At 66.9% G+C, this 54,772-nt stretch carries 58 protein-coding genes and 2 tRNA genes (1 of these 60 cut by a window edge); 28 read left to right on the plus strand and 32 right to left on the minus strand.

Annotated features, from left to right (window positions below):
• Window positions 1-155 precede the first annotated feature (155 nt).
• The 4 genes from yccS to ABE546_RS15745 all read left to right on the plus strand — a co-directional run bounded on the left by yccS (window position 156) and on the right by ABE546_RS15745 (window position 5,283).
• Window positions 156-2,333, plus strand: a complete 2,178-nt coding sequence (gene yccS, locus ABE546_RS15730) for a YccS family putative transporter (protein ID WP_346464426.1) — start codon at window positions 156-158, stop codon at window positions 2,331-2,333.
• A 170-nt stretch (window positions 2,334-2,503) separates the two neighbouring features.
• On the plus strand, window positions 2,504-4,393 hold the full coding sequence (locus tag ABE546_RS15735) for an MFS transporter (protein ID WP_313219441.1): 1,890 nt from the start codon (window positions 2,504-2,506) through the stop codon (window positions 4,391-4,393).
• A 111-nt stretch (window positions 4,394-4,504) separates the two neighbouring features.
• Complete coding sequence (locus ABE546_RS15740; RefSeq protein WP_123729974.1) at window positions 4,505-4,864, plus strand: CD225/dispanin family protein; 360 nt, start codon at window positions 4,505-4,507, stop codon at window positions 4,862-4,864.
• Window positions 4,864-5,283, plus strand: a complete 420-nt coding sequence (locus ABE546_RS15745; protein WP_313211072.1) for a DUF2752 domain-containing protein — start codon at window positions 4,864-4,866, stop codon at window positions 5,281-5,283. Before ABE546_RS15740 ends, ABE546_RS15745 begins: the two co-directional genes overlap by 1 nt.
• 9 nt (window positions 5,284-5,292) lie before the next feature.
• On the opposite strand, the gene ampE is transcribed toward ABE546_RS15745, so the two are convergent.
• The 5 genes from ampE to ABE546_RS15770 form a co-directional block, all read right to left on the minus strand.
• Window positions 5,293-6,186, minus strand: coding sequence for a regulatory signaling modulator protein AmpE (ampE, locus tag ABE546_RS15750; RefSeq protein ID WP_313211071.1), 894 nt, complete (start codon window positions 6,184-6,186; stop codon window positions 5,293-5,295).
• Between the two features lie 120 nt (window positions 6,187-6,306).
• Window positions 6,307-7,212: an NAD(+) diphosphatase gene (gene nudC / locus ABE546_RS15755; protein WP_152150924.1), complete on the minus strand. Its 906-nt coding sequence runs from the start codon at window positions 7,210-7,212 to the stop codon at window positions 6,307-6,309.
• Window positions 7,213-7,281: 69 nt separating this feature from the next.
• The gene (gene erpA / locus ABE546_RS15760; protein ID WP_019185327.1) at window positions 7,282-7,671 is read right to left on the minus strand and encodes an iron-sulfur cluster insertion protein ErpA; all 390 of its coding nucleotides are present in this window, start codon (window positions 7,669-7,671) and stop codon (window positions 7,282-7,284) included.
• Window positions 7,672-7,725: 54 nt separating this feature from the next.
• Complete coding sequence (locus ABE546_RS15765; protein WP_313211070.1) at window positions 7,726-8,187, minus strand: polymer-forming cytoskeletal protein; 462 nt, start codon at window positions 8,185-8,187, stop codon at window positions 7,726-7,728.
• Window positions 8,188-8,191: 4 nt separating this feature from the next.
• The gene (locus tag ABE546_RS15770; protein WP_121040594.1) at window positions 8,192-8,941 is read right to left on the minus strand and encodes a DUF6776 family protein; all 750 of its coding nucleotides are present in this window, start codon (window positions 8,939-8,941) and stop codon (window positions 8,192-8,194) included.
• Window positions 8,942-9,122: 181 nt separating this feature from the next.
• Between ABE546_RS15770 and ABE546_RS15775 the strand changes: the two genes are divergently transcribed.
• Genes ABE546_RS15775 through ABE546_RS15785 form a run of 3 tightly spaced genes read left to right on the plus strand, consistent with a single transcriptional unit; the run spans window position 9,123 to window position 13,972 of the window.
• The gene (locus ABE546_RS15775) at window positions 9,123-9,749 is read left to right on the plus strand and encodes a DUF4126 domain-containing protein (RefSeq protein WP_088433585.1); all 627 of its coding nucleotides are present in this window, start codon (window positions 9,123-9,125) and stop codon (window positions 9,747-9,749) included.
• 57 nt (window positions 9,750-9,806) lie between these two features.
• On the plus strand, window positions 9,807-11,666 hold the full coding sequence (locus ABE546_RS15780; protein WP_313219440.1) for an EAL domain-containing protein: 1,860 nt from the start codon (window positions 9,807-9,809) through the stop codon (window positions 11,664-11,666).
• A 2-nt stretch (window positions 11,667-11,668) separates the two neighbouring features.
• On the plus strand, window positions 11,669-13,972 hold the full coding sequence (locus tag ABE546_RS15785; protein WP_313211068.1) for an ATP-binding protein: 2,304 nt from the start codon (window positions 11,669-11,671) through the stop codon (window positions 13,970-13,972).
• Window position 13,973: 1 nt separating this feature from the next.
• Here the strand turns inward: ABE546_RS15785 and bfr are convergent, their stop codons facing one another.
• The 3 genes from bfr to ABE546_RS15800 form a co-directional block, all read right to left on the minus strand.
• A complete protein-coding gene (gene bfr / locus ABE546_RS15790; protein ID WP_019185321.1) occupies window positions 13,974-14,444 on the minus strand; it encodes a bacterioferritin in 471 nt (156 codons plus the stop codon).
• Between the two features lie 107 nt (window positions 14,445-14,551).
• Window positions 14,552-14,758 carry a (2Fe-2S)-binding protein gene (locus ABE546_RS15795; RefSeq protein WP_088433582.1) on the minus strand — a complete coding sequence of 69 codons (207 nt, stop codon included), beginning with the start codon at window positions 14,756-14,758 and terminating at the stop codon, window positions 14,552-14,554.
• 116 nt (window positions 14,759-14,874) lie between these two features.
• Window positions 14,875-15,507, minus strand: a complete 633-nt coding sequence (locus tag ABE546_RS15800) for an RNA pyrophosphohydrolase (protein WP_313211067.1) — start codon at window positions 15,505-15,507, stop codon at window positions 14,875-14,877.
• 121 nt (window positions 15,508-15,628) lie between these two features.
• Here ABE546_RS15800 and ABE546_RS15805 point away from each other — a divergent pair.
• Both ABE546_RS15805 and ABE546_RS15810 read left to right on the plus strand, forming a co-directional pair.
• Window positions 15,629-15,705, plus strand: a tRNA-Met gene (locus ABE546_RS15805).
• Window positions 15,706-15,754: 49 nt separating this feature from the next.
• A tRNA-Gln gene (locus tag ABE546_RS15810) sits at window positions 15,755-15,829 on the plus strand.
• A gap of 449 nt (window positions 15,830-16,278) precedes the next feature.
• Here ABE546_RS15810 and rpsI read toward each other — a convergent pair.
• Together rpsI and rplM are read right to left on the minus strand one after the other, a co-directional pair.
• Entirely contained in the window at window positions 16,279-16,671 is a 393-nt protein-coding gene (gene rpsI / locus ABE546_RS15815; protein ID WP_017354549.1) for a 30S ribosomal protein S9, read from the minus strand.
• A gap of 2 nt (window positions 16,672-16,673) precedes the next feature.
• Window positions 16,674-17,102 (minus strand): 50S ribosomal protein L13, encoded by a 429-nt coding sequence (gene rplM / locus ABE546_RS15820; protein WP_017354548.1) that lies wholly within the window; start codon window positions 17,100-17,102, stop codon window positions 16,674-16,676.
• Window positions 17,103-17,283: 181 nt separating this feature from the next.
• Between rplM and coq7 the strand changes: the two genes are divergently transcribed.
• Entirely contained in the window at window positions 17,284-17,928 is a 645-nt protein-coding gene (gene coq7 / locus ABE546_RS15825; RefSeq protein ID WP_313211066.1) for a 2-polyprenyl-3-methyl-6-methoxy-1,4-benzoquinone monooxygenase, read from the plus strand.
• A 146-nt stretch (window positions 17,929-18,074) separates the two neighbouring features.
• Here the strand turns inward: coq7 and sugE are convergent, their stop codons facing one another.
• Both sugE and speD read right to left on the minus strand, forming a co-directional pair.
• Window positions 18,075-18,392 (minus strand): quaternary ammonium compound efflux SMR transporter SugE, encoded by a 318-nt coding sequence (gene sugE, locus ABE546_RS15830; protein WP_070472306.1) that lies wholly within the window; start codon window positions 18,390-18,392, stop codon window positions 18,075-18,077.
• A 169-nt stretch (window positions 18,393-18,561) separates the two neighbouring features.
• Window positions 18,562-19,356, minus strand: coding sequence for an adenosylmethionine decarboxylase (gene speD / locus ABE546_RS15835; protein ID WP_019185315.1), 795 nt, complete (start codon window positions 19,354-19,356; stop codon window positions 18,562-18,564).
• Window positions 19,357-19,526: 170 nt separating this feature from the next.
• Here speD and crp point away from each other — a divergent pair, with 170 nt between their 5' ends.
• Together crp and ABE546_RS15845 are read left to right on the plus strand one after the other, a co-directional pair.
• Window positions 19,527-20,192: a cAMP-activated global transcriptional regulator CRP gene (gene crp, locus ABE546_RS15840; RefSeq protein WP_088433580.1), complete on the plus strand. Its 666-nt coding sequence runs from the start codon at window positions 19,527-19,529 to the stop codon at window positions 20,190-20,192.
• A gap of 188 nt (window positions 20,193-20,380) precedes the next feature.
• Window positions 20,381-21,142, plus strand: a complete 762-nt coding sequence (locus tag ABE546_RS15845; protein WP_346464428.1) for a sulfite exporter TauE/SafE family protein — start codon at window positions 20,381-20,383, stop codon at window positions 21,140-21,142.
• Window positions 21,143-21,181: 39 nt separating this feature from the next.
• Here ABE546_RS15845 and ABE546_RS15850 read toward each other — a convergent pair whose 3' ends face one another.
• The 6 genes from ABE546_RS15850 to ABE546_RS15875 all read right to left on the minus strand — a co-directional run bounded on the left by ABE546_RS15850 (window position 21,182) and on the right by ABE546_RS15875 (window position 27,290).
• Window positions 21,182-21,898: a haloacid dehalogenase-like hydrolase gene (locus ABE546_RS15850; RefSeq protein ID WP_121040613.1), complete on the minus strand. Its 717-nt coding sequence runs from the start codon at window positions 21,896-21,898 to the stop codon at window positions 21,182-21,184.
• A complete protein-coding gene (gene trpC / locus ABE546_RS15855; protein ID WP_313219436.1) occupies window positions 21,895-22,689 on the minus strand; it encodes an indole-3-glycerol phosphate synthase TrpC in 795 nt (264 codons plus the stop codon). Before trpC ends, ABE546_RS15850 begins: the two co-directional genes overlap by 4 nt.
• 63 nt (window positions 22,690-22,752) lie before the next feature.
• Window positions 22,753-23,790 carry an anthranilate phosphoribosyltransferase gene (gene trpD, locus ABE546_RS15860; protein ID WP_313219435.1) on the minus strand — a complete coding sequence of 346 codons (1,038 nt, stop codon included), beginning with the start codon at window positions 23,788-23,790 and terminating at the stop codon, window positions 22,753-22,755.
• 32 nt (window positions 23,791-23,822) lie between these two features.
• Window positions 23,823-24,401: an aminodeoxychorismate/anthranilate synthase component II gene (locus ABE546_RS15865; protein WP_070472319.1), complete on the minus strand. Its 579-nt coding sequence runs from the start codon at window positions 24,399-24,401 to the stop codon at window positions 23,823-23,825.
• 75 nt (window positions 24,402-24,476) lie between these two features.
• Complete coding sequence (gene trpE, locus ABE546_RS15870) at window positions 24,477-25,952, minus strand: anthranilate synthase component I (RefSeq protein ID WP_346464430.1); 1,476 nt, start codon at window positions 25,950-25,952, stop codon at window positions 24,477-24,479.
• 213 nt (window positions 25,953-26,165) lie between these two features.
• The gene (locus ABE546_RS15875) at window positions 26,166-27,290 is read right to left on the minus strand and encodes a hypothetical protein (RefSeq protein ID WP_313211060.1); all 1,125 of its coding nucleotides are present in this window, start codon (window positions 27,288-27,290) and stop codon (window positions 26,166-26,168) included.
• A 28-nt stretch (window positions 27,291-27,318) separates the two neighbouring features.
• Between ABE546_RS15875 and ABE546_RS15880 the strand changes: the two genes are divergently transcribed.
• Genes ABE546_RS15880 through ABE546_RS15890 form a run of 3 tightly spaced genes read left to right on the plus strand, consistent with a single transcriptional unit; the run spans window position 27,319 to window position 29,316 of the window.
• Window positions 27,319-28,218 carry a DUF4852 domain-containing protein gene (locus ABE546_RS15880; RefSeq protein ID WP_346464432.1) on the plus strand — a complete coding sequence of 300 codons (900 nt, stop codon included), beginning with the start codon at window positions 27,319-27,321 and terminating at the stop codon, window positions 28,216-28,218.
• A 29-nt stretch (window positions 28,219-28,247) separates the two neighbouring features.
• The gene (locus tag ABE546_RS15885) at window positions 28,248-28,589 is read left to right on the plus strand and encodes a hypothetical protein (RefSeq protein ID WP_346464434.1); all 342 of its coding nucleotides are present in this window, start codon (window positions 28,248-28,250) and stop codon (window positions 28,587-28,589) included.
• A 10-nt stretch (window positions 28,590-28,599) separates the two neighbouring features.
• The gene (locus ABE546_RS15890) at window positions 28,600-29,316 is read left to right on the plus strand and encodes a hypothetical protein (RefSeq protein ID WP_346464435.1); all 717 of its coding nucleotides are present in this window, start codon (window positions 28,600-28,602) and stop codon (window positions 29,314-29,316) included.
• Between the two features lie 66 nt (window positions 29,317-29,382).
• On the opposite strand, the gene yegS is transcribed toward ABE546_RS15890, so the two are convergent.
• From yegS to ABE546_RS15910, 4 genes are all read right to left on the minus strand, one after another.
• Complete coding sequence (gene yegS / locus ABE546_RS15895) at window positions 29,383-30,315, minus strand: lipid kinase YegS (RefSeq protein WP_346464437.1); 933 nt, start codon at window positions 30,313-30,315, stop codon at window positions 29,383-29,385.
• Window positions 30,316-30,586: 271 nt separating this feature from the next.
• Window positions 30,587-31,069 (minus strand): GNAT family N-acetyltransferase, encoded by a 483-nt coding sequence (locus ABE546_RS15900; RefSeq protein WP_313211079.1) that lies wholly within the window; start codon window positions 31,067-31,069, stop codon window positions 30,587-30,589.
• A 12-nt stretch (window positions 31,070-31,081) separates the two neighbouring features.
• On the minus strand, window positions 31,082-31,759 hold the full coding sequence (rpe, locus tag ABE546_RS15905; protein WP_070426117.1) for a ribulose-phosphate 3-epimerase: 678 nt from the start codon (window positions 31,757-31,759) through the stop codon (window positions 31,082-31,084).
• A 42-nt stretch (window positions 31,760-31,801) separates the two neighbouring features.
• Window positions 31,802-32,131, minus strand: coding sequence for a DnaJ domain-containing protein (locus ABE546_RS15910; protein ID WP_123730837.1), 330 nt, complete (start codon window positions 32,129-32,131; stop codon window positions 31,802-31,804).
• A gap of 143 nt (window positions 32,132-32,274) precedes the next feature.
• Between ABE546_RS15910 and ABE546_RS15915 the strand changes: the two genes are divergently transcribed.
• From ABE546_RS15915 to ABE546_RS15950, 8 genes are all read left to right on the plus strand, one after another.
• Window positions 32,275-33,201, plus strand: a complete 927-nt coding sequence (locus ABE546_RS15915; RefSeq protein ID WP_019185298.1) for a phosphoribosylaminoimidazolesuccinocarboxamide synthase — start codon at window positions 32,275-32,277, stop codon at window positions 33,199-33,201.
• 179 nt (window positions 33,202-33,380) lie between these two features.
• A complete protein-coding gene (locus ABE546_RS15920; protein WP_346464439.1) occupies window positions 33,381-33,863 on the plus strand; it encodes an Mpo1-like protein in 483 nt (160 codons plus the stop codon).
• A 359-nt stretch (window positions 33,864-34,222) separates the two neighbouring features.
• On the plus strand, window positions 34,223-37,051 hold the full coding sequence (locus ABE546_RS15925; RefSeq protein WP_346464441.1) for a monovalent cation/H+ antiporter subunit A: 2,829 nt from the start codon (window positions 34,223-34,225) through the stop codon (window positions 37,049-37,051).
• A complete protein-coding gene (locus ABE546_RS15930; protein ID WP_019185295.1) occupies window positions 37,051-37,434 on the plus strand; it encodes a Na+/H+ antiporter subunit C in 384 nt (127 codons plus the stop codon). Before ABE546_RS15925 ends, ABE546_RS15930 begins: the two co-directional genes overlap by 1 nt.
• The gene (locus tag ABE546_RS15935) at window positions 37,431-38,966 is read left to right on the plus strand and encodes a monovalent cation/H+ antiporter subunit D (protein ID WP_123729955.1); all 1,536 of its coding nucleotides are present in this window, start codon (window positions 37,431-37,433) and stop codon (window positions 38,964-38,966) included. Before ABE546_RS15930 ends, ABE546_RS15935 begins: the two co-directional genes overlap by 4 nt.
• Entirely contained in the window at window positions 38,963-39,469 is a 507-nt protein-coding gene (locus tag ABE546_RS15940) for a Na+/H+ antiporter subunit E (RefSeq protein ID WP_313211054.1), read from the plus strand. Before ABE546_RS15935 ends, ABE546_RS15940 begins: the two co-directional genes overlap by 4 nt.
• A complete protein-coding gene (locus ABE546_RS15945) occupies window positions 39,466-39,750 on the plus strand; it encodes a K+/H+ antiporter subunit F (protein ID WP_070472350.1) in 285 nt (94 codons plus the stop codon). Before ABE546_RS15940 ends, ABE546_RS15945 begins: the two co-directional genes overlap by 4 nt.
• Entirely contained in the window at window positions 39,747-40,160 is a 414-nt protein-coding gene (locus ABE546_RS15950; protein WP_123729953.1) for a Na+/H+ antiporter subunit G, read from the plus strand. The genes ABE546_RS15945 and ABE546_RS15950 overlap by 4 nt, the downstream gene beginning before the upstream one ends.
• Window positions 40,161-40,235: 75 nt before the next feature.
• On the opposite strand, the gene ABE546_RS15955 is transcribed toward ABE546_RS15950, so the two are convergent.
• Complete coding sequence (locus tag ABE546_RS15955) at window positions 40,236-41,192, minus strand: sodium:calcium antiporter (RefSeq protein WP_346464443.1); 957 nt, start codon at window positions 41,190-41,192, stop codon at window positions 40,236-40,238.
• 100 nt (window positions 41,193-41,292) lie between these two features.
• Window positions 41,293-41,901 (minus strand): hypothetical protein, encoded by a 609-nt coding sequence (locus ABE546_RS15960; RefSeq protein WP_346464445.1) that lies wholly within the window; start codon window positions 41,899-41,901, stop codon window positions 41,293-41,295.
• A 130-nt stretch (window positions 41,902-42,031) separates the two neighbouring features.
• On the opposite strand from ABE546_RS15960, the gene ABE546_RS15965 reads away from it, so the two are divergent.
• Entirely contained in the window at window positions 42,032-42,556 is a 525-nt protein-coding gene (locus ABE546_RS15965; RefSeq protein WP_346464447.1) for a hypothetical protein, read from the plus strand.
• 7 nt (window positions 42,557-42,563) lie between these two features.
• Here ABE546_RS15965 and hmgA read toward each other — a convergent pair whose 3' ends face one another.
• Both hmgA and hppD read right to left on the minus strand, forming a co-directional pair.
• Window positions 42,564-43,865, minus strand: coding sequence for a homogentisate 1,2-dioxygenase (hmgA, locus tag ABE546_RS15970; RefSeq protein ID WP_346464449.1), 1,302 nt, complete (start codon window positions 43,863-43,865; stop codon window positions 42,564-42,566).
• Between the two features lie 106 nt (window positions 43,866-43,971).
• Window positions 43,972-45,087, minus strand: coding sequence for a 4-hydroxyphenylpyruvate dioxygenase (hppD, locus tag ABE546_RS15975; RefSeq protein WP_346464451.1), 1,116 nt, complete (start codon window positions 45,085-45,087; stop codon window positions 43,972-43,974).
• A 127-nt stretch (window positions 45,088-45,214) separates the two neighbouring features.
• Here hppD and ABE546_RS15980 point away from each other — a divergent pair, with 127 nt between their 5' ends.
• The gene (locus tag ABE546_RS15980) at window positions 45,215-45,703 is read left to right on the plus strand and encodes a MarR family winged helix-turn-helix transcriptional regulator (protein WP_088433561.1); all 489 of its coding nucleotides are present in this window, start codon (window positions 45,215-45,217) and stop codon (window positions 45,701-45,703) included.
• A gap of 24 nt (window positions 45,704-45,727) precedes the next feature.
• On the opposite strand, the gene ABE546_RS15985 is transcribed toward ABE546_RS15980, so the two are convergent.
• The 5 genes from ABE546_RS15985 to ABE546_RS16005 form a co-directional block, all read right to left on the minus strand.
• Window positions 45,728-46,870, minus strand: coding sequence for a hypothetical protein (locus ABE546_RS15985; RefSeq protein ID WP_346464453.1), 1,143 nt, complete (start codon window positions 46,868-46,870; stop codon window positions 45,728-45,730).
• A 119-nt stretch (window positions 46,871-46,989) separates the two neighbouring features.
• Complete coding sequence (locus ABE546_RS15990) at window positions 46,990-47,598, minus strand: thioredoxin family protein (RefSeq protein ID WP_313211047.1); 609 nt, start codon at window positions 47,596-47,598, stop codon at window positions 46,990-46,992.
• Window positions 47,599-47,606: 8 nt separating this feature from the next.
• On the minus strand, window positions 47,607-49,109 hold the full coding sequence (locus ABE546_RS15995; RefSeq protein ID WP_121040656.1) for a peptide MFS transporter: 1,503 nt from the start codon (window positions 49,107-49,109) through the stop codon (window positions 47,607-47,609).
• Between the two features lie 243 nt (window positions 49,110-49,352).
• Window positions 49,353-50,231, minus strand: a complete 879-nt coding sequence (locus ABE546_RS16000; protein ID WP_346464455.1) for a tryptophan 2,3-dioxygenase family protein — start codon at window positions 50,229-50,231, stop codon at window positions 49,353-49,355.
• Between the two features lie 71 nt (window positions 50,232-50,302).
• Window positions 50,303-50,941 carry an NAD-dependent dehydratase gene (locus tag ABE546_RS16005; RefSeq protein ID WP_346464457.1) on the minus strand — a complete coding sequence of 213 codons (639 nt, stop codon included), beginning with the start codon at window positions 50,939-50,941 and terminating at the stop codon, window positions 50,303-50,305.
• A 133-nt stretch (window positions 50,942-51,074) separates the two neighbouring features.
• Here ABE546_RS16005 and ABE546_RS16010 point away from each other — a divergent pair, with 133 nt between their 5' ends.
• The 3 genes from ABE546_RS16010 to ABE546_RS16020 are packed head-to-tail and all read left to right on the plus strand — an operon-like array spanning window position 51,075 to window position 53,877.
• The gene (locus tag ABE546_RS16010) at window positions 51,075-52,637 is read left to right on the plus strand and encodes a diguanylate cyclase (RefSeq protein ID WP_346464459.1); all 1,563 of its coding nucleotides are present in this window, start codon (window positions 51,075-51,077) and stop codon (window positions 52,635-52,637) included.
• A gap of 45 nt (window positions 52,638-52,682) precedes the next feature.
• Entirely contained in the window at window positions 52,683-53,231 is a 549-nt protein-coding gene (locus tag ABE546_RS16015; RefSeq protein ID WP_313211044.1) for a sigma-70 family RNA polymerase sigma factor, read from the plus strand.
• Window positions 53,218-53,877, plus strand: coding sequence for a hypothetical protein (locus tag ABE546_RS16020; RefSeq protein ID WP_346464461.1), 660 nt, complete (start codon window positions 53,218-53,220; stop codon window positions 53,875-53,877). Before ABE546_RS16015 ends, ABE546_RS16020 begins: the two co-directional genes overlap by 14 nt.
• Before the next feature lie 12 nt (window positions 53,878-53,889).
• On the opposite strand, the gene ABE546_RS16025 is transcribed toward ABE546_RS16020, so the two are convergent.
• Window positions 53,890-54,772, minus strand: the 3' portion of a protein-coding gene (locus ABE546_RS16025; RefSeq protein ID WP_121040668.1) for a DUF808 domain-containing protein. It continues 29 nt past the right edge of the window; 883 of the gene's 912 nt are visible here — the last part of the coding sequence; the start codon falls outside the window, past its right edge — the gene reads right to left on this strand; the stop codon is at window positions 53,890-53,892.

Raw genomic sequence — 54,772 nt, forward strand, 5'->3', positions numbered from 1 at the left:
GGCCGGCTCCTCGGCATTGTCGGGAGCCGGCCAGCGGCCGGCACTACTTGCTGCGTGTCCCGGCAACCCACCCACGCCGCCCCAGCCAAGCAGACAGAGGTGTCCCCTTCACCCCGCTCCGGCAATAATGGCCGCCTGCCTTCCGCCGAGTCGCCATGCCTTCGTTCGAAACCCGCGTCAGCCGCCTGTGGGCGCATGAGAAGGCCAGCTATGGCCTGCGGGTGTTCATCGCGTTGTCCGCGGCGATGGGGCTGTGCTGGTATCTCGACCAGCTGCCTGCGCTGCCGGGCGTATTCCTGGGCATCATCGCCAGCGCGATCGCCGAGACCGACGACAACTGGTGGGGCCGGATCAAATCGGTCGCCCTGTCACTGATGTGCTTCGTGGCTGCCGCCGCCGCGGTCGTGGTGCTGTTCCCGCATCCGTGGTGGTTCATCACCGCGCTGGCCGCAGCGACGTTCGGGCTGACCCTGCTCGGCGCGCTCGGCGAGCGCTATGCCTCCATCGCGCAGGCCACGGTGACGCTGGCCATCTACACCATGATCGGGCTGGAGCAGCACGGCGCGGCCGATCTGTCCCAGGCGATCAACGCGGTCAGCCATCTGCTGGCCGGTGCGGTCTGGTACGCGCTGCTCTCGATCCTGTGGACCGCCCTGTTCGCCAACCGGCCCGTGCGCGAGCGGGTCGCGCGCCTGTACCTGGAACTGGGCCGCTACCTGCAGCTCAAGGCCGATCTGTTCGAACCGGTGCGCGATGCCGACGTGCAGAAGCGCCAGCTGGCCCTGGCCGAGCAGAACCGGCGCGTGGTCGAAGCGCTGAACATCGCCAAGACCGCGATCCTGGCCCGGTTTGGCCGCTCCGGTCGCCCCGGCGTGCAGTCCGGCCTGTACCTCCGCCTGTACTACATGGCGCAGGACTTCCATGAGCGTGCCAGCTCCTCGCACTACCCCTACGGCGCACTCACCGAGGCGTTCTTCCACAGCGACGTGCTGTACCGCTGCCAGCGCCTGCTCGCGCTGCAGGGTGAGGCCTGCGCCAACCTCGGCCAGGCGATCCGCCTGCGCCAGCCGTTCCAGTACGGCGAGCGCACCAAGCAGGCCACGGCCGACCTGACCGATTCGATCACCTGGCTGCGTGCCCAGCACAACCCGCAGTGGCAGCGCCTGCTGGCCTCGCTGGAACTGCTCGGCCACAACCTGCAGAGCATCGAGCGGCGCCTGTCCGAGGCCGAGAAGTCCGAGTCCACCCTGGACAACGTCGATACCCGCCTGCGCGATACCAACCCGCATACCCTGCGCGAGATGGGTGTGCGCATCCGCCAGCAGCTCACCCCCGGCTCGGTGCTGTTCCGGCACGGCCTGCGCATGGCGCTGGCGCTGATCGTCGGGTTCGCCGCGATCCGGCTGTTCAACGCACAGAACGGCTCGTGGGTGCTGCTCACCATCGTGTTCGTGTGCCGCCCGCACTTCGGCGCGACCCGCCAGCGGCTGGCACAACGGATCGCCGGCACGCTGATCGGCCTGGTGCTGACCTGGGCGCTGATGCAGCTGTTCCAGGACCTGCGCATCGAACTGCTGATCGCCCTGCTCTCGGCGCTGCTGTTCTTCTTCACCCGCAGCGATCGCTACCTGGTGGCCTCGGCGGCGATCACGGTGATGGCACTGACCTGCTTCAACCTGATCGGCGATGGCTTCCTGCTGATCTGGCCGCGCCTGGTGGATACCCTGCTGGGCTGCGCGATCGCCGCGGCGGCCGCCTTCCTGATCCTGCCCGACTGGCAGGGCCGGCGCCTGAACCTGGTGATGGCCCGTGTGCTCGACAACTGCGCCAAGTACCTGCACGCCGTACTGGGCCAGTACGGCAGCGGGATGCAGGACGATCTGGCCTATCGCATCGCACGCCGGGACATGCACAACGCCGATGCGGCGCTGTCCACGGCACTGTCGAACATGCTGCGCGAGCCCGGCCACGTGCGCCGCAACCTGGATGCCGGCTTCCGCTTCCTGGCGCTGTCCAACACCCTGCTCGGCCATCTCTCCGCACTGGGCGCCCACCGCACCCAGCTGGACAGCTACGGCCAGGATCCACTGGCGCTGTCCGGTGGGGAACGCGTCGAACAGGCGATGCAGCAGATCGCCACTGCGCTGCAGCGGCGCGAGCCGGTGGCTGAAGACGCCAACGAGGGCGATCGGGCCCTGGCCGAGCAGCTGGAGCAGATCCCGGACGACATGCCCCCCAAGCTGCAGCTGATCCGCACCCAGATGGGGCTGATGCTGCGCCTGCTGCCCAAGCTGCGGGGCGCCGCCAATGAGGCCGCGCGCACGCTGCGGTAGGTATCGACCGTTGGTCGATACGGATGTTGAAGGGCTCACGACCTATTGAACGTTCTCACGACCAACGGTCGTGAGCTACCCAAGACGGGGCTGCCTGCACCGTTCCGCGGCGCTGCCATGCTGCGCCAACAGGGAGAATGCTAGGCTGCGCCGGTTCGCAAGGAGTCTCCATGTCCGGCCATAGTCAGTTCGCTCTGCTCAGGCAACGCCGTTTCCTGCCGTTTTTCATCGTCCAGTCGCTGGGCGCGTTCAACGACAACGTCTACCGCCAGGCGATCATCGCGCTGCTGTTCTTCCTCGGCACGCCGATCGAAGAGCGCTCGCTGTATACCAACCTGGCGCCGGCGATCTTCATCCTGCCGTACTTCCTGTTCTCGGCACTGGCCGGCCAGATCGCGGAGAAGCTGGAGAAATCCCGGCTGATCGTGATCACCACGACCATGGAAATCGCGATCATGTCGCTGGCCGCACTCGGTTTCCTGACCGAGAGCATGCCCGTGCTGCTGGTGGCACTGTTCTGCACCGGCATGCAGTCCACGCTGTTCGGGCCAGTGAAGTACTCGGTGCTGCCCTCGATCCTCAAGCCCGAGGAACTGACCGGCGGCAACGGCCTGGTCGAGATGGGCACCTCGCTGTCGATCCTGACCGGCATGATCGCCGGCGGCCTGATCTTCGCCCTGTCCGGGAGCCATGGGCCGATCGTGGCGGCCACCGCGGTGATCGTGCTCGCCGTCGCGGGCAATCTGACCGCACGGATGATCCCCAAGGTCGATGCGGGCGCGCCGGACCTGAAGATCAACTGGAACCCGCTGCCCGAGTCGCTCGCGGTGCTGCGCATGGCCAAGAAGCAGAAGGCCGTGCGCAACGCGATCCTGGGCGTGTCCTGGTTCTGGTTCGTCGGCACCATGCTCACCTCGCAGCTGCCGACCTATGCCGAGGTCAACCTCGGCGGCGGCTCCCTGCTCTACATCTTCGCGCTGGCCCTGTTCTCGCTGGGCACCGGCACCGGTTCGCTGCTGTGCGAGAAGCTGTCCGGGCGCACCGTAGAAATCGGGCTGGTGCCGCTGGGGGCGTTCGGCATGACCGCCTTCATGCTCGACCTGTACTTCGCCCGCGTCGGTGAAGCTGCCGTGGCCGGGCTATCGATCTGGCAGTTCGTGCAGGCGCCGGGCAGCGCGCGCATCATCATCGATCTGATCGGCATCGGCCTGTTCACCGGCTTCTTCGTGGTGCCGTTGTTCGCGCTGATCCAGAGCCGCACGGCCAAGTCGGAAATGTCACGCGTGTTCGCTGCGCTCAACATCCAGAACTCCGGCTTCATCGTGCTCGCTGCGGGTCTTGGCCTGCTGACCCAGCGCGTGCTGGACTGGACCATCCCGCAGCTGTTCCTGGCGCTGGCGATCGCCAACGCCGTGGTGTCGATCTACATCTTCACGATCGTGCCTGAATTCCTGATGCGCTTCCTCAGCTGGGTGATGGTGCGTGCGCTGTACCGGCTGCGCCCGCACGGGATCGAGACCCACGTGCCGGACGAGGGCGCGGCGCTGATCGTGTGCAACCACGTCAGCTACATGGACGCGCTGATCCTGTCGGCGACGATCCCGCGGCCGGTGCGCTTCGTCATGTACTACAAGATCTTCAACATCCCGGTGATGCGCTGGATCTTCCGCACCGCCAAGGCGATCCCGATCGCCGGCGCACGCGAAGATCCCGCGCTGATGCAGGCCGCCTTCGATGAGGTGGACAAGGCGCTGGCCGAGGGCGAGCTGGTCTGCATCTTCCCCGAGGGCGCGTTGACCCGCGATGGGCAGATGGGCGCGTTCAAATCGGGCGTGGAGAAGATCCTGGAGCGTCGCCCGGTACCGGTGGTGCCGATGGCGCTGCGTGGGATGTGGTCGAGCATGTGGAGCCGCCGCGACACGCGCCTGGGCCGCATGCGTGTGCCTCGCCGCTTCCGCGCGCATGTGGAGGTGGTCGCCTCTGCGCCGATCGCGGGGGATGCTGCCACCGCACCGATGCTGGAAAGCCAGGTGCGACAGCTGCGGGGCGATCAGGCGTGAGCCCCGCCGTGCCTGCATGTAACCGTATACATAGAGACAGGGACATCGGTTAGATTACCGCCCGGGACACCTCGTACGCACCCACCCACCCAAGCAAATGGAGTTTCGCTGATGAATGCCACCGCCCCCCTGCCGCCCGCCCCGGGCAGCATTCCGAACCACCTGATCTGGTCGATCGTCGTCACCATACTGGCGTTCTTCGTGTGCTGCCTGTCGTGCCTGAGCTTCCCGGGCATCGTCACCGGTGTGGTCGCGATCGTGTTCGCCAGCAAGGTCAACGGCCTGCTCAACCAGGGCGACCTGGAAGGCGCGCGTCGTGCTTCCAAGAACGCCAAGATCTGGGCATGGGTCACCACCGGCTTCCTGATCGCCGGCGTGGTGCTGTTCGTGATCTCGCTGGCCTTCATGGGCGTGGACGGTTACATGGAGCAGATGCAGCAGTTCCAGCAGCAGATCGAAAGCAACAGCTGATGATCGCGCTGCACGGCAAGCGCTGGTTGCTGGCGTTGTTGCCACCGGCCGCACTGGCGGCCGGTGCGGGAGTCTGGGTGCTGCGGCACTACGACCCCAACAGCGCCAGCAGTCCGTTCCCGCCGTGCAGCTTTCTGGCGGTCACCGGGTATTACTGCATCGGCTGCGGGCTGACGCGTGCACTGCACGCGCTGGCCCACGGCGATGTGGCCACCGCGTTTTCGATGAATCCCCTGGCCATGCTGATGCTGGCCATCGCCCCGCTGGTGCTCGGCTGGGCATTGGGCTGGCGGCCACGCGCGCTGCAGCCGTTGATCACGCTGCTGATGAAGCCCGCTTTCTGGCTGATCCTGCTGCCCGCGTACTGGATCGCACGCAACCTGCCGTGGGTGCCGTTTACCTGGTTGGCACCGGGCTGATCCGGACGGCTAGGTGACCCAGCCGGCGATCACCAGCAGCGCCAGCACCGCCATCCACAGCAGCAGCATGCGCCACACCAGGCTCATCGCATCGCGCAGCTCCGGCAGGCGACGCCACACCGGCACCATCCCCGCATCACTGTAATCGTGCGCGTCCTCACGCAGCTCGGCGCTCACGCTTGCCCGCGCGACCGCACCGAGAAAGTGTGTCGAGGCCGACCACTGATTCCCGTGCGCTTCGCGCCAGGCCTTGAACGCGGTATCAAAGTTGCCGACCAGCGCCATCGACAGCGACATCAGCTGCGCCACCGGCCACTCCAGCCAGGACAGCACCACGCGCGCCCCGGCGACCGCCTCCACGCTGGCCAGCGAGCGCATCGGGCCAACCCCCAGCAAGGCGAGCAGGCGATACAGCAGCGCGCCGACCGGGCCCAGCAGCAGGAACCAGAACAGCACCGCGAACCAGCGCCGCAGCGCGTTGAGCACGGTGGCTTCGACCAGCGAGGGGACGTCTTCCTGCAGGCTGCCACCGGCGGACTGCAGCTGCGCGATCGCCAGGTGGCGGGCGTGGGCGTCATCGGCGTCGATCACCGCCTCGACATCGCGGTCCAGATCGCGCGGGCCCCAGCACATCACCAGCACCAGCACGCCCAGCAGCAGCGACGGCAGGCCGTAGACGCGGTCATCGAACAGCCACTGGAGCAGGCCCAGCACTGCCACGAACGGCAGCACCGCCAGCCAGGCGCCCTTGCGGCCGCGCCAGACCCCGTCTTCGGCGGCGTGCCGGTCCAGCCACTGCAGCCAGCGCCGGTACAGGCCGAAACGCCGCAGCGCGACGGCCACGCCCGGCGCGACATGGCCCAGGGCCAAGGCAACCAGCACGGCGACCAGGGTGGTGAACATGTAAGCCTCCGGCTCGGGACGTGGAACGCGCCGCTACTATGCCTTGCGGCCCGGCAATTCCCCGGGCCGTTGGTAATGTACCGCGCCGCGTGTTCAGCCTGCGGCAACGGCAGGCGACGGTCAGGCGATCTGCTGGCGGTACCAGTGCTCGATCAGGCTGCGCGAGATCGAGATCGGCGGCGACAGGCGGATGCCTTCGCCGTCATCCTCGACATCCCGGGCCAGGGCAGCGCCCACTTCCTCGGCGGTAAACCAGCGCGCATCTTCCAGCTCGCCGTTCACGGTCGGCACGTCGTCTTCGGCCGTGGCGGCGAAGCCCAGCATCAGTGCGCCGGGGAACGGCCATGGCTGGGTGCCCAGGTAGCGGCACTCGCGCACGCGCACCCGGCTCTCCTCGAAGACCTCACGGACCACGGTCTGCTCCAGGGACTCACCCGGCTCGACGAAGCCGGCCAACACCGAATAACGGCGCGGGGCCCAGTTCGCCTGGCGGCCGAGCAGCAGCCGGCCCTGGTTCTCCACGGCCACGATCACCGCCGGATCGACCCGGGGGTAGTGTTCGGTGGCGCACTGGCCACACCGGCCCACGAAGCCACCGCGGCTGAAGGTCACCGCGCCGCCGCACACCCCGCAGAAGCGGGTGCGCGACTGCCAGTAGGACATGCCCCGGGCGTAACAGAAGGCGGTGGAATCGGCGATGGACCAGGTCGCGGCGGACTGGCGCAGGTCGACCCGCTGCGGCGCCGTCACCGACAGCCCGGCGGCCTCCATCGAGAACCACGCCTGCTCGCCGCGCAGGCCGAGGAAGATCGCGGTGCCCGGGCCACCGCCCAGATCCGCGCCGGTCAGCGGCAGCGGCTGACCATCGTGGCCGGCCAGCGCCGTGCCGTCCTGGTCGAGCACCAATACACGCGCGTCCGGCCACAGGCGCAACAACGCATCGGCGTCATCGCGCAGGGTATCGGCGCGCTCCAGCGGCTCGCTGACGAAGGCGAAACCGGAAAGCTGCGAAGAGAATTTGGACATCGCAAGAGCCTGCCCACATTCGGCGGGACTGGCAAGCGGCAACCGACCGTCAGGCCGGTTGCGCGCACATCACATGCTGAAACTGCTGCCGCAGCCGCAGGTGGTCTTGGCGTTCGGATTTCGGATCACGAACTGCGCGCCGGTCAGGCTTTCGGTGTAATCCACCTCGGCGCCCATCAGGTACTGCAGGCTCAGCGGATCGACCAGCAGGGTGACGCCGGCGGTATCCACCGCCAGGTCGTCCTCGGCGCGGTTCTCGTCGAACTCGAAGCCGTACTGGAAGCCGGAACAACCGCCGCCTTCGATGTAGACGCGCAGGGCGAGGGCAGCGTTGCCCTCATCCTGGATCAGCTCCTTGACCTTGGCCGCAGCGGCCTCGGTGAAGTTCAGCGGACGGTCCAGGGACTGGTAGTTCGGCGCGGCGGCGGGAGCGCCGGGCAGGGAAACAAGCGTGCTCATGCCCCCAGCATGGGGGTGCATGAGCACGGTTTCAAGTTGTCACGCGGGCGCGATTCAGGCCATCGCCTCGGCCAGCTTCTTGCGGGCCGCGGTGTCCTTGCCCTTGCCTTGGTCCGCATCCCCGGACGGCGGCGGCAGGGCCATCTGCGCCGAGCTATGGATCAGGCGGCCGGTCAGCTGGGCGCCGGCGTGCATTTCCACCACCTGGTAATGGATGTTGCCCGTCACCCGGGCGCTGGGGGTCAGTTCGACCCGCTCGGTGGCGTGCACATCCCCGTCCAGGCGGCCGCTGATGACCACCACCTGGGCACGGATCTCGCCCTCGATGGCGCCATGCTCGGCCACCGTCAGGGTGGCGTTGCTGGCGCCGTCCTGGGCGATCACCTTGCCCAGGATGGTGCCTTCCACGTACAGGCCACCGCTGAATTCCACGTCCCCGCGGATCACCACCTGCGCGCCGATCAGCGCGTCCACGACCAGATGTCCGTCGCGGTTGGATTTGTTGCTGCCAAACATGGGCTTACTCCCCTTCTTTTGCCGATGCCGCCGGTGCTCCGGCCTGCTTCCAATCGAATACCTGGGTGGCGCCCCCCGCGCCCGATCCCAGCGTGACCCGCACACGTTGCGGGGTGAAGCCTGGTGGCAGCATCACGCTGCCGGTGAGCTGCTGGAAGTACCGGAAGGAATAGTCCTGGCCCGGCACCTTGGTGCGCTGGTGCAGCTCGTCCCAGCTGACCGAGGTCAGCTTGCCGTCCTTGACGCCTTCCACCGTGAAGCGCATCTGCCCCTGGCTGATCGCCCCGCGGTTCAGGTTCTGGGTCAGCACCACGGCGTACTGCCAGGTGCCGCCCGTCTCCGGCGAGAACTCCACCGAATGGGTGTTCAGGCCCTTGCGCTGGCTGGTCGCTCCGACCAGGCGCTCATAGAAGGCCACGTCGGCGCGCAGGCCGGCGATTTCTTCGTCGCGCTCGCCCAGCGAGGTCTGGACTTCGTTGTTGGCGGCGCGGCTGATGCGGTCGGACGCCTGCAGGGTGGCCTGGCGCTGCTGCAGTTCGATGAGCTGCTGCTGGAGGCGCTCATTGCGGGTCTCGGCGGCCTTGAGCTGGGTGCCGACGTCACCGCCGGGCGAGCCCAGCCAGGCGCCAAGCAGCACGGCGAGGATCAGCGACAGCAGCCAGGCCCCGCCCAGCACCAGCAGGCGCTTGCGGTCCTGCACGGGCGGCGCGCCCGGCCGGCGGATCTGGATGCGGGAAGGTGTGGGTTTATTCATGGCAGTCCTGGGCGACCGCGCCTGCCGGCGCTGTCGCAACGGCCCCTGTCTGGAACGACGGGCTAGTGTAAGTCAGGGGAAAGACCTTGTCCGCGCAGGGCCGGGATCGGGGCAGTGGCGTTCATGGACGTCATCCCCGATAGTGTGCGCCTGTGCACATTCTGCAGCCGGAGCGCGTGCCATGACCGAAGCCCACCTGTTCGTGATCGGCATCCTGCTGGCCTGGCTGGCCGGCATCCGCGTGTACCTGACCGTGTTCGGCGTCGGCCTGGCCGGCCTGCTCGGCTGGGTCGACCTGCCGCCCGCGCTGCAGGCCACGGAGTCCTGGTGGGTGCTGGGCACCTCGGCCGCGCTGGCCATCGCCGAATTCTTCGCCGACAAGATCCCCGGGGTCGACTCGGTCTGGGATCTGGTCCAGACCCTGGCCCGGGTCCCGGCCGGTGCGTTCCTGGCCGCCGCCACGCTCTCGCCCAGCGGTGAGCTCAGCGGCACCGCACTGGTGGCCGGTGCCGGCGTCGCGCTGGCCAGCCACGGGCTCAAATCCGGTACCCGCGCCCTGCTCAACACCTCACCCGAACCGGCCAGCAACTGGATCGCTTCCGCCGCCGAAGACACCGTGGTGGTCGGCGGGCTCGCGCTCGCGCTGGCGCACCCCTGGCTGGCGCTGATCCTGGTGGTGGCGTGCAGCCTGATCGGCGCGTTGATCGTGTGGATGATCTGGCGGACGCTGTGGAAGGGCATGCGTTGGTTGATGCGGCAGGCCGACAGTGGCCAGACGCAGGTCAAACCGGGAACCCTGCCACGGTGAGGCGTGCCCTGCCTTCGGGTGTTCATCGCATAATTGCGGCGCAGACTGGGAGTACTGATGGCCGTTCACGACAACGTTGTTGCACCCGCCCGCGCCGTGCGCGCTGAAACGCCGCCGGCCGACCACTGGCAGCGCTGGCAAAGCCAGGCCTCACCCGCGCCCGTGGTGCACAGCAATGTCGTCGCGCTGACGCCGGCGCCGGCCAGCCCGCCGCCCCTGCTCCCCCCGATGCACACCGAGACCGGCAGCCTGCCGCCGCCCGGCATCGACTCGCCGTACCGCGTGCTGATCGTCGAAGACGACCGCTCGCAGGCCCTGTTCGCGCAGAGCGTGCTGCACGGCGCCGGCATGGAGGCGCTGGTGCACAGCGATGCCGAGGGGGTGCAGCAGGCCATCGCCGAGCATCGCCCCGACCTGATCCTGATGGACCTGCATCTGCCGGGGCTGGATGGGATGCGGCTGACCGCCCTGATCCGCCAGCAACCCGGCCAGCAGCTGCTGCCCATCGTGTTCCTCAGTGGCGACCCGGATCCGGAGCGCCAGTTCGAAGTGCTCGACAGCGGCGCCGATGATTTCCTCAGCAAGCCGATCCGCCCGCGCCACCTGATCGCCGCCGTCTCCAACCGGATCCGCCGCGCCCGTGCGCAGGCCGCCTCACAGGCGGGCAACGGCAGCGCACCGGCGATGAACAACCCCGAGACCGGCCTGCCGACCCGCCATCATGTGATGCAACAGCTCGGCGCCTCGCTGGCGCACCGCGACCACGGCGGCCTGTTCTTCATCGAGATCGCCAGCGCGCTGGGGCTGCGCGAGCGCTACGGCTATGCCGCGTTCGAACGGCTGATGACCCAGGCGGGCCAACGGCTGGCCGATGCCGCCCAGCCCTACCTGCTGGCACGTCTGAACGACAACAGTTTCCTGGTGCTGGCCCGCGGGGCCGACGAGGCCACGCTGGATGCAATGGCGCATACCCTGCGCGAGCAGTTGTCCACGCGCGCGTTCGTGATCCGCGATGACGAATCCGTGCACCTGCGCGGCGTGGTCGGTCATGCGCAGCTCTCGCCGGGCTTCTCCGATGCGGGCAGCGCACTGGAAGCGGTCGAACGCACCACCTTGCAGGCCCGCCTGCTGACCGCGGGCGTGGCCGCGTACGTGCGCCGCGAAGATGTGGCCGCGCAGGAACACCTGGCGTTGCTTGACGGGCAGCTGGAACTGGCCTACCAGCCGATCGTCGCCGTGGCCGGTGGCAACACCGCGCAATACCAGATGCTGCTGCGGCTGCGCCAGGCCGATGGCAGCGTGCTGGCCGCCGGCCAGGTGATTCCGGCCGCCGAAGCAGCCGGGCGCATTGCCGATCTGGACCAGCAGGTGCTCGACCATGCGCTTGGGCTGCTGGATCTGTATCGCCACGCCGCGCAGCCGCTGCACCTGTTCGTCTCGCAGTCGCTGCGCACGCTGGCCCGCGATGCCTTCGGTGACTGGCTGCTGGAATCGCTGGCGAGCCGGCAGATCGACGGCAGCGCATTGGTCATCGACGTACGCCTGCCCGATGCCTTGATCCACACCGTCACCCTGCAGCAGTTCTGCACGCGCATGCATGCAGCCGGCGTGCGTTTCTGCCTGAGCCAGTTCGAGCCGGGCGATGAAGCCAATGCCTTGATGGCGCAGCTGCCGTTGGCCTATGTGCGCATGGCCGCGCGCTTCTCCAACAGCCACACCAACCAGCAGACGCGCGACGAACTGCGCGCGGCGATCGACCGGGCGCACCGCGCCGGGCTGCGCATCATCGGCCAGCAGATCGAAGACCCGCAGGCAGCGGCCGCGATGTGGATCGGCGGAGTGGATTTCATCCAGGGCAACATGGTCCAGTCCGCCGGCAGCGAACTGAACTTCGACTTCCAGAACTCGGTGCTCTGAGCATGGGACGCCACGGACGGCCAGCCCCCTCCTCCACCCCGGCCCCGCTGTGGATCAGCGCTGCGGCGGCCGCCCTGTGTGCCACTGCCGCGGTGATGGCGCGCATCGGTGCCAATGGGCCGTGGATCGACATTGCCGCCGGCACCGGCGTGGTGGCACTGATCGCCGGCATCCAGGCGGTACGCCGCTGGCGTGACGCGCAGGACCAGCTGGAGCGGCTGCAGCGGCGTAGTGAGGCGCTGGTGCTCGAGCGCGATCAGCTGCAGCAGCGCCGGCAGCAGCAGAACCAGCTTGAACAGGAACTGCTCAGCGCCAAGCAGGCCGCCGAAGCCGCGGCGCTGGCCAAGGGTGAGTTCCTGGCCACCATGAGCCACGAGATCCGAACGCCGCTCAACGGCATCCTGCCGATGCTCGATCTGATCGCGCGCGGCCAGCTCGGCAGTGACCAGCGCCAGATGCTGCAGACCGCGGCGACCAGCTCACAGCAGCTGCTGAGGATCGTCGACGACATCCTCGATTACTCCCGGCTCGAGGCCAAGGGCCTGAACCTGGAGATCACCACGTTCAACCTGCGCGAGCTGCTCGAAGGGCTGGTGCAGTTGATGCAGCGCGCCGCCGATCCGAAAGGCCTGCAGCTCTCGCTCGAACTCGACCCGGCGGTACGCCTGTCCGTCCGTGGCGACCCGGTGCGCCTGCGCCAGGTGCTGAGCAACCTGCTGGTCAATGCGATCAAGTTCACCGAGCGTGGCCAGATCCGGCTGCGCGTGCAGCGCCAGGGCGAGACCAACGCGCAGCACCAGCTGCGGTTCGAGATCGCCGACAGCGGGATCGGCATCGACGACGCCCTGCAGGCGCGCCTGTTCCAGTCCTTCAGCCAGGCCGATGCGTCCACCACGCGCCTGTACGGCGGCACCGGGCTGGGCCTGGCCATCTGCAAGCGCATCATCGACCTGATGCAGGGCCGGATCGGCGTGCACTCCACCGTGGGGCGCGGCGCTACGTTCTGGTTCGAGATTCCCCTGCTCAAGGTGATCGGCGATCTGCCTGCTGTCGGCAACACGCGGCGTGCCTTGCTGATCACCCGCGATGCGGTGCTCGCCCAGCGTATCGAGCGGGTGACCCAGCACCATGATCTGCGCCTGCACACGGTGGAGACCAGCGCCGAAGCGATCGACGCCCTGCGCGCGCCACAGCGCCCCGGTATCGACCCGGCCCTGACCTGGGTGATCGCCGACACCGACGGCCTGCGCCATGGCACCCAGGCACTGCAGAAGGCGGTGGCCGGGAACGAACGGCATCCCACTGCGCAGCTGCTGTGGCTGTACGGCGATGAGGCGCCCGCGCCCGAGTCGCTTGGCCCGGGACCCGCCCTGTCGCGGCAGGGCGCTGACAGTGAACTGCACGCGCTGCTGCGCCCGGTGGTGCCCAGTGCGCGCCCGGCTGCGCTGCTGGCCGAGGTGGAATACGCAGGCTCGCCCACGGCACTGCCGCAGTTCCCGCTGCGCGTGCTGCTGGTGGAAGACAACAGCGTCAACCTGCTGGTCGCGCAGCGGCTGCTGCAGGTGCTGGGCTGCGAGGTGGAGACCGCCACCCAGGGCGAGCAGGCACTGGAGGCACTGCAGGCCCGGCCGTTCGATGTGGTGCTGATGGATTGCCAGATGCCGGTGCTGGATGGCTACGACGCGACCCGCCGCTGGCGCGCGCACGAGGCCACACGAGGCGCGGCGCGGCTGCCGATCGTGGCGATGACCGCCAATGCGATGGCCGGCGACCGCGAGCGCTGCCTGCAGGCCGGCATGGACGATTACCTGTCCAAACCGATCCACCGCGAAACACTCCAGGCCGTGCTGGCACGCTGGGGAAGCGTGCTGGCCGACGACCCGGCGTTGCTGCCGACCCGGCCCTTTGCAGCCACCGCAGCGGTGCCCGCACGCGACCAGACACCCGCCGCGGTGCTCGACCAGGACGTGCTCGATGAATTGCTTGAAGTGATCGGCGCGGACACCGCGCGGGTCATCGGCGTGTTCCTGGATGACACGCCACCGCTGATCCGCCAGCTGCAGGACGCCTCGGTCGCAGCGGACCTGGACCAGCTGCGCGCGTTGGCCCACAGCCTCAAATCCGCCAGTGCGAATGTGGGCGCGATGGCCCTGTCGGCAGCGGCCTGGCGGATCGAGCACGATGCCCGCGCCGGCACGCTGGAGCGCCCCGCCGTGGCGGTGGCGCTGTTGATCGCCGAGTTCGCGCGTGCACGGATCGCGCTGGGCGGCTATCACGCCCGCCTGCGCGCCCCGTTGCAGGGCTGACTCAGTCTTCGATCTTGGTCAGCAGGTAGTTCGGTTCGCCGATGCGCTCGATCAGATCCAGCTGGGTTTCCAGCCAGTCGATATGCTCTTCCTCGGACTCGAGGATTTTCACGAACAGCTGGCGGCTGACGTAGTCACCGATCGAATCGGCATAGGCCACCGCTTCGCGCAGGGTTACCACGCCGTCGCGTTCCAGGCTGAGGTCGCACTGCAGGATCTCGGCCGGGTTCTCGCCGATGCGCAGCTTGCCCAGTGCCTGGAAGTTCGGCAGGCCTTCGAGGAAGAGGATGCGGTCGGACAGGATGTCCGCGTGCTTCATCTCTTCGATCGATTCCTTGTACTCGTGATCGGCGAGCTCCTTCAGGCCCCAGTTCTTCAGCATCTTGGCGTGCAAGAAGTACTGGTTGATCGCGGTCAGCTCGTTGTAGAGGACCTTGTTGAGGAATTCGATGACTTTGGCGTCGCCCTTCATGAGCGTGCTCCTGCTGCGTGGAATCGCGGGCACTGTAGCGCGTCGCGCGCAGGCATGAAGGAACGCGAATCGTGCTCAGTTGCGGCCCGCAACCGGGCCGGCCGATCTCAGGCGGCTTGCAGGCCCAATACCGGCAGCGGCAGGTCGTGGGTAGCGCTGAACTTGGCCAACAGATCGGCCGCCATGTCCAGGCAGGAGCCGCAGGTCGCGCCGCAGCCGGTGCGCATCGTCAGCTCGGACACGCTCACGACACCGCTCTGCGCGGCTTCGCGGATCTGATGGTCGGTAACCCCGTTGCAGATGCAGACGTACACGTGCGGACTCGGCAGGCAGGCCCGGATCGGCCTGCTGCTATTCCAATCGAAATGCGAATGGTTGTCAATTTCGAACCTGAATCATTCTCGATACGGTTCAGAGCCGCCAGCAGCGCTCAGACGGCGCCCGGCTCGCCCTTGGCCTTGCTGCGCGGCCAGTAGCCACCACCCCGCTTGGGCGTAGTGCGCTTGCGCGGCCGGTCGTGACCGGCGGCATTGCCAGGCATCCAGGCTTCCTGCGCGGACTTGGGCATGGTTTCCACCCCCGGCCCGGCCACCCCCCGTGCCAGCGGCGCCAGATGGCGCAGCGCACGCGCATAGACGCCCCGCTTGAACATCACCACATGTTCGACCGGGTACCAGAAATCGACCCAACGCCACTGGTCGAACTCGGGGCTGTCGGTATGGTCCAGGGTGACGTGGGATTCGTCCCCGGCCAGCCGGAGCAGGAACCACACCTGCTTCTGGCCGATACAGACCTGCCGTTCATTGCGGCGGATGGCCCGTGCCGGCAGCCGATAGCGAAGCCAACCCGGCGTCGCCCCGAGCACTTCAACGTGCTCCGGCAACAACCCGGTTTCTTCCTGCAACTCGCGATACATGGCTTCGACAGGCGTCTCGTCGGTGTTCATGCCGCCCTGCGGGAACTGCCAGCCATCCCGGCGCACACGTCGTGCCCAGAAAACCTGCCCATCCTGCCGCATCAGCACAATACCGACGTTCGGTCGATAGCCGTCCGGATCGATCACGATGCGGACTCCTAGAAAAATCTACTGATCGGGACTGTGCCACGCCCGCTGCCCACTCACAAGCGCGGTGAAAAAGTGTTGACAGATTCCGAATACATCTCCAGAATTACCGGCTCCCTGAGGCTATGTAGCTCAGCCGGTTAGAGCACAGCACTCATAATGCTGGGGTCGGTGGTTCGAGTCCACCCATAGCCACCAAGTTCGCTTGGTTTTTCAGGGAAAAAGTGCAATAATTGCACGCACATTTTGCCCCGTCGCCAAGCGGTAAGGCACCTGACTCTGACTCAGGCATTCGGTGGTTCGAATCCATCCGGGGCAGCCAAACAAACAGAAAAGGCCGATCGAAAGATCGGCCTTTTCTGTTTGTTTGGGCGTTTGTCCGGGCGCGAAGCGCCCAGATCCCACACCTTGCGCAGCAAGGTGTGGGCGCCAGCCCTCCCCTGCCACATCCCCGCGCCTGACGGCGCGCGCCCTTGCACTCCAAGGGGGCTGTTTCACCAGAAAGAGGGTGGACGGCCGACACCCTGCCCATGCCGGGCCACGAAAGCAGCCGACCAGCGGTCGGCACTACCGCCACCGCCGCCCCTATGAAACAGCGGCGAGCGCAGCAGTGCCGCCGGAAGCGTCGCCATCCCTCGCTGCATCCACCTGACGACCAAGCGATCTGCGGGGACGAAACCCACCCCCGGAAACGACAAAAGCCCGGCCGAAGCCGGGCTTTTGCGTACCCCCCAGCGGGATCCCGAAGGATCCCACGCCAGGCGCGATGGATCAGCGCTTGGAGAACTGGGTGGCGCGACGTGCCTTGTGCAGGCCGACCTTCTTACGCTCGACTTCACGGGCGTCACGGGTCATGAAGCCAGCCTTGCGCAGCTCGGACTTCAGGGTTTCGTCGTACTCGACCAGCGCACGGGCGATGCCCAGACGGATCGCACCGGCCTGACCGGTGGTACCACCGCCAGCGGCGGTGACCATGATGTCGAAGCTTTCGGTGTTCTTGGTCAGTTCCAGCGGCTGACGCACGATCATGCGTGCAGTCTCACGGCCAAAGAACTCGTCCAGCGGACGGCCATTGACGGTGATGTTGCCGGCGCCCTTGCGCAGGAACACGCGGGCGGTGGAGGACTTGCGGCGGCCGGTGCCGTAGTTTTGCGTGATAGCCATGATTAGATATCCAGAACCTGAGGCTGCTGAGCGGCGTGCGGGTGCTCGGAACCCGAGTACACCTTGAGCTTGCGGTACATGGCGCGGCCCAGCGGGCCCTTCGGCAGCATGCCCTTGACGGCGGTCTCGATGACACGCTCCGGGTGGCGCTCAAGCGCCTGGGCCAGAGTTTCGGTCTTCAGGTTGCCGATGTAGCCAGTGAAACGGTGATACAGCTTGTCCTGCAGCTTGTTGCCGGTGACGGCAATCTTTTCTGCATTGATGACAACCAGGTAATCACCGGTATCAACGTGAGGGGTGTAAACCGGCTTGTGCTTGCCGCGCAGACGGCGGGCCAGCTCGGTGGACAGACGGCCCAGCGTCTTGCCGGATGCGTCGACGAGATACCAGTCGCGCTGGACGGTCTCGGACTTTGCAGTGAAAGTGCTCATGAAAGAACTCTAGTAGGTCGGGCTCATTACGGCGCAGTACGGCCGGAACTCTGCCACGCGTTGTGAAGAGGCGGGATTGTACTGGCCATCTCCGCCACATGCAAGTTGACCCCGATCCCGGCTTGGCACACCGGCCCCGGGGGGCGAGAATCGACAGTCCCCCGCCGCGACACTTCCTGCCATGACCGCGCTCCGCCAGATCACGCCGCTCGACCACCTGCTGACCGAAGCCCAGCGGGCGCTGGATACCGTGTTCGGCAATCCGCCGGCCAGCCGCCCCTACCCCGCCGAGGACACCCCGGACGTGCAGATGGCCGCGCCCGAGCGCCGCCACGCCGCCGGTCTCATGCGCATCAACCATGTCGGTGAGGTCTGCGCCCAGGGCCTGTACTTCGGCCAGGCCGCAGTCGCCCGTGAGCCGGAAACCCGCGCCCACCTGCTCGACGCCGCCCAGGAAGAAACCGACCACCTGGCCTGGTGTGCCCAGCGCCTGCGCGAACTGGACAGCCGTCCCAGCCTGTTCAATCCGATCTGGTATGCCGGCAGCTACACCATCGGCACCCTGGCGGGCCTGCGCGGGGATGGCTGGAACCTGGGCTTCGTGGTCGAAACCGAACGTCAGGTGGAAGCGCATCTGGACGAACACCTGGATACCCTGCCCCCGGCCGACCTGCGCAGCCGCGAGGTGATCAAGGTGATGAAGATCGACGAAGCCCGCCACGCCGACCATGCCGAGCATGCCGGCGCGCGCAGGCTGCCCGCCCCGATCCCGTCGGTGATGGCGCTGGCCTCCAAGGTCATGAAGACCATCGCGTACCGCCTTTAAGCCTCCACCGCGCCGCGTGCATCGGGTGAAAAGCCCCCCTGAGTCAGGGGGGCGCCGCGAAGCGGCGGGGGTATGGGTGTTCAGTGAGCCGGGGGCCCACGGTTCGCACAGCGAACCGTGGGAGCGCCAGCGCGAATGCGAGGGCGTTACCCCGAGACCAGCTTCAGGCCGATCACCCCGGCCACGATCAACGCGATGCAGGCCAGCCGCGACGGCGAGGCGCTGTCGCCGAACAGGAAGATGCCCAGCATCGCCACGCCCAATGCGCCGATCCCGGTCCAGATCGCGTACGCCGTGCCGACCGGAATGGATTTCATCGCCTGGCTCATCAGGTACAGGCTGACCAGGGCGGCCGCGACGGTGGCCAGCGTCGGAAGGGGCTTGCTGAAGCCTTCGGAGTACTTCATTCCGATGGCGAAGCCGATTTCGAACAGACCGGCGACGAGAAGATAGATCCAGGGCATGGGGGATTCCTTGGGTTAACAAAAGCAAAACGGCCCGGTGTTTTCACACCGGACCGTCGTCGGTAGCTGCCGTGGAACCGGGTTTTGCGCAAACACCGGTTCCACAGGGCGGGCCGTCCCGCCTGAACGAGGTTGCCCGGGCCAGGCCCGGACACCATCGCGAAGTGCCTTACTCGGCCAGATTGCGCCCATGGAACAGCTCTTCGATCTCACGACGCAGCAGCGCCTCGATCTTCATGCGTTCCTTGAACGAGAGGTTCTTGGCCTTCTCTTCGAACAGGTACTGGTCCAGATCGAAATCCTTCAGGTGCATCTTCGTGTGGAAGATATTTTCCTGATAGACATTGACGTCGAACATCTCGTAACGCGACTTGATGTTCTTGGCCAGGAAGTTCTGGATCGAGTTGATCTTGTGATCGATGTAGTGCTTCTTGCCCTTCACGTCACGAGTGAAGCCACGCACGCGGTAATCCATGATCACGATGTCCGATTCCAGACTCTCGATCAGATAGTTCAGCGCTTTCAACGGGGAAATCACGCCACAGGTGGCCACATCGATGTCCGCGCGGAACGTGGCGATGCCCTCCTGCGGATGGGTTTCCGGGTAGGTATGGACGGTGATGTGGCTCTTGTCCATGTGCGCGACCACAGCGTCGGAGATCAGCTCCTTGCCGGCCTGCTTCTTGTCGATCACCGGCTCTTCCGAGATCAGGATCGTCACCGAGGCACCCTGGGGGTCGTAGTCCTGGCGGGCCACGTTCAGGATGTTCGCGCCGATGATCTCGGCTACGTCGGTCAGGATCTGAGTCAGCCTATCGGCGTTGTACTCTTCATCAATATATTCGATGTAACGCTGACGCTCCTCTTCGGTGCGGGCGTAACAGACGTCATAGATGTTGAAGCTCAACGCCTTGGTGAGGTTGTTGAAACCCTGCAACCTCAGGCGAGGCAACGGCTTGACCACGGCGGTCGATCCTGTGTGTGGTGGGAAAGAAGTAATTATGGGGCAAAGTGATCGGGGGCGAAACTTGCATTGAAACGAGTACCTGTGCTCGGTTTGCCCTTAACAATTCGGATCGTTAAGCTCCCGGCACATAGCCGTGAATTCTTCATGAGCAATCGGAGCGCCTCAACGTGTCAACTGTGCGCCTTGCCACAAGTCCATTGGCCCTGGATATCGCAACAATCGATCGCTTCCTGGCCCACAGCCACCGCCGCCGTTACCCCGCCCGTACCGACGTGTTCCGTCCTGGCGATCCGGCCGGCACGCTCTACTACGTGATCAGTGGATCAGTCTCAATAATGGCTGAGGAAGATGACGATCGTGAGCTGGTGCTGGGCTACTTCGGCTCGGGAGAGTTCGTCGGTGAGATGGGGCTGTTCGTCGAATCGGACCGGCGCGAGGTGATCCTGCGCACCCGCACCCCGTGCGAACTGGCCGAGATCAGCTACGAGCGCCTCCATCAGCTGTTCCTGGGCCCGCTCTCGGCCGATGCGCCGCGCCTGCTCTACTCGATCGGCCAGCAGCTCTCCAAGCGCCTGCTCGATACCAGCAGGAAGGCCAGCCGCCTGGCGTTCCTGGATGTGACCGACCGCATCGTGCGGACCCTGCACGATCTGTCCCGCGAGCCGGAGGCGATGAGCCACCCGCAGGGCACCCAGCTGCGCGTCTCGCGCCAGGAACTGGCCCGTCTGGTCGGCTGCTCGCGTGAAATGGCCGGCCGCGTGCTGAAGAAGCTGCAGACCGACGGGCAACTGCATGCCCGCGGCAAGACCGTGGTCCTGTACGGCACCCGCTGACCCCGCGCGGTAGAGCCGACCGTTGGTCGGCTATCCGGCCGGCTATCCGGTCAGCTATCCGGTCAGCTATCCGTTCGGCTATCCGGCACGCGATTGGACACGCCACCCGGCCTCCCCCGGGCCCTGACTACCCCGGGTCGCCGGCCAGCGGTCGGCACTACCTGCCCATTTGCCGCTAGGCTGTTCGCATGGAACTTGGCAGTGAATTCTATTGGTTCATCCTGATCGGCCTCGGCGCACAGCTGGTCGACGGCGCGCTGGGCATGGCGTTCGGGCTGGTGTCTTCCTCGGTCCTGCTCAGCATGGGCCTGCCGCCCGCCGCGGTCAGCGCCAGCATCCATACCGCGGAGGTGTTCACCACCGGGGCGTCCGGGGTCTCGCACCTGGTCGCGGGCAATGTGGACCGTCGGCTGTTCCTGCGCCTGGCCCTGCCTGGCGCCGTCGGTGGGGTGGTCGGCGCCTACGTGCTGACCCAGCTGCCCGGCGACGTGATCCGCCCCTTCATCTATATGTATCTGCTGGTGCTGGCGATCTTCATCCTGCTGCGCGCGGCCGGCCGGATGCTGCCGGCCCAGGAAGTGAAGCGCGTCCCGCTGCTGGGCTTCGTCGCCGGCCTGCTGGATGCCAGTGGCGGTGGCGGCTGGGGCCCGGTGGCGACGTCCACCCTGCTCGCACGCGGTGGCAAGGCCCGCACCACCATCGGCACGGTCAATGCCGCCGAGTTCGTGGTGACCCTGGCGGTGTCGATCACCTTCCTGCTGACCATGGGCGTTCAGTACCTGAACATCGTGGCCGGCCTGTTGATCGGCGGCATGATGGCCGCCCCGGTTGCCGCGATTCTGGTCAAAAAGGTCAAGGAACGCTGGGTGCTGGTGGCCGTCGGCGTGCTGGTGCTGGGCATCAGCCTGTTCCAGATCGGCCATGGCATCGTCCAGTGGCGCGCAGGCTGAGCCGGACGCGACACCGTTTCAGGGATTTTCAGCGGTGAATCAGACCGGATCGCCGGCCCGATCCACGCAGCCCCAGTTGAGCACGGGGGTGCCCGGCGGCAGCACCTGGCGGAAATAGTCCACCCGGGACGCCTTCGGATTGACCACCACCGGCGCCGCCGCGGCCAGCAGCAGCGGCAGGTCGGCGCTGCTGTCGGAGTAGGCGACGTCGATCTCGCCGTAGCCGCGCTCGCGCAGCATCCGCATCTTTTCTTCGTTGTGGCAGTGGCGGGTGGCGATGACCGCGCCCAGGAACGGCCCGACCTCACTGCCGATCACCGGCACGCCCTGGTGCGCCACGAAGGCCAGGATCGCGCGGGCCAGTTCCGGCGGTGCACCGGTAGCGACCACGACGCGGTCGCCAGCGGCGCGGTGACGCGCGAACACCTCCAGCGCCACGGGCAGCAGGCGGCGGCGGATATCGGCTTCGTGCTTGAGGACGTAGCGATCGATCACCTTGTTGAACTCGCGCGCCCGGTGCAGGCCAAACGTGGCGATCCAGACATAGCCGGAGATGCCGCGGCGGCGGGTGGGCAGGAATGCCACCAACGGGCCGAGCAGCGGCGTGGCAACCAGGGCCGCCAGCAGCCGCAGCGGGTTGCGCTTGATCAGCCAGGCGAACAGATGGCTGCCGGAATCGCCGTCATACAGGGTGTGATCGAAATCGAAGACCACCAGCGGGGCGTCGTCGCGCGGCGTTGGGTAGATCGCTGTCATGCGCTGAAGAATAGCTGACGCAGGCCCTCGCCGGGCTCTTCCACGCGCATGAAGGCCTCACCGACCAGGAACGCGTTGACCCCGGCCTGGCGCATCACGGTGACATCGGCCGTGCCGAGGATGCCGCTTTCGGTGACCAGCAGGCGGTCGCGCGGCACGGCCTGGCGCATGTCCAGCGTGGTCTGCAGCGACACCTCGAAGGTACGCAGGTTGCGGTTGTTGATGCCGATCAGCGGCACCGGCACCTGGATGGCGCGCTCGAGCTCGTCGATGTCGTGCACTTCCACCAGCACGTCCATGCCCAGCTGCATGGCCAGGTCGGACAGCTCGGCCAGCTGGCGGTCGTCCAGGGCGGCCACGATCAGCAGGATGCAGTCCGCGCCGAGCACACGCGCTTCATACACCTGGTAGGCATCGATCACGAAGTCCTTGCGCAGCACCGGCAGCGTGCAGGCGTCGCGGGCCTGCTGCAGGTAGGCATCACTGCCCTGGAAGAAATCCACGTCGGTCAGCACCGACAGGCAGCTGGCCCCGCCGAATTCGTAGCTCACCGCGATATCAGCCGGATGGAAGTCCGGGCGGATAACGCCCTTGGAGGGGCTGGCCTTCTTGATTTCGGCGATCACGGCCGGGTTGCCGGCGGTGATCGAGGCGCGCAGCGCATCCGCGAAGCCACGCACGGGCGGAGCCTGCTCCACGCGCGCGATCAGTGCTTCAAGCGGCACCTGGGCCCGGCGTGCGGCGACTTCTTCGGCCTTGCGGGCCAGGATGGTATCGAGGATGTCGCTCATGTCATTGGGGTCCTGGAGGCCGGCCATTATCGACCAGCCCCGCTGAATTCGGAAAACGCGGGCTCAGACGGCCCCGCGGATGCGGCGGGTGGCGGCGACGTACTGCTCCATCCGCGAGCGCGCACTGCCATCGGCCAGCACCGCACGGGCACGGGCCAGACCATCGGCGATGCTGTCGGCGACACCGGCCACGTACAGCGCGGCGCCGGCATTGAGCGCCACGATGTCGAGCGCCGGGCCGGGCTGGTTGTCGAGCACGCCACGCAGCATCGCGATGGATTCTTCCGGACCGCCGACCTTGAGGTTGCGGCTGGCCGACATCGCGATACCGAAATCTTCCGGATGGATCTCGTACTCGCGCACCTTGCCGTCGCGCAGTTCGCCCACCAGTGTCCCGGCGCCGAGCGAGATCTCATCCATGTTGTCGCGGCCCCACACCACCAGCGCGCGCTCGGCCCCGAGTTCGCGCAGCACGCGCGCCTGGATGCCGACCAGATCCGAATGGAACACGCCCATCAATACGTTGGTCGCACCGACCGGATTGGTCAGCGGGCCGAGGATGTTGAAGATCGTGCGCACGCCCATCTCGCGTCGCACCGGTGCGACGACCTTCATCGCCGGGTGGTGCATCGGCGCGAACATGAAGCCGATGCCGGTCTCGGTGATCGCGCGCGCGACCTCCTCCGGCTGCAGATCGATGATCGCGCCCAGCGCCTCGACTGCATCGGCACTGCCGGACTTGGAGGAAACACTGCGGTTGCCATGCTTGGCCACCTTGGCCCCGGCCGCAGACACCACGAACATCGCGCAGGTGGAAATGTTGAAGGTGTGCGAACCATCCCCACCGGTGCCGACGATATCCACCAGATGCGTCTTGTCCTCCACCGGTACCGCGAGGGCGAGCTCGCGCATCACGGTGGCGGCACCGGCGATTTCGCCGATGGTTTCCTTCTTGACCCGCAGGCCGGTCAGGATCGCGGCGGTCATCACCGGCGACACGTCACCGCGCATGATCTGCCGCATCAGGTCGACCATTTCGTCGAAGAAGATCTCGCGGTGCTCGATGGTGCGCTGCAGGGCTTCCTGGGGGGAGAAGGTCATGCGGGGTCCTTTGTGGTGCAGGTGCGGCGCGCTCAGCGCTGCAGGAAATTCTTCAGCAGGGCGTGGCCATGCTCGGTGAGGATCGACTCGGGGTGGAACTGCACGCCCTCGACCGGATGTTCGCGATGGCGCAGGCCCATGATCTCTTCGATCGAGCCGTCCTCGTTCTCGGTCCAGGCGGTCATTTCCAGGCAGGCCGGCAGCGTGGTCTTGTCGACCACCAGCGAGTGGTAGCGCGTGGCCTGGTAGCGGTCCGGCAGGCCGGCGAACACGCCCTTGCCTTCATGCCGGATCGGCGAGGTCTTGCCGTGCATGATGTTGGTGGCGCGGATGACGTCACCGCCATACACCTGGCCGATGCTCTGGTGGCCCAGGCACACGCCCAGGATCGGCGTGGTCGGGCCGAGCCGGCGGATCAGCTCCAGCGACACACCCGCTTCGTTGGGCGTGCACGGGCCGGGCGAGATCACGATGCGCTCGGGCGCGAGCGCGGCGATTTCATCGACGCTCAACGCGTCGTTGCGCACCACCTTGACCTCGGCGCCCAGCGTCTGCAGGTACTGCACGAGGTTGTAGGTGAAGCTGTCGTAGTTGTCGAGCATCAACAACATGGTCAGGGTCCGTCTTGAATGGGGAAGTGGCGTGCACGCAACCGTGCACGTGTCAGGCCGTTCGGCAGCAGTGCGTTACAGGCCCTTGGCCGCCTGCGCGACCGCACGGAACAGCGCGCGGCCCTTGTTCATCGTCTCGTCCCATTCCTTGCCGGGGTCGGAGTCGTACACGATGCCGGCGCCCGCCTGCACGTGCCGGCGGCCGTCCTTGATCACCGCGGTGCGGATCGCGATGGCGGTATCGGCATCGCCATGCCAGCCGATGTAGCCGATGCTGCCGGCGTAGACGTTGCGCTTGATCGGCTCCAGCTCGCGGATCACTTCCAGCGCACGGATCTTCGGCGCACCGCTGACGGTGCCGGCCGGGAACGTCGCACGCAGCACGTCGGCATAGCTCAGGCCCGGCTGCAGCTGCCCGGTGACCTCGCTGACAATGTGCATGACGTGGCTGTAGCGCTCGATCACGAACTGCTCGCCCACTTCCACCGTGCCGGCCTTGGACACGCGGCCGGCATCATTGCGGCCGAGATCGATCAGCATCAGATGCTCGGCACGTTCCTTGGGATCGGCCAGCAGTTCCACTTCCAGTGCGTTGTCTTCCTCCACCGTCGCGCCGCGCGGGCGGGTGCCGGCGATCGGACGCACGGTGACTTCCCCGTCCTGCAGCCGCACCAGGATTTCCGGCGAGGAGCCGACCACCTGCACGTCGCCGGTATCGAGGAAATACATGTACGGCGAGGGATTGAGCGCACGCAGCGCGCGGTACACATCCACCGGGCGCGCCTTGAACGGCACGCTCAGGCGCTGGCTCAGCACCACCTGGAAGATGTCGCCGGCGCGGATGTATTCCTTGGACTTGTCGACCGCGGCAATGAAGCCTTCGCGGGTGAAGCCGGAGACGAAATCGTTCTCGTCCAGCACATCGCGCGTGATCGGCGCGGGGTAGCCGGCGCCGGGGGCGCGCAATGTGGCGACGAGCGCATCCAGCTTGGCCTGGGCGTGGTCCCACGCCCCGGGCTGACCCGGGTCGGCGTGCACGATCAGGTACAGGCGGCCCTTGAGATTGTCGAACACCGCCAGCTCTTCGGAGTGCAGCAGCAGGATGTCCGGCGTGCCCAACTCATCGCGGCCACGCGGCGGGGCCAGGCGCGGTTCGATATAACCGATGCACTCAAAGCCAAACCAGCCGACCAGGCCGCCGGTGAAACCCGGCAGACCGGCCAGTTTCGGCACCGAGTGGGCGCTGCGCAGCGCCTCGACCTCGGTGAACGGGTCGGCGACCTCGCGGGTTTCCACCACGGTGCCGGACTCGCTGATGGTCAGGGTATGGCCGTGGAAGGCATATACCCGGCGTGCCGGCAGGCCGATGATGGAATAGCGCCCGAAGCGTTCGCCGCCCTCGACCGATTCAAACAGATAGGTATGCGGGCCGTCGGCGAGCTTCAGATAGACCGACAGCGGCGTGTCCAGGTCGGACAGCACTTCACGGACGACGGGGATGCGGGTGTGGCCTTCAGCGGCCTGCTGCTGGAACTGCTCGAGCGTAATCAAGACGACTTTCCTTCCGGGAAACGGCGGTGGCGGGACGGACGACGGCAACAGGCCACCATCGCCACCAACGGCGAGCGGAAGAAAGGGTATGCGGGGTCGTCAGAATGGACACCCGGCGACTGTACCGCAGCCCGGCGCGGGGGGGAACCCCGTCCCGCGCCGCAGGCAGGCACGCCAGCCCCCGACGCGGCGCCCGCACTGGCGCCTCCAGCGTCAGTACAGGGGCATCGGCCGCTCGGCGGCCAACATACCGTTCAGGGTATCCAGCATCCTGACGAGGTCCACCTGCCGATGCAGACGGGTCTTCTCGAAAATGCTCTGCAGGCGGGTCCGCGCGCTTCCGACACCGATGCCGCAGATCGTGGCGGCGGCCGACAGCTCGCCTTGGTGATGCAGCGCCACGGCCAGGGTGGCTTCGGCCGGGGTCAGGCCGAAAAGCTCGCGCAGGGTGGTGGACAGCCCGGCAGACGAACGGCGCACGAGCGTGTTGACCGTCATGACAAAGCGGGCGGTACCGGTGCCGGGGATGTACTTTCCGTAAGGCCTGAGCGACGCGAAGCCTGCCAGTAGCCCATCGACATCATGCAGGGCGACGATATCCTCCCCGGGGTCCTGCGCCGGACCGCCCCGCAGCGCCAGGCGCCGGACCAGGGCATTCCAGCCTGCACGCGAGGCCGGATGTACCGGCTCCAATGCCGCCTTGCGGCGCACACGCAGGACACGCCCCAGCAGCATCTCCTCCCCCCCGGCATTCACCGACACCGGCCGCAGGTTCTCATCGAGAAGCAACAGGGCCAACGTCCCTGCCTGGCGCCACGCGTCCTGCAGTGACTGGCGCAACTCGAAGGCGTTGACGAAGTGCGGTGCCAACGCTTCGCAGAGTGCCACCTCACGTGCATCGAAATCGCCCCGCCGCTCGGTTCCCACGAAGGTCAACATGGTGACCTGATCCGGCTTGCGCGAGGCACATAGCGCCACCGAGCGCAGCGTGTCGATCTGGCGCAGGAAATCCAGGTAATACCGCGTTCCGCGCATCTCCTCCAGCGTGGCCACCCGGTCGCTGACGATGACACTGCCAGCCCGCATCGTAGGCGCGGCCCGGTTGAACCAGAGGTTGTCCACCGAATACAGCGTGTCTTCGTTGAAGCGCTCCACCGTACGCGGGTCCGCCATCGCGCCGGCCGCAACCAGCGCCACGTGACGCCCACCCTGCACGTCCCGCAGGGTCACGCTGCCCGAGTGGCAACCAACCGCGCGCCCGAGCCGTTCAACGAATGACTGCATCCGCTCGGGATCGGTGACCCCGGCGTACAGCTCCTCCATAAGCTCCGCTTTCACAACCACCTCCTGTGTTGTTCGTCAAGTCATGTTCACGACCTGCGTCGCTGCGCCTCTGGACGCAGATTTGCCGCCATCCCATCACCACGTCAAGGACGCCATGGCCCTCTCCGCACTGCAATCACTTTCCACCGCGCTCACCCTGTCCCTGCTGCTTGTCGCCTGCAACGGCAAAGACGATGCAGCACCCCCGAGCGCCGATAACGACAGCAACACCCCTGCGGCCGAGGGTGAGGCAAGCGCAGATAAAACGGCACGCACCCCGCTTCCCCAAGCCGACCTGGCCAAGCCGCTGACTGAGTATCGCAAGTTGGATAGCGGCCAACAGGTGATGTTTCTTTATGCCGCCACGTCCAAGCTGCCGACGGATTTCGACACGATGGCCAGCCTCGCCTCGCAGGAATACCGCGGCACGGCCGATACCTTCCGCCGCAAGGACCTGATGGTGGCGCTTCGCCCGCAGCTCGAACAGGGCATCGCAGACGCGGGCCGCTCGCCGTATTTCTGGAGCGAACTGGAGGATGCCGACCTGCAGGCCTATGACTTCGAGCGGAAGGGCTTCCCGGTCGGCGAATTCAACGGCGGCAAGTATCGCTACTTCATGGACATTCCGGAGTACTCCTACACCTGGGCCAACTCTGCGCAGGTTCAGCTCGCCCCGGTCGCTGACGAAGCGGTTGCCCGCGAGCTTGAAGGGCTTCGTAGCCGATGGAACAGCAAACCCCGGCTGCGGACCTACTTCTTCGTCCAGTCTGCGGATCTGAACCAGCGACGCCTCAATGCGTACGTCACGCACGTCCAGCTTCTGGACCGCAGCGGACGCGTCCTGGCGTCCTACTCGCCCGATCCGGCGGTGGCAGCGCAGCCAGCGGAAGAGGATCCGTGCGTTTCGCCGGAGGACTGCGCACGGCGTGCTTTGGGCAGCTGATCGTTTCGGAATCCACAGGGGAATCATCCATGAATCAACTCAATGAAAGCGACGTCCAGAACGCGCTGCAGCAGCGCCTCGTGCGCGAGGAAGCCGGGCGTCGCGCAACCGAAGGCCTGATGCGCACGGCCAGGACGCTGCGATGGATCGGCTGGGTCTGCGCTCTGGTGCCGATCATCGGCATCGTCGGGGTGGTGCTGTTCCTGCTCAGCACGATCCTGTGTTTCGCCTATGCGCAAAGCAAGGGGAACCCCGATGGCATCAAGCAGTTGTTGATCACCTTGGCCAGCCTGTTCGCTGCGGGCATCGTCTGGGTGCTGGTCAATCTCACCGTGCTCGGCCTGTTTGGCGCAGCCATGTCCATGCATTGAGGATCTGCACATGAACGGAATCACCTTGAAGCAGTCGCTGCTGTCGGCCGCTGCCGCGGCAGCATTGCTGGCCGGTCAGGCCGTGCCTGCCCACGCACAATCCGCCGACGCGCTCCGTCGTGAGAACGCACAGCTGCGTGCCCAGCTGGAAGCGTTGAACCAACGCTGCGGCGTGCCGGCGCCCGACGACACCGGCGCACTGGAGCGATTTGGCGATATCGAAGCGCGTCTGGATTCGATCCGGGCGGGACAGCGCACGCGCGGCTCGGTAGAGATCACGGTGACGATGACACTGCGCAATGTGTCGTCGCAGCCGATGGTGTTGAATTATGAGTACGACACCTTCAACGCGACCGACAGCCACGGCTATACCTACCGCTTCTTCGGCGGGCAGGACAAAGACACGATCAAGGGCATCCCGATCGCCACCACGAACCGGGTCGACCCGACCTTCACCCTGCTGCCAGGCCGATCCAGCACGGTCACCTTCCTCGTGCAGCGCGCCATGAACGAGGGGCAGACCCCGGGCAGCCGCTTCGATATCAGTGCCAGCTTCGGCCAGTACGAAAACCAGGGCCAGGGACGACTGCGACGGCTGCAGACATTCCCCGTTTCCTTCAAGGATCGCTCAGTCACGTCGGGCGGCGCCGCCACTGGTATCGGCGGGCGCGCGGATCAGACGGTTGAAAACGCGGCCGGCAGGTTGTTGGATCGCCTGTTGAAGTGAGCCGGGCACGGCAGGCGCCACCACGCGCCAGCCGTATGCAGGACGGCCCAGCAGCCGCGCCGGAACTCAGGCCCTGGACAGCAGCGGACTGTCCAGCGCCACATGCAGGTTCACCCGCCCCGGCACGCAGTCGATGCGGAAATGGCGGGCCTGGACCGGCTCGCCATCCAGATTGAGCGTCAGCGGCTCCTCGGCCTCGATCTCCACCCACGGCGCCTGCACACGTTCGGCCACCTGCTCCAGCGCGCCGCGCTTGCCGCCCTTGACCAACGCGGCAAAGGTCGAGGCGACCTCCCCGCTCAGCTCGGGGATCACCGTGATATCGAGCAGACCGTCATCAATCAGAGCCTCCGGGCACAGTACCTGCCCGCCGCCGGCCTGGCGGCCGTTGCCGATGCCCAGCGCGATGAAACCACCGGCCCACTCGAACCCCGGCGCCCGGACCCGCGCCTGGATCGGATCGATCCGGCCCAGCCGCGATACCCCGGTGACCAGGTAGGCCAGGCCGCCGAGCACTTTCTTCAAGCCCTCATCGGTCTCCACCGTGACCTCGGTGCCGAAGCCGCCACTGGCCACGTTCGCGCACCACCACACCTCGCCATCGGCATCGATGCGCAGCAGATCGACCGGGCGTGTGGACGCCTGCGCGATCAGCTCCAGCGCCGCCAGCGGTTCATTGGGAATCTCCGCCGCGGTGGCGAAATCGTTGGCCGTGCCCAGCGGCAGCAGCCCCAGCGACGGCAATGCATCGGCGGCCTCTTCCCGGTGCGCCAGTGTCTCGGCCACCTCACTGAGGGTGCCATCACCGCCGGCCGCAATGATTGTATCGACCCCATGCGCGATCGCCTCGGCCACATAGCGCTCGGCGTCGCCCGATTCCCAGGTCACCCGTACCTCCAGCTGCACGCCGCGCTCACGCAGCGCCGCGACCGCCTCGCGCACATCCTCATTGCCGGTGGCCTTGCCGTTGAGGATCAAACGCCAATGGGGACGGCTCATGCGGTACTTCCAGGGAGTGGGGAAGCGAAGGCTAGCAGCGGACGGCGTGGCCGCCGGTGAACGTCATCAAAGCGTCACCGATCCCCCGGAGAATGGAAGGCCATAGCAAGGAAGATGGATGGAGGCAGGATCAGCCTCCCGCTATTCCCAGGGCCGCATCAGCAATGGTGCGGTCTTTTTTTTGACCCGCCAGAAGCGCAGCCGACCAACGGTCGGCACTACCGGGCTGGGTTGGCTGCGGCAGCCGACCAACGGTCGGCTCTACGGGTGCTCAGCCTTCGGCGAAGGTCCGCAACGCCTCGCCTTCCATCCGGTACACCGTCCACTCGCTTTGCGGCTTCGCTCCCGCGGCCTGGTAGAACTGGATCGCCGGTGCATTCCAGTCCAGCACCGACCACTCGAACCGGCCGCAGCCTTCGGCCACCGCGATCCGTGCGATGTGCTGCAGCAGCGCCTTGCCGGCACCGCTGCCGCGGCGCTCCGGGCTGACGTACAGATCTTCCAGGTAGATCCCGTTGCGGCCCAGCCACGTCGAGTAGTTGTAGAAATACACCGCATACCCGATCGCCACGCCATCGGCTTCGCAGATCAGCGCATGCGCCTTCGCCGCCGGTCCGAACAGGCTCGCGCGGATGCCCGCTTCGTCGGTCTGCACCGACGACTCGGCCTTCTCGTAGATCGCCAACTCGCGGATGAAACGCAGGATCAGCGCCGCATCCTCGGCGGTGGCCACGCGGATGGTCACGGCAGCCACCGGTTCCATGGCTCAGCCCCGCGCCGCGGCGACGTTGCCGCGCATCTGCGCGATGATGTCCTGGTAGCTGGTCTTCGCATTGAAGATCGCCGAGCCGGCCACGAAGGCATCGGCACCGGCGGCGGCGATCGCCCCGATGTTGTCGGCCTTCACCCCACCGTCGATCTCCAGGCGGATGTCCTTGCCACTGGCATCGATCTTCTTGCGGATCGCGCGCACCTTGTCCAGCGCCGACGGAATGAACGCCTGGCCGCCGAAACCCGGATTGACCGACATCACCAGCACCAGGTCCAGGTCATCGAGCACCCAGTCCAGGATGTCCACCGGCGTGGCCGGATTGAGCACCACGCCCGGCTTGCAGCCCAGCGAACGGATCAGCTGGATCGTGCGGTGCACGTGGCGGCTCGCCTCCGGATGGAAGCTGATGTAGGTCGCGCCGGCCTCGGCGAAATCCGGAATGATCCGGTCCACCGGCTCCACCATCAGATGCACGTCGATCGGCGCGGTCACACCGTGCTTGCGCAGCGCCTGGCAGACCAGCGGGCCGATGGTCAGATTCGGCACGTAATGGTTGTCCATCACATCGAAATGCACCCAGTCGGCGCCGGCCGCGAGCACGTTGTCCACTTCCTCACCCAGGCGGGCGAAATCGGCGGACAGGATGGAGGGGGCAATGATGCAGTTGGACATGGCCGGGGCCTTCGGGAGGTGGAAAGGGGGCGCAGCGCGGACTCAGCGCTTGCGCAGGGTCTTGATGCGGTCGTAGGCGGCATTGAGCTGGCGCGACTTGCGCTCGGCCTGCTGGCGCAGCTCCGGCGCCGCGCCGACCACCTTGTCCGGGTGGTACTGGGACATCAGCCGGCGGTAGGCCAGGTCGATCTCGGCATCGGTCGCCTCGGAGGTCAGCCCCAGCTCGCGGTAGGGGTTTTCCCTGTTCAGCCGGAACCAGTCGGCATCGAAGGCATGCCCCAGCAACAGCCCGACCACGGCACCGAACAGCGGATTGGGCCTGAACAACAAGGCGCCGGCGATGAATCCGAGCAGTTTTCCGTACCAGCGCATGGTGGTCTGGGCAGCCAAGGCGACAAAGGATCCTCATTTTACGTCACAGCGGGCCCAACCCGCTTTACACTAGGCCGCCCGCTGTCTGTGCGGGCCCTCCGGGTCCCCTGGACAGCTGTCATGACGAAGCCTCAGGAGTGCCCGTGCCGACCACGTTGTTGCAATCCGATCTCCCCGGCCTGCCCTTGCGCCATCGCGGCAAGGTGCGTGATGTTTTCGACATTCCGCGCGACCGGCTCCCCGCCGGCACTCCGCCGGGGGACTACCTGCTGATGGTCGCAACCGACCGTCTGTCAGCCTTCGACGTGGTGCTCCCCGATCCGATCCCCGGCAAGGGCGAGATGCTCTGCCAGGTCTCCAACTTCTGGTTCGCCAAGACCGCGCACCTGATGCCCAACCACCTGACCGGCATCGATGTCGCCAGCGTGCTGCCCGAGGGTGTCGATCCGGCCCTGTACGCCAAGCGCGCCGTGGTCACCCGCAAGCTCAAGCCGGTTCCGGTCGAGGCGATCGCCCGCGGCTACCTGATCGGCAGCGGCTGGAAGGACTACCAGCGCACCGGCAAGATCAGCGGCATCGAGCTGCCCGACGGCCTGCGCCAGGCCGAACAGCTGCCCGAACCGATCTTCACCCCCTCGACCAAGGCCGCCGTCGGCGACCATGACGAGAACATCGATTTCGATGCGATGGTGAAGGCGGTCGGTGCGGACCTGGCCGAGCGCGTGCGCGACGCCACCCTGCGCATCTATGCCTTCGCCGCCGATTACGCCCGCGAGCGCGGCATCATTCTGGCCGACACCAAGTTCGAGTTCGGTACCGATGCCGATGGCCGTCTGTACATCATGGACGAGATGCTGACCCCGGATTCCTCGCGCTACTGGCCGGCTGACGAGTACGAGGTGGGCACCAGCCCGCCGAGCTACGACAAGCAGTTCGTCCGCGATTACCTGGAAACGCTGGACTGGGGCAAGACCGCCCCGGGCCCGAGCATCCCGGCCGAGATCATCGAGCGCACCCGGGCCAAGTACGCCGAGGCGCTGCAGCGCCTGGCCGGTATCTCGGTCGACTGATTCGCCTGCGCCCCCGGCCGTGATGGCCGGGGGTCCCGGCCGTAGAGTCGACCGCTGGTCGACTGCCGCGGACGTTGGTGGCCTATCGCGTGCAGCACGAGGGGTATCGTCTGGGTGAGAGCAAGCCGACCAACGGTCGGCTCTACGGGCGGTATGCTCTGCAGATCCTGGGAGGGAACATGGCCACCACCACCGTCGCACGCCCGATCGACCGCTATTTCGCCAGTTATTCCGACGATCACCGCAATGCGCTGAACCAGCGCATCCACGTCGTGGCTGTCCCGGCGATCGCGTGGTCGGTGATTGCCCTGCTGTGGTGCCTGCCGCCGCTGATCACCTGGTTCCAGAACGGGATCTGGGCCGGCCTGGCGATGTTCGCCGCCTGGTGCTTCTATAACCGCCTCTCGCGCACGCTGGGCTACGGCATGCTGGCGTTCTTCTTCGTCAGCGGCTGCGCCTGCCGGCTGCTGGAAGCCGAGATCGGCCTGGTCAACCTGTTCTGGCTGGCCCTGGGGGTCTTCGCCATGGCCTGGGTCGCGCAGTTCATCGGCCACAAGCATGAAGGCCGCAAGCCGAGCTTCCTGACCGATCTGGTCTACCTGCTGATCGGCCCGCTGTGGGTCCTGGCCAAGCTCTACCGCCGGATGGACTGGCGCTACTGACCGGTTTTTCCTGAACGAGCGAGGACGCTCACCGGCACTCCACGCCGGACCGTCCAGCATCGTCCGCAGTGGCCTTTCGAGCGACGGTCACCGTTCATCTTCGTGCACGCCCACGCGGTCCCGCAGCCCCTGTGACGACTGGTTCCCGACCCGATTCGACGGGCGCCGGGAGGCCACACTCGGCAAAGTCGCCAGCGGGTCTCCATACGGCGGCCGACGCGCCCGAATGGGGCCACGCGCCGCCCTGAAAAAATGAATCAGCGCACGTTACATGCAATTGAGGGCGTATTCGGGTGTATCGGCAGCAATTGCCTGCCTGTTAGACTGAACGACCTGCTCGTGAATCCCGCATTCCCTGCATGAATCCTAGTCTGCTCCTGCTGCTCGCCCTGCCCTTCCTGATGGCAGTGGCCGTCGCTTCATTCCGCCGCACCTCCCGCTCCACGGCCGCCTGGGTAGCCGCGGCCGCTCCGCTGGGAGGACTGGCGCTGTTGGCGACGATGACCCCGGCCATCATGGGCGGCGGGATCGTCCGCAGTTATGGGGAGTGGATACCGCAGATCGGCCTGGCCTTCTCACTGCGCCTGGATGGCCTGGCCTGGATGTTCGCCGGCATGGTGCTGGCGATCGGTGCACTGGTGGTGATGTACGCCCACTACTACCTCAGTGCCCGCGACAGCGCCCACCGCTTCTACTGCTACCTGCTGCTGTTCATGGGCGCCATGCTGGGCATGGTGCTCTCGGGCAACCTGTTGCTGTTGATGGTGTTCTGGGAAATGACCAGCATCAGCTCGTTCCTGCTGATCGGCTTCTGGTCGCATCGCCAGGATGCCCGCGAGGGGGCCCGGATGGCCCTGGTGGTCACCGGCGGCGGCGGTCTGGCCCTGCTCGGCGGCGTGCTGCTGATCGGTCGCATCGTGGGCAGCTTCGAACTGGATGCCGTACTCGCCGCGGGCGATCTGATCCGCGCCAGTTCGCTGTACCCGTATGCCCTGTTCCTGGTCCTGGCCGGCATCTTCACCAAGAGCGCCCAGTTCCCGTTCCACTTCTGGCTGCCGCACGCGATGGCCGCGCCGACCCCGGTCTCGGCCTACCTGCATTCGGCGACGATGGTCAAAGCCGGCGTGTTCCTGCTGGCCCGGTTGCACCCGGCGCTGGCCGGCACCGATCTGTTCTTCTATACGGTCAGCGGCATCGGGGCGATCACGCTGCTGATCGGCGCCTGGAACGCGATCTTCCAGCATGACCTCAAAGGCCTGCTGGCCTATTCGACGATCTCCCATCTGGGCCTGATCACCATGCTGTTCGGCCTGTCCACACCGATGGCGGTGGTGGCCGGCGTGTTCCACATCCTCAACCACGCCACCTTCAAGGCGTCGCTGTTCATGGCTGCGGGCATCATCGACCACGAGACCGGCACCCGTGACATGCGCAAGCTGGGCGGCCTGCGGCGGTTGATGCCGATCACCAGCGCGCTGGCGATCATCGCCTCGCTGGCGATGGCCGGTATTCCGCTGCTCAACGGCTTCCTGTCCAAGGAAATGCTGTTCGCCGAAGCGCTGACCGCGGGCGGTCCGGAAACCATGCGCGTGGTGATGTCGATCGCCGCACTGCTGGCCGGCGTGTTCGGCGTGGCCTACAGCCTGCGCTTCGTGCACGACACCTTCTTCGGCAAAGGCCCGCATGATCTGGACCGCGTCCCGCATGAGCCGCCGCGCTTCATGAAGGTGCCCGTCGAGATCCTGGTCGTGGTCTGCGTGGCCGTCGGCGTCGCCCCGGCGATCACCATCGCCCCGGTGCTGCACGCGGCCGCCTCCTCGATCCTCGGCGCGGCGATGCCGGCCTACAGCCTCTCGGTCTGGCACGGCTTCAACACCCCGTTGATGATGAGCATCGCCGGCGTCATTGGCGGTATCGCGCTGTACTTCGGGCTGCGCCGCCTGATCAACCTGCATGCGGTGGTCAGCCGCAGCATCGGCCGCAACCTGTTCCACAAGCAGCTGGACCTGGTGTTCGGCTTCGCCCACCGGCTCACCCAGGGCCTGGCCAACGGCAGCCTGCAGCGCATGCTGATGGCGCTGGTGGTGGTGGCGATCATCGTCGCCGCCGCACCGTTCGTGGCCAATCCAGCGTCGCCCAACTGGCCCTCGCCACAGCCGATCCCACTGCTGGGCTGGGCGCTGTGGCTGGTGATGATGGCCTGCGCGCTGGGCGCACTGTTCGTCTACCGGCAGCGCCTGCTGGCGGTGCTGGTGGTCGGCGGTGTCGGCCTGATGGTCTCGCTGACCTTCGTGTTCCTCTCCGCGCCCGATCTGGCCCTGACCCAGCTGCTGGTGGAGATGGTCACCCTGGTGCTGATGCTGCTGGGCATGAACTACCTGCCGATCCAGTCGCCCCCGGAGAAGTCGGTCTGGCGCAAGCGGCGCGATGCGGTGATCGCGATCGTCGCCGGCGGCGGCCTGGCCGCGATGGCCTACACCGCCATGACGTTGCCGCCGAACACCATGGCCGGCGAGCTGCTGGCGCGTGCGCTGCCGGAGGCGTATGGGCAGAACGTGGTCAACGTGATCCTGGTCGACTTCCGTGGCTTTGATACCTTCGGTGAGATCACCGTGTTCGGCATCGCCGCGCTGGTGGTGCACGCCATGCTGCGCCGCTCGCGGATGGCGCCGGAACAGATCATGCCCGGCCCGCCGATCAAGCTGCCGGTGCCGGCCGATCTGGCCCAGATCATGTTCCCGCTCACCCTGACCGTCTCGATCTTCCTGTTCCTGCGCGGCCACAACGCGCCCGGCGGCGGCTTCATCGCCGGCCTGGTGCTGGCCGTGCCGCTGCTGATCCAGTACGTCATCCAGGGCACCACCTCGGTGGAATCGCGCTTTGGCTTCGATTACATCCGCTGCATCGGTGCCGGTCTGCTGATCGCCATCCTCAGTGGCTGCGCGTCGATGCTGTTCGGCGTGCCGTTCCTGACCAGCGGCCATCTGGACCTGCACATTCCGCTGATCGGCGAGGTACCGCTGGCCAGTGCGATCGGCTTCGATACCGGCGTGTACCTGGTGGTGTTCGGCGGCGTGATGCTGATGCTCTCGATGATGGGCACGATCAAGCCCTCGCGCACCCGCAATGCCCGCAAAGGCGAAATCGATCCCAACCGCCGTTCGGCAAAAACCGGGGAGATGCACTGATGGAACTGGCTCTGGCAAGCGCCATCGGCGTACTGAGCGCGATCGGCATCTACCTGTTGCTGCGCGCGCGCAGCTTCGATGTGATCCTCGGCATGACCTTCCTGTCGTATGCGACCAACCTGCTGATCTTTGCCGGCGGCCGGCTGGTGCAGGGCAAGGCACCGGTGCTGCGTGAGGGCATCGACAGCGACCTGGGCAACTACACCGATCCGCTGCCGCAGGCGCTGGTGTTGACCGCCATCGTGATCGCCTTCGCGATGACGGCGGTCAGCATCGTGCTGGCGATGCGCAGCCGCAGCGACAACCACAGCGACCACGTGGACGCGCACGAAGAAGAAGAGCTGCCTGCCGATACCGCGCCGGGCCGGGAGGGCGGCGCATGAATCATGCGGTGATCCTGCCCATCCTGATTCCACTGTTCGGCGCGGCCTGCTCGCTGTTCGTCGAGCATCGCCGCTACGGGCCGAAGGTGCAGCGCACGGTGGCGTGGACCACGCTGACCGCGCTCGCCGCGGCCGTCGCGCTGCTGTTCGCGCAGACCGCTGACGGCAGCATCGCGGTGTACCTGCTGGGTGACTGGCCCTCGCGCCTGGGCATCGCGCTGGTGGCCGACCGCCTCTCGGCATGGATGCTGGTGACCACGCTGCTGCTGGCCATCCCCTGCCTGCTGCACGCCTGCTCGGGCTGGGACCGCCGCGCGCCGCACTTCCATGCGTTGTTCCAGTTCCAGCTGGTCGGCCTCAACGGCGCGTTCCTGACCGGCGATATCTTCAACCTGTTCGTGTTCTTCGAGGTGATGCTGATCGCCTCCTATGGCCTGCTGCTCAGCGGCGGGCGCGGCCTGCGCATGCGCATCGGCCTGCACTACGTGGTGTTCAACGTCACCGCCTCGACCCTGTTCCTGATCGCACTCGGCCTGCTGTACGCCTCGCTGGGCTCGCTCAACATGGCCGAACTGTCCCAGCGCATCGCTGAAGTGCCGGCCTCGCACCTGACCCTGGTCAAGGCGACCATGGGGCTGTTGCTGCTGGTGTTCTGCAGCAAGGCCGCGCTGATGCCGCTGTATCTGTGGCTGCCCGAAGCGTATGCGCGTGCGCCGGCAGCGGTGGCGGCGCTGTTCGCGATCATGACCAAGGTCGGCCTGTACGCGGTGCTGCGGGTCAGCACGCTGTGGTTCGGCGAGGGTGCCGGACCGATGGCCGGCTACGGCAGCCAGTGGCTGCTCTGGGCCGGTGTGGCCACCCTCGTGCTGGGCGGCCTGGGCGTGCTCGCTGCGGCACGCCTGCGCGTGCTGATCTCCTACCTGGTGGTGGTCTCGGCGGCGACGCTGTTCATCGCCTTCTCGGTGCGTACGCCCGAAGTGCTCTCGGCCGGCCTCTACTACCTGCCGCACAGCACCTTCGTGGCCGCCGCACTGTTCCTCATTGCCGATCTGATCCGCCGCCGCCGCGGCGGTGCCAGCGATCGCAAGGAAGTCATCGCGCCGATGCCGGGCAAGGAAACGCCTGCGGTGCTGTTCCTGATCGGTGCGGTGTCGGTCGCGGGCCTGCCGCCGCTGTCCGGCTTCCTGGCCAAGGCTGCGCTGCTGGCCGGGATGCCGGCGCAGTACACCTGGGCGGTGTGGGCCGCCGTGCTGGGCAGCAGCCTGATGGTCATCGTCGGCCTGACCCGCGGCGGCATCCGCCTGTTCTGGCGCGTGCCGGTGGTCGAAGAAGGCGCACCCAAGCCGCGCAAGGCACCGACGCGCACCGTGGAATTGTTCGCCGCCGCGCTGCTGCTCAGCTATGGCATCGCGATGAGCGTGTTCGCCGGCCCGCTGATGCAGCACACCGATGCGATGGCCACCCAGCTGCTGCAGCCCCAGGACTACGTGGGTGAACTGCGTGCCACAACGCCGGAGATCCGCCAGCCATGACCGGCAAGCCTTCCCTGTACAAGCGCATCCTGCCCTCGCCCTCGCTGAGCGTGATGGTGGTGGCGTTCTGGCTGTTGATGTCCGACAGCTTCACCCTGGGCCAGTTCGTGCTCGGCATGATCCTGGGCGTGGTGGTGCCGCTGTTCGCCGCCCGGCTGGACCGCGAGTTCGCGCGGATCGGCTCGCTCAAGCCCCTCCCCAAGCTGTTGTTCGTGACCCTGTGGGACATCCTGATCTCCAACATCCGGGTCGCGATCCAGGTGCTGGGGCCGGAGCGCCGCATCCACCCCGGCTTCATCTGGCTGCCGCTGGATATCGCCAACATCCACGGCATCGCCGCGTTGACCAGCATGATCACGTTGACCCCGGGCACGGTGTCGGCGGCCTTGTCCGATGACCGCAGGTATCTGCTGGTGCACGTGCTGCATCTGGATGATCCGGATGCGCTGATCCGGCAGATCAAATCCCGCTACGAAGCCCCGCTGATGGAGATCTTCCCATGACCGGATACATGTTCATCCAGACCACGATGGTGGTGTGCATGCACGTGGTCGGCCTGGCCATGCTGCTGGCCACCTGGCGCCTGCTGCGCGGCCCCACCGTGCCCGATCGCATCCTTGCGCTGGACACCTTGTCGGTGACGGCCATCGCTGAACTCATGTTGTTCGGCATGTACCTCAACTCGGCGGTGTACTTCGAAGCGGCGCTGATCATCGCCATGCTCGGCTTCGGCAGCACGGTGGTGCTGAGCAAGTTCGTGCTGCGCCGGGACATCGTCGAATGATCACCTTCATCCAGATCGTGCTGTCGATCCTGCTGCTGTTCGGCTGCTTCTTCATCCTGGTCGGCGCGCTCGGCCTGGTGAAGCTCTCGACCTTCTTCAAGCGCCTGCACGCCCCGACCAAGGCCAGCACGCTGGGCGTGGGCTGCGTGCTGGTCGGCTCGGTCTGTTACCACATCTTCCTCGGCGAAGACCCGCAGCCGCGCGAACTGCTGATCACCGTGTTCCTGTTCATCACCGCACCGATCAGTGCGCACATGATGGCCAAGGCCGCGTTGTCGCTGCTGATGGAAACCCGGCCGGACCTGCCGGGCCACAAGACCGCCAAGGAAGAACAGCTGCCACCGCCGGAGCCGCGCCATCCGGGCGACACAGAGGGTGCCGAGGCACCGGTTTCCCGGGACAGCCAGTAGAGCCGACCGTTGGTCGGCTGCATGCATCGTGGCAGACGGCAGCCGACCAACGGTCGGCTCTACGCATTTCGACGGTCAGCCGCCCCAGACCAGCGCCAGCTCCAGCGCGATCCAGCCGACGAAGGCCACCACCAGCACCGCGCCCTCACGCCGGCTGATCGTCAGATCACCGCGCAGCATCGGGTAGAGCACCAGCACGAAGGCGATCGCCGCCGGCAGCTCCAGTTTCACGAACGATTCGGGCAGCGCCAGCGGACGCAATGCGGCCATGCCGCCGACCACCACCAGCAGGTTGAACAGGCTCGAGCCGATCACGTGGCCCAGCACCATGTCGCCCTGGCCACGCCGGGCGGCGGCAATGGCCGCCGCCACTTCGGGCAACGCGGTGCCGATCGCCACCGGCAGCAGGCCGACCAGCAACGGTGACCAGCCCAGCCCGGCGCCAAACACCGGCGCGGCCTGCACGATCCAGCGCGCGCCGAAATACAGGCACACCGCCGCGAACAGCAGCCGCAGGAGGTTGAGGAACAGTCCCGTGCGGGTCATGGCGTAGCCGGCGATGCCCTCCCGCACCGGCTCGACTTCCAGCCGCGCGCGGCGCAGCAGGAACACCAGCAGGCCGACAAAGGCGAGCAGCAGCACGGCCCCTTCCCAACGTGCGATCACGCCATCCAGGCCGAACAGGATCAGCAGCGCACTGGCGGCGGCCAGGCAGACCAGCAGCGGTGACAGCAGGCGCGCACGGACCAGCAGCGGCGCAGCAAGCGCCGCCAGGCCCAGGGTCAGGCCGACGTTGACGATGTTGCTGCCCACCGCGTTGCCGAGCGCGAGTTCTTCCGCGCCGACCACGAAGGCACGGGCGTTGACCACCAGCTCCGGCAGCGAGGTGCCGAAGGCCACCAGCAGCAGCCCGGCGACGAACGGCGACGCGCCGAAGCGCTGGGCCAGACCCGAGGCGGCCCGGACGATGGCGTCGCCGCCCAGTGCCAACAGCACCAGGCCCAGCACGAACCAAACAGTGGCAGCAATCATCTGGTGCTCCCCGGTGACAGATGTGGGCCGATTCTAGGGCCAGCCCACGCCAAACAGTGAAGGCCCGCCCCGGCCCTGTGGCCGGCGCGGTGCCGATGGCTCAGGAGCAGCCTTCCACGTAATCGACCTGCGGGGACTTGCCGACCCGCCATGCGGTCACATTGCCATCGCCGTTGATCTCGAAGTTGACCAGCGCGCCGCCCTCGGTCGCCGGGCGCACGCGCAGGTTGTGGCCCTGCTCGTCGTACTTGTGTGGGGTCAGGTCGCCGCGATCCGGGTACAGCGTCTGCAGCTGGCCGAGCGACATGCCGACCTTGCCGCCACCGGGGGCGACGATGCGGTCGTTGCGCACGTCGTACCGGACCAGACGCTTGCCTTCGATCATGAAGATCACGTCCTCGGCCTGCGCGCCTTCCGGCCGCAGCGCATGGCAGTAGTCGTCAGCGACGTCGCCCTGCAGGGGTGTCTTCCAGGCCGCCCGGACCTCGTCCAAGGTGCTGCCCAGCGCCACCGGGCCGTAGCCATCCAGGCGTGCCGGACCCTGCGTCACCGTGCCCGGGGCCGCCGTGGCAAGCGCTGCCGGCACGGTGTCCGCCGCCGGTGCAGGCACGGCCGCCTCGGCATCGGCCGACGGCGTCTCCGGCGTGCGCTCGCACGCGGCCAAGGCCAGCACCATCCCCACTGCCATCACGCTTCCCAGCTGTCTCATGCCTGCATCCTCCCGGTGAATGGGCGCAGCCTAGCGCGAGCGCCGTGTGGGCGGCATGCACAGTGTCGCTGTCATCCGCGTTTCACCTGCCGCGTTCAGGCTCGGCCTGCACCGCATCGACCCCGCCCCCATGCAACCGCAGAAGACCGACCTCGCCCGCACCGCTTTGCAGGCCCACCGCGCGCCCCTGGACATGCGCCAGCGCCGGCTGTTGATCCTGTGCGACGGCCAGCGCGACCTGGTCCAGCTCGGCCAGCTGGTGGGCCCGGAAACCCCGGCGATGGTGATCCAGCTGATCCAGAGCGGGTATCTGGTGTCCAGTGCGGTCGCGGAGGCCGCCATTGTCGCGCCCGCCGCCCCCGCGCCGGGCGTGATGCAGACAGCGGCGCCGGTGACCGAACGCCGCCGCTCGCTGGTCGCCGCCCGCATCTATCTGCTGGACATCCTGGAACTGCAGCGTCATCCGCAGGCGGCAGCGCTGTTCCACACCCTGCAGCAGTCACGCAGCGACGAGACGGTCATGGGCGGGCTGCAGGCCGCATTGGACGCGCTGCCGGGCCTGACCTCCGTCGGGTATGCCGAGCGGGTACGGCAGCGGTTGCTGGAAGTGCTGCCGAAGGAACATGCCGAGCGGTTCCAGATCGCGCTGGTTTGAGCCCGCGTCAGCCCGAGAAATTCGCCTTCAACCCCTGCCAGCACTGCTGGTACCCGCGCTGGCGGTGCGTCGCGTCCATCGCCTGGGCGGTGGGGCGGATCACGCCGCGGGTTTCGAACATGAAGGCCATGGTGTCCTTGATCACGTCCGGCCTGCTCAGGTCGGCGGCGGAGGCCTTCTCGAAGGTCGCCGCATCCGGGCCGTGGCCGCTCATGCAGTTGTGCAGCGAGGCACCGCCGGGCACGAAACCTTCGGCCTTCGCATCGTAGGCGCCGTGGATCAGGCCCATGAATTCGCTGGCGATGTTGCGGTGGAACCATGGCGGGCGGAACGTGTGCTGCGCGACCAGCCAGCGCGGCGGGAAGATCGCGAAGTCCATGTTGCTGGTCCCCGGCGTGTCGCTGGGCGAATGCAGCACGAGGAAGATCGAGGGATCGGGATGATCGTGGCTGATCGAGCCGATCGTGTTGAAGCGGCGCAGATCGTAGCGGTAAGGCGCGTAGTTGCCGTGCCAGGCGACCACGTCCAGCGGCGAATGATCGATATCCGCACGCCACAGCTGGCCCTCGAATTTGGCAATCAGTTCGAACGCGCCGTCGATATTCTCGAACGCTGCATGGGGCGTTTCGAAGTCGCGCGGATTGGCCAGGCCATTGGACCCGATCGGGCCCAGGTCGGGCAGCTTCAGCAGCGCGCCGAAGTTCTCGCAGACGTAGCCACGTGCGTCGCCGTCAGGCAGTTCGACACGGAAGCGCACACCGCGCGGGATCACCGCGATCTGCTGCGGCTCGATCTCGATCACGCCCATTTCGGTGAGCAGGCGCAGGCGGCCCAGCTGCGGGACGATCAGCAGCTCGCCATCAGCGTTGTAGAAATAGCGGCCCTGCATGTCGCGGTTGGCGGCGTACAGGTGGATGCCCACGCCAGCGTGGGCGTCGGGCGAGCCGTTGCCGCCCATGGTGTACAGCCCCTCGATGAAATCGGTGGGCGTGCTGGGCAGCGGCAACGGATCCCAGCGCAACTGGTTGGGCGAGACCGGGCCCTGCGCGACGTCGCCGTGCAGGTGCGGCTGGATAAAGGGGGTGAATTCGCCGTGGGTCACCGCGGGGCGGATGCGGTACACCCAGCTGCGGCGGTTGCTGCCGCGCGGCGCGGTGAACGCGGTGCCGGACAGCTGTTCGGCATACAGACCATGCGCGACACGCTGCGGGGAGTTCTGCCCAACCGGCAGTGCACCCGGCACCGCCTCGGTGGCGAACTCATTGCCGAAACCGCTCTGGTAGCCGCGCGATGACATCGGGTTGTTCATGGTCCTGCTCCGCCGGAGGCGTGGATGGCAAGGGAAGACAGCCGGTGGCACCCGCGCGGGCGCGGATGCCACCGTTGAAGCGTAACGCGGGTGGCGGCCGAGTGCCTTACAGCACGCCGCGCTTCATCTGGTCGCGCTCGATGCTTTCGAACAGCGCGGTGAAGTTGCCTTCGCCGAAGCCTTCGTTGCCCTTGCGCTGGATGATCTCGAAGAAGATCGGGCCGATGCAGTTGGTGGTGAAGATCTGCAGCAGTTTGCGCTGTTTGGTCTCCGGGTCGGCATCGATCAGGATCTTGTTCTTCGCCAGTCGGGCCACGTCTTCACCGTGGTTGGGCACGCGCATGTCGATCACATCGAAATACGTGTCCGGCGTGTCCAGGAACTCCACGCCCTGGGCGCGCATCGCTTCCACGGTGTCGTAGATGTTCTCGGTGAAGCAGGCGATGTGCTGGATGCCCTCGCCCTTGTAGGCATCGAGGTATTCGTTGATCTGGCTCTTCGGATCGGAGGATTCGTTGAGCGGGATGCGCACGATGCCGTCCGGGGCGGTCATCGCCTTGGACACCAGGCCGGTCTTGAGGCCCTTGATGTCGAAGTAGCGGATCTCGCGGAAGTTGAACAGGCGCTCGTAGTAATCCGACCACTGCTGCATGTTGCCGAAATACAGATTGTGGGTCAGGTGATCGATGAAGGTCAGCCCGAAGCCCTTCGGGCGCGGGTCCACGCCGTCGATCGGCGCGTAATCGTTATCGAACATGCTGCCGTTGGCGCCGTAACGGTCCACCAGGTACAGCATGCAGTCGCCGATGCCCTTGATGATCGGGGCGGCGACGGCGCGGGTGTCAGGCTTGAAGTCGATCGGTTCGGCACCGTTGCCCAGGGCCATCTGGTAGACCTCATCGCCCGGCTTCTTGAAGCGGATGGCGAAACCGCAGGCGCACGGACCGTGCTTCTCGGCGAAGTCCGAGGCGAACGAGTCCGGCTCTTCATTGACCAGGAAGTTCACGTCGCCCTGGCGATAGACCGTGATCGCACGCTGCTTGTGGCGCAGCACCGCGGTGAAGCCCATCTTGCGGAAATAGTCGTGCAGTTCCGCGCCACGGCCGGCCGGGGCGGCGAACTCGACGAACTCGAAACCATCGATGCCCATCGGGTTTTCGAAGGTGGTGACCTGCATGCCCGGATCGGGTGCGAAGGACGCGGTGCTCGTTTGGCTGGTCATGCTGTGGCTCCAAAGCAATCCGCATCGGAAAAAACCAGGTGCGGTAGGAAGGCAGACCCGCGAGAATGCGGAGTCCGGAACGTAGGTTATAGTTTCACATGAAACCACCATCAAGGTGCACCGCAGCATGAGCCCGCCCGATCCCAGCAGTCACAGCATCCGCGCATCGCACGCCCTGCTCGATCTGGAGCAGTTCCTGCCCTACCGGCTGAGCGTTCTGTCCAACCGCGTCAGCGGCAACATCGCCAAGCTGTACGGGGACCGTTATGGCCTGGCGATCCCCGAGTGGCGGGTGATCACGGTCCTGGCGCTGTACCCGGGCTCGTCGGCCAGCGAGGTGTCCGATCGCACCGCGATGGACAAGGTCGCGGTCAGCCGCGCCGTGGCCAGACTGCTCGAACGGGGCTTCATCAAGCGTGAAACCCATGGCGATGACCGCCGCCGCTCGGTGCTGGCGCTGTCGGCCGCCGGATTCGAGGTGTACGAGACCATCGCGCCGCTGGTGATCGACATCACCCGCAAGCTGATGTCCGTGCTCAGCGAGGACGAAGAACAGATGCTGGAGACGCTGATCCTGCGCCTGGCCGGGGAAGGCCTGCAGCGGATGGACGAGTAGGCAACGACCGTTGGTCGTTGCCGCTCAGCTCAGGTGCTTGCGCCGCGCATGTACCCACGGTGCGGCCAGCGCGCCGATGGCACCGCCGGCAAATCCCAGCGAGGCGGCCACGGCGGCCGCTTCGATCGCACCCGGCAGGGCCAGCGCGGCGACCACCAGCAGCAGCGATGGCAGGCCGATGAAGGTCGCCATGAAGTAGCGCCAGCGCGGTGACCACGTGCCGACCTGGAGCAGACTGACCGGCATCCAGGTTTCGCCGGAGGCGTCCTGGGCAACCTTCGCGGCCACCTTGCCCAGGTCCGCTTCGACCGGCCCCTTGCCGCCACGCGCGGCAGCCAGCATCGCGGCCACCTCTTCAACCGCCGGGAAGCTGGTCGGCCAGGTCTGCGGGGCGTTGACTCCGTAGGCAGTCAGCAGCGGCAGGCTGATCCAGGGCGCCAGCAACGGACGCACCTTGCGACGGTCCAGCACACACCAGATCTGCGTCACGCCATGCGCGGTCACGCTGTACAGCGCCAGCTGCGCCGCCGCCGGATACGGCAGCAGGTGCACGCGCGCGGCCATGCTGTCGTAGCCCATCTCACGCAGGAAGCCCGGGCGGGTACGGCCCTCGTGCGCCCAGGCCAGGCCGAGCGCGCCGACCAGATACACCTCGGCCGGATCCTTCGTGCCGGCGGTGGCGCGGTCATCGCTGGCCAGGAAGAACGCCAGCGATTTGGGTTCGGCGACGTCGTGCTGGTCCCAGCGCCCGGCGTCGCCCAGCACATGCTTGAGCGGCAGGCGCGCCGGGGCGGTTTCGTCCTTGCTGGCGTTCTGCAGGAACGGCAACACACTCAGCACGAAGCCCTGCAGGTCCACGCCGCGCAGGCCGCTGCCCTGCCACTCGGCCGGGATCAGGCCGGGCAGGCTGCCCTGGCGTGCCAGCGTGTCCAGCTGCGCCTTCTGCTCCACCAGTTTCTGCACGGCCGCCTTGAGCAGTACGTTGTCGGGCACGGAGACCATCGGCAGGCGGTAGCGGATCGCGCCGGGCGCCGGGGCCTGGCCGTCGCCATCGAGCGCATCCGGCGCGGTGTGGTCATCCAGCAGCACGTCGACCGGCGGCAGGCTCACGCCGGCCGGCGCATCAAGGGAAACATCGGTGGTGCTGTCGCTGGTGCCCGGCTGCATGCGTCGATTCCGTCGGTTGTCCGCCACGAACAGCGCGGCATGAGGTCCTTGGGGGTAGCGGCCGGGTGGCGCGGAAATTGAGCGCAAAAAAAAAGCCGCGGAATCCGCGGCTTTTTCGATCACGACGCCTTGGGTGGCGCCCATTGCTTCATGAAGGCGAAGAAGCGGCCACGGTCGTAGCCCTTCTTCTGCCCCTTGTCCGCTTCCAGCTCACCGGTGAACTGCGAATGCAGCAGCGTGCCGTCGGCATCGAGCACGAACAGGTGCGGGTAGCCCTTCACTGCCGGGAACTGCGACAGGAACGCCGCGTTCTCGTTTTCTTCGCTGTAGTTGACCTTCATCCAGACGTAGTTCGCATCGCGGAAGCGGCGGATCTCCGCATCCCCTTCGATGAAACCGTCCATCAGATGGCACCACGGGCACCACTCGCCGCCCACATCCACGATGATCCGCTTGCCGCCGCGCTGGGCCTCGACCTTGGCCGTGGCCAGATCGGCGACCGGATCGCGGGCCGGATCGAACTGGGCATTGAGCGCCGCGATCGCGGCGATGTCCGCCGCGGCCGGGGTGTTGCCCGAGGCCACCGGTTCGCCGGGATCGGCGACCGGGGTCTTCTGCTCGGAGGTATCCAGCGGCTGCGCAGGCGCCGCGGTGGGCGCCGACGACGGCGAACAGGCGGCCAGCAGGCCGGTCACGATCATCGACATTGCCACGGCTTTCATGCGCATCGCCTTCCTCACTTGACGCCGTGCATCAGCTTGTTGATCAGCGGTGCGACCAGGAACAGGACCACGCCGGAGATGATCAACGCCCAGAAGCCGAACGTGTAGCCCTTCAGCGCCGATTCCACGGTCATGCCGCCTTCGCCGCTGACCACGCCGGCGAAGATGCCCGACATGTTGTTGCCGATGCCGGTAGACAGGAACCAGCCGCCCATGCCGAAGCCGACCAGGCGCACCGGGGCCAGCTTGGTCACCATCGACAGGCCGATCGGCGACAGGCACAGCTCACCGACGGACTGGATCACGTAGACCATGAACAGCGTCCAGAACGGAATCTTGCCGTCCACGACCATGCTCGACAGGGCCACCATCAGCAGCGCGAAGGCCGCACCGTTGAACAGCAGGCCCAGGCCGAACTTGCGCGGGATCGACGGGTTGGCGCGGCCCAGCTTGATCCAGATCCAGGCAATGATCGGGGCCAGCGTGATGATCGCCACCGAGTTGACCGACTGGAACCAGGCGGTCGGGAATTCCCAGCCGCCCAGGTTGCGGTTGACGATGTTGTCGGCCAGGAAGGTGAACGAGCTGCCGGCCTGTTCGAAGAACATCCAGAACATCACGTTGAAGGTGAAGATGATCAGCATCGCGATCACGCGGTCGCGCTGGACCTTGCCTTCGCGGATGCCTTCGACCAGCAGCAGGATCGCCAGCGCGATGAACATCGCGCCCAGGATCCAGGCCAGCGCGGTGGCGCCGGTGGAGAGCAGGAAGAACGCGATCGGGATCGCCACGATCGCACCGATGAACACCATCACGATGCGGCCATAGCCCTCTGCACCGGCCGGGGGGGCGCCGATGCCCTTGAGGCCGGCACGGCCAACGTAGAACCAGGCCAGGCTGATCAGCATGCCGATGCCCGAGGCGATGAAGACCATCTTGTAGGACGGCATCGCTTGGGTGCCGAACACGCGCTCGGCCAGGTACTGGGTCAGCACCGGGGCGATCATCGCGCCGATGTTGATGCCCATGTAGAAGATGGTGAAGCCCGAATCGCGGCGCTCATCCTTCAGGCCGTACAGCTTGCCGACCATGGTGGAGATGTTGGGCTTGAACAGGCCGTTGCCGATGATGATCGTGGCCAGGCCCAGTTCGAAGATTTCCTTGTTGGGCATGGCGACCATGAACAGGCCGGCGGCCATGATCACCGCGCCGGTCAGGATGGAACGCTGGTAGCCCAGCACCCGATCGGCGACGTAGCCACCGAAGATGGCGGCGGCGTACACCAGCGCCAGATAGGCACCGTAGGTCCGGCTGGCGGCAGCCTGGCCGGCCGAATCACCGTCGAAGAACTGCGCGACGATGTACAGCACCAGGGCCCAACGGATGCCGTAGAACGCAAAGCGTTCCCAGAATTCGGTCATGAACAGCATCCACAACGGGCGCGGATGGCCCAGCGTGGTCTTGAACTCCGGCAGCGCCGGATCGGGAACGGATTTCGCGGCGGCGTCTACGCTCATGCGGGATTCCTGGGTTCGGTGGAAGACATGCACGTCCGATGTGCGAAAGCAGCGCGGGAGAATCCCAGACCAACCACGTTCACGTCAAATACACGCTGATGTGGACCGCTGGCAGCATGGTCGCTGAACTTGCATCTGCAACTTCCGGGCAAAACCCGGCAGCGCAGCAACGGCGGGGCCTGCCGCACCGTACGGCGGATGGGGCAGGTAAATATGAATAGGCTTATTGCGGTCGATGCCGGATCAGGCGTCCGGCGGCATCGGGTCGTCGTTGCGGATCGTGGTGCGCACCTGGAACAGCTCCGGGAAGAAGGTCAGTTCCAGCGCTTGGCGCAGGAAGCCGACCCCGCTGGAGCCGCCGGTGCCGCGCTTGAAGCCGATCACCCGCATCACGGTGCGCATGTGGCGGAAGCGCCACAGCTGGAAGGCGGTCTCCAGATCAACCAGGTCCTCGCACAGCGCGTATTCGCGCCAGAAGCGGTCGGTGTTCTGGTAGATCCGCTCGAACACCGGGTGCAGGGCATCGTCGGCCACGTGCGGCTGCTGCCAATCGCGCCCCTGATAGCCGGCCGGGACCGGATGGCCGAAGCGGGCCAGGTAGCGCAGGAACTCCTCGTACAGGCTGGGGGCATCAAGCACTTCCTGCAGCTGGGCCTGGCCGCCCGGGTCGTGCGAGAACACCTGCAGCATCTGCGCGTTCTTGTTGCCCAGCAGGAACTCGATGTAGCGGTACTGCAGCGACTGGAAGCCCGAGGACGGGCCCAGCACATCGCGGAAGCCCATGTATTCGGAGGGGGTCAGCGTCTCCAGCACCGACCACTGCTCGGTGAGCTGGCGCAGCACCTGCTTGCTGCGCGCCAGCACCTTGCGGCACTGCCAGACCTCGTCGCGCTGCAGGAACCCGATCGCCGCGCGCAGTTCGTGCGCCAGCAGCTTCAGCCACAGCTCCGAGGTCTGGTGCTGGATGATGAACAGCATTTCGTCATGGTGCGGCGGGTTGGACAGCGGCTGTTGGGCCGACAGCAGCTGATCCAGGCGCAGGTAGCCGCCGTAGGTCAGCCGCCCCTCCAGATCGGTGTGGATACCAGCTTCGAGATCGCGTTGGTTCTTGTCGACGGACATGGCAGGGACCGCTTGAGGGGCAGAAAGGGTAGCGCAGTGGCCGGGGGGCCGCGCATCCGGCCGTCCGCGGCTCAGCGCGCCACCAGATCGGCCGAGCCCACGATCCTGACGCCAGGCGTCGGCACCAACACCGCCTCGACCAGCGCGGCGGCGATGGTCTCGGCCGGATTGATCCGCCAGGCGCGCGGCAGGACCGGGCCCAGTACGCCCAGCACCAGGCTGGCCAGATGCTCGCCGGTACGTCGCTCGGCACGCTCGCCCCCGATCAGCCCCGGGCGGACCAGGGTCAGGGAGGGGTAGCCCAGTGCCCGCAGGTCCTGCTCCAGCCGGCCTTTGACCTGGTTGTAGAAGATCCGCGAGCCCGCATCGGCGCCCATCGCCGAGTTCAACGCGAAGGCATGCGCGCCGCGGGCGCGTGCCTGCTGTGCCACGGCCAGCGGAAAATCATGGTCGACCCGCGCGAACGCTTCCTTGCTCCCGGCCAGTTTGATCGTGGTACCGAGCGCGCAGATCACGGCATCCACCGCCCACCAGTCGGCCTCGGCCGGCAGCTGCGCGAAGTCCACCACCGGATTGAGCAGCGCCGCATCCGTGGTGTCCAGCGGGCGGCGGGTCGGAGCGACCACCGCATCGCAGCGCGGGTCGTCCAGCAGTTGCCGCAGCACATGACCACCGACCAGCCCGGTCGCCCCCACCAGCATCACCTTCATCGCACTCTCCTGCCGTCGCCGTGCTTACCATCCTGCCATGCATGACCGGTTCAAGGCCGGCCGCGCTGCGCCGATACTGTTCCCACCTCTCCACCGCTCCGGCCTCCGGCCGTGCCCTGCAAGGATCTGCCGCATGACGGACCCGCACGACGCTCCCCCCAGCCCCGGCACCGCCGTCGGGCGGCTGTTGTCGCGGCGGCAGAGCGTGGGCACGGGGGTGGAGGCCGCCAGCGAGCCGGCGCCCGGCCCCAAGGGGGGCAGCAGCGCGATGCTGCAACGGTTGTTCGCCGGCATCGATGCGCCCGAGCCGCTGCTGGCTGCGTTCGCCAATGGCATGTCCACCCTGCCCGGCGAGCTGGGCGACATGGGCCTGCGCCTGCAGTCGGCGCAGCGCAGCGCGGATTGGGTCAGCTATGGCCGCGCGATGCGCCAGCTGATCGACAAGTACATCCGCACCATCGAACAGGAAACCCCGGATGGCCAGCCCGACAGCCTGCGCCTGCGCGAGCTGCTGCGGCATACCGTCGGGGTGACCGTGGCCAGCCTGCTGCAGAACATGCCGGAACTGCGCGAGGAGCCGGTGCAGCTGGCCGGTGAACTGCGCCACTGGCATCCCGGCCAGCCGCTGCAGCCGATCGAACAACGGCTGCGCGAGCTCTCGCACCAGATCGGCGTGCGCAGCGATGGCTGGCAGGAACAGCAGGAGCTGCTGCTGAGTCTGTTCGATCTGCTGTTGGACAACATCAGCGAGCTGCTGGATGACAGCAGCTGGCTGCATGGCCAGGTCCACGCGGTGCGTTCGCTGATCGGCGGCCCGCTGGATCGCGATTCGGTCGAACAGGCGCGCGCCAACCTGCGCGAGGTGATCTACAAGCAGGGGCTGCTCAAGCAGGGCATCGTCGAATCCAAGGCGGCGATGAAGAACGTCATGGGGGGCTTCATCGAGCGCCTGGACGGCATGGCGGTGAGCACGGGCGAATACCATGACCGGATCAGCAGCTACGCGCTGGCCCTGAAGGAAGCGCGCAGCATCGCCGACCTCAACCAGCTGCTGCAGGACGTGCTGCAGGACACCGGCCGCGTGCAGGATCAGGCCCTGCAGGCGCGCGATCACCTGGGCAATGCACGCCGTGAAGTGGAACAGGCCGAACAGCGCATCGCCGAGCTGGAACAGGAGCTGCGCGAGATCGCCGGGTTGATCCGCACCGATCCGCTGACCGGTGCGCTCAACCGCCGCGGTCTGGACGAGCTGCTGGAGCGCGAACTGGCGCGTGCCGCCCGCCACGGCCATCCGCTGGCGCTGGCCCTGCTGGATCTGGACGATTTCCATCAGACCAATACCCTGCATGGCCATGCCGGTGGCGATGCGGTGCTTCGCCACCTGGTAACCGTCTGCCAGCTGCACCTGCGCAGCAGCGATGCCATCGCCCGGCTCGGCGGCGATGAGTTCGTGCTGCTGCTGCCGGAAACACCTGCGGCGGACAGCATGTCCACCCTGCTGCGGCTGCAGCGCTCGTTGGCACAGCGGCCGCTGCCGCTGGACGAACAGCGCGTGCCGGTGCATTTCAGCGCCGGGCTGGCGCAATGGCAGCCCGGCGAGCCGGCCGAGGCGCTGCTGCGGCGCGCCGATGCGTCGCTGTATGCGGCCAAGCGGGTCGGCAAGAACCGCGTACTGGCGGCCGAGCCACCGCGCTGAGCCCGCGCCTGTGATATTCCGCGCACCGGCGCGAATCATCCGGGTATGGACATGACACTGCCCGCTAGCGACATCGATCTGCGCCCGCGCTTCGCCGCGCTGTTGGAACAGCACCGCGGCATCGTGCTGAAGGTGGCGCGCGGCTATTGCCGCCACCCGGAGGATCGGCTCGATCTGGTCCAGGAGATCAGCGTGCAGGCGTGGGCGGCATTCGAGGATTTCGACCCGGCGCGGGCGCGCTTCTCCACCTGGCTATACCGGCTTGCGCTCAACGTGGCGATCTCGCAATGGCGTCGCCAGCAGCATCGCCAGCGCCACCACACGCCGCTGGACGACGCGCTGCCTGCCGCCGACGACCGTGCACCGCCCGAGCAACGCCATGCCCTGCACCAGCTGGAGGTCGCCATCCATGCGCTGCCGCCACTGGACCGTGCCCTGATGCTGCTGCACCTGGACGATCACGACCACCGGCAGATCGCCGAGGTACTGGGCATCAGCGTCGCCAACGTCTCCACCCGCCTGCACCGCCTGCGCCAGCAACTGCGCACGCGCCTGAACCCCACCGACCGAGGCCCGCGCCATGCAACCGGATGAACTCAAGCAGCTGTGGAACAGCGTCGGCAAGCCCACCGATGCGCAGGAGGGCTTCGCGCTGGAGGCGTGGCGCAGCCATCGGCACCGCAGCGTCCAACGCCAGCTGGGCCTGTTCAGCCTGTGGCAGGGGCTGCAGCTGGTGGTCTGGCTGGCCGTGGCGGTGTACTGCGGCAGCCAGTGGTGGCAGCACCCTCCGCTGGCGGTGATGCTCAGTGCGTTGGCGCTGCATGCCTATTGCATCGCGGTGATCATCGCCAGCATCACCCGCCTGCATCGCCGCCGGCAGTTGCAGCCGACGCAGACGGTGCTGGCGCAATCGCAGCAGCTGGCGGCGCTGCGCCGCCATACCGCACTGACCGAGCTGCTGCTTGGCCTGCCGTGGTGCTGGCTATGGTTGGCCGTGCCGGTGCTGTTGGCCTGGCAGGCGTGGGGCGTGGATCTGGGCGCCTTTGCCGCACCGTGGCTGCTGGCCTCGCTGGGCGCGGGGACGCTGGCCATGCTGGCCGCGTGGGTCGTTGCCCGCCGCTGGGCCCAGCGCGCACCGGCCTCACCGTGGCTGCAGCGCGCGATCGACGCGCTGTCCGGCCGCCGGCTGGCCCGCGCCCGCGCCGAGCTGGAGGCCCTGCGCGGCTGGGAGCCGGCCTGATGGGGTCGCCACTCAGTGCGCGGGCTTGGCCCCGCGCAACTTCTGGAACCCGGTCACCGCTGCCAGGACCACCGCGCCGATCACCACGCCGACGATCACGTTGCCCAGCGCGTTGATCAACCAGCCCCAGCTGCCATCGCCGCCCATCGCCAGGATGGCGTGATGCAGCGGCGCGATGCTGTGCACCAGGATGCCGCCCCCGACCAGGAACATCGCTGCGGTACCGGCCACCGAGAGGAACTTCATCAGCCACGGCGCCGCCACCAGCAGGCCCCGGCCCACCGCAGCCAGCGCCGCGCCCTTGCGCGACAGGTACAGGCCCAGATCGTCGAGTTTGACGATGCCGGCGACCAGGCCGTAGACAAACACCGTCATCGCCAGCGCGATCACCACCAGCGCGCTGACCTGGTTGAGGAACGGCGCGCTGGAGACCACGCCCAGCGACAGCACGATGATCTCCGCCGACAGAATGAAGTCGGTGCGGATCGCGCCCTTCACCTTGTCCTTCTCCCACGCGACCATGTCCACCTTCTCGTCGGCCAGGGCCTTGGCCCGCTCGGCCTTGCGCTGCTCATCCTCATCGCGCGAATGCAGGAAGCGGTGCGCCAGCTTCTCCACGCCCTCGTAGCAGAGGAAGGCGCCACCGATCATCATCAGGGGGGTGATCGCCCACGGCAGCCAGGCGCTGATCGCCAACGCGGCCGGCACCAGGATCGCCTTGTTGACCAGCGAGCCCTTGGCCACTGCCCACACCACCGGCAGCTCACGGTTGGCGCTGACGCCGGTCACCTGCTGGGCGTTCAGCGCGAGGTCGTCGCCGAGCACGCCGGCGGTTTTCTTGGCCGCGACCTTGGTCAGCACCGACACATCGTCCAGCAGGGACGCAATGTCATCG

It is taken from the genome of Stenotrophomonas sp. TWI377 (assembly GCF_039674525.1).
In the GTDB taxonomy this organism is placed as follows: domain Bacteria; phylum Pseudomonadota; class Gammaproteobacteria; order Xanthomonadales; family Xanthomonadaceae; genus Stenotrophomonas.

Bases quoted from the DNA above. Each gene is read 5' to 3' on its own strand.
- ABE546_RS15965 (WP_346464447.1), top strand. From the start codon at position 42,032: ATGCAACCGCAGAAGACCGACCTCGCCCGCACCGCTTTGCAGGCCCAC.
- ABE546_RS15885 (WP_346464434.1), top strand. From the start codon at position 28,248: ATGAATCAACTCAATGAAAGCGACGTCCAGAACGCGCTGCAGCAGCGC.
- ABE546_RS15940 (WP_313211054.1), top strand. From the start codon at position 38,963: ATGACCGGCAAGCCTTCCCTGTACAAGCGCATCCTGCCCTCGCCCTCG.
- ABE546_RS15925 (WP_346464441.1), top strand. From the start codon at position 34,223: ATGAATCCTAGTCTGCTCCTGCTGCTCGCCCTGCCCTTCCTGATGGCA.
- rpsI (WP_017354549.1), bottom strand. From the start codon at position 16,671: ATGGCTATCACGCAAAACTACGGCACCGGCCGCCGCAAGTCCTCCACC.
- ABE546_RS16005 (WP_346464457.1), bottom strand. From the start codon at position 50,941: ATGAAGGTGATGCTGGTGGGGGCGACCGGGCTGGTCGGTGGTCATGTG.
- ABE546_RS15980 (WP_088433561.1), top strand. From the start codon at position 45,215: ATGAGCCCGCCCGATCCCAGCAGTCACAGCATCCGCGCATCGCACGCC.
- rpe (WP_070426117.1), bottom strand. From the start codon at position 31,759: ATGTCCAACTGCATCATTGCCCCCTCCATCCTGTCCGCCGATTTCGCC.
- ABE546_RS15785 (WP_313211068.1), top strand. From the start codon at position 11,669: ATGGGACGCCACGGACGGCCAGCCCCCTCCTCCACCCCGGCCCCGCTG.
- ABE546_RS15745 (WP_313211072.1), top strand. From the start codon at position 4,864: ATGATCGCGCTGCACGGCAAGCGCTGGTTGCTGGCGTTGTTGCCACCG.
- ABE546_RS15935 (WP_123729955.1), top strand. From the start codon at position 37,431: ATGAATCATGCGGTGATCCTGCCCATCCTGATTCCACTGTTCGGCGCG.
- coq7 (WP_313211066.1), top strand. From the start codon at position 17,284: ATGACCGCGCTCCGCCAGATCACGCCGCTCGACCACCTGCTGACCGAA.
- hmgA (WP_346464449.1), bottom strand. From the start codon at position 43,865: ATGAACAACCCGATGTCATCGCGCGGCTACCAGAGCGGTTTCGGCAAT.
- ABE546_RS15985 (WP_346464453.1), bottom strand. From the start codon at position 46,870: ATGCAGCCGGGCACCAGCGACAGCACCACCGATGTTTCCCTTGATGCG.
- yccS (WP_346464426.1), top strand. From the start codon at position 156: ATGCCTTCGTTCGAAACCCGCGTCAGCCGCCTGTGGGCGCATGAGAAG.
- ABE546_RS15780 (WP_313219440.1), top strand. From the start codon at position 9,807: ATGGCCGTTCACGACAACGTTGTTGCACCCGCCCGCGCCGTGCGCGCT.
- ABE546_RS15960 (WP_346464445.1), bottom strand. From the start codon at position 41,901: ATGAGACAGCTGGGAAGCGTGATGGCAGTGGGGATGGTGCTGGCCTTG.
- ampE (WP_313211071.1), bottom strand. From the start codon at position 6,186: ATGTTCACCACCCTGGTCGCCGTGCTGGTTGCCTTGGCCCTGGGCCAT.
- ABE546_RS15955 (WP_346464443.1), bottom strand. From the start codon at position 41,192: ATGATTGCTGCCACTGTTTGGTTCGTGCTGGGCCTGGTGCTGTTGGCA.
- ABE546_RS15945 (WP_070472350.1), top strand. From the start codon at position 39,466: ATGACCGGATACATGTTCATCCAGACCACGATGGTGGTGTGCATGCAC.
- ABE546_RS16000 (WP_346464455.1), bottom strand. From the start codon at position 50,231: ATGTCCGTCGACAAGAACCAACGCGATCTCGAAGCTGGTATCCACACC.
- bfr (WP_019185321.1), bottom strand. From the start codon at position 14,444: ATGAAGGGCGACGCCAAAGTCATCGAATTCCTCAACAAGGTCCTCTAC.
- ABE546_RS15930 (WP_019185295.1), top strand. From the start codon at position 37,051: ATGGAACTGGCTCTGGCAAGCGCCATCGGCGTACTGAGCGCGATCGGC.
- ABE546_RS15865 (WP_070472319.1), bottom strand. From the start codon at position 24,401: ATGTTGTTGATGCTCGACAACTACGACAGCTTCACCTACAACCTCGTG.
- sugE (WP_070472306.1), bottom strand. From the start codon at position 18,392: ATGCCCTGGATCTATCTTCTCGTCGCCGGTCTGTTCGAAATCGGCTTC.
- hppD (WP_346464451.1), bottom strand. From the start codon at position 45,087: ATGACCAGCCAAACGAGCACCGCGTCCTTCGCACCCGATCCGGGCATG.
- ABE546_RS16010 (WP_346464459.1), top strand. From the start codon at position 51,075: ATGACGGACCCGCACGACGCTCCCCCCAGCCCCGGCACCGCCGTCGGG.
- ABE546_RS15920 (WP_346464439.1), top strand. From the start codon at position 33,381: ATGGCCACCACCACCGTCGCACGCCCGATCGACCGCTATTTCGCCAGT.
- ABE546_RS15765 (WP_313211070.1), bottom strand. From the start codon at position 8,187: ATGTTTGGCAGCAACAAATCCAACCGCGACGGACATCTGGTCGTGGAC.
- ABE546_RS15995 (WP_121040656.1), bottom strand. From the start codon at position 49,109: ATGAGCGTAGACGCCGCCGCGAAATCCGTTCCCGATCCGGCGCTGCCG.
- ABE546_RS15950 (WP_123729953.1), top strand. From the start codon at position 39,747: ATGATCACCTTCATCCAGATCGTGCTGTCGATCCTGCTGCTGTTCGGC.
- ABE546_RS15770 (WP_121040594.1), bottom strand. From the start codon at position 8,941: ATGAATAAACCCACACCTTCCCGCATCCAGATCCGCCGGCCGGGCGCG.
- ABE546_RS16020 (WP_346464461.1), top strand. From the start codon at position 53,218: ATGCAACCGGATGAACTCAAGCAGCTGTGGAACAGCGTCGGCAAGCCC.
- trpD (WP_313219435.1), bottom strand. From the start codon at position 23,790: ATGACCTTCTCCCCCCAGGAAGCCCTGCAGCGCACCATCGAGCACCGC.
- erpA (WP_019185327.1), bottom strand. From the start codon at position 7,671: ATGAGCACGCTTGTTTCCCTGCCCGGCGCTCCCGCCGCCGCGCCGAAC.
- trpC (WP_313219436.1), bottom strand. From the start codon at position 22,689: ATGAGCGACATCCTCGATACCATCCTGGCCCGCAAGGCCGAAGAAGTC.
- rplM (WP_017354548.1), bottom strand. From the start codon at position 17,102: ATGAGCACTTTCACTGCAAAGTCCGAGACCGTCCAGCGCGACTGGTAT.
- yegS (WP_346464437.1), bottom strand. From the start codon at position 30,315: ATGAGCCGTCCCCATTGGCGTTTGATCCTCAACGGCAAGGCCACCGGC.
- ABE546_RS15845 (WP_346464428.1), top strand. From the start codon at position 20,381: ATGGAACTTGGCAGTGAATTCTATTGGTTCATCCTGATCGGCCTCGGC.
- nudC (WP_152150924.1), bottom strand. From the start codon at position 7,212: ATGTCCAAATTCTCTTCGCAGCTTTCCGGTTTCGCCTTCGTCAGCGAG.
- ABE546_RS15890 (WP_346464435.1), top strand. From the start codon at position 28,600: ATGAACGGAATCACCTTGAAGCAGTCGCTGCTGTCGGCCGCTGCCGCG.
- ABE546_RS15850 (WP_121040613.1), bottom strand. From the start codon at position 21,898: ATGACAGCGATCTACCCAACGCCGCGCGACGACGCCCCGCTGGTGGTC.
- ABE546_RS16015 (WP_313211044.1), top strand. From the start codon at position 52,683: ATGGACATGACACTGCCCGCTAGCGACATCGATCTGCGCCCGCGCTTC.
- ABE546_RS15775 (WP_088433585.1), top strand. From the start codon at position 9,123: ATGACCGAAGCCCACCTGTTCGTGATCGGCATCCTGCTGGCCTGGCTG.
- ABE546_RS15910 (WP_123730837.1), bottom strand. From the start codon at position 32,131: ATGCGCTGGTACGGAAAACTGCTCGGATTCATCGCCGGCGCCTTGTTG.
- ABE546_RS15990 (WP_313211047.1), bottom strand. From the start codon at position 47,598: ATGCGCATGAAAGCCGTGGCAATGTCGATGATCGTGACCGGCCTGCTG.
- ABE546_RS15880 (WP_346464432.1), top strand. From the start codon at position 27,319: ATGTTCACGACCTGCGTCGCTGCGCCTCTGGACGCAGATTTGCCGCCA.
- ABE546_RS15740 (WP_123729974.1), top strand. From the start codon at position 4,505: ATGAATGCCACCGCCCCCCTGCCGCCCGCCCCGGGCAGCATTCCGAAC.
- ABE546_RS15735 (WP_313219441.1), top strand. From the start codon at position 2,504: ATGTCCGGCCATAGTCAGTTCGCTCTGCTCAGGCAACGCCGTTTCCTG.